Source organism: Bacteroidetes bacterium GWF2_43_63 (assembly GCA_001769275.1).
GTDB lineage: Bacteria > Bacteroidota > Bacteroidia > Bacteroidales > DTU049 > GWF2-43-63.
This window is the reverse complement of record MEOQ01000042.1, coordinates 115,343-173,013: the sequence shown is the minus strand read 5'-3', so window position 1 is coordinate 173,013 and position 57,671 is coordinate 115,343. Positions and strand designations below refer to the sequence as shown.

At 42.1% G+C, this 57,671-nt stretch carries 49 protein-coding genes (2 of these 49 running past the window's edge); 29 read left to right on the top strand and 20 right to left on the bottom strand.

What is annotated here, in order from left to right; genetic code table 11:
• The 3 genes from A2W93_06875 to A2W93_06865 form a co-directional block, all read left to right on the top strand.
• Window positions 1-570 carry the 3' portion of a hypothetical protein gene (locus A2W93_06875; GenBank protein ID OFY53342.1) on the top strand. The gene continues 6,384 nt to the left of window position 1, outside the view, so the window shows 570 of its 6,954 coding nt (coding positions 6,385-6,954); the start codon falls outside the window, past its left edge; the stop codon is at window positions 568-570.
• Between the two features lie 182 nt (window positions 571-752).
• Complete coding sequence (locus A2W93_06870) at window positions 753-1,958, top strand: hypothetical protein (protein ID OFY53341.1); 1,206 nt, start codon at window positions 753-755, stop codon at window positions 1,956-1,958.
• Between the two features lie 58 nt (window positions 1,959-2,016).
• Window positions 2,017-2,886 (top strand): hypothetical protein, encoded by an 870-nt coding sequence (locus A2W93_06865; GenBank protein OFY53340.1) that lies wholly within the window; start codon window positions 2,017-2,019, stop codon window positions 2,884-2,886.
• Here the strand turns inward: A2W93_06865 and A2W93_06860 are convergent.
• The 3 genes from A2W93_06860 to A2W93_06850 all read right to left on the bottom strand — a co-directional run bounded on the left by A2W93_06860 (window position 2,848) and on the right by A2W93_06850 (window position 6,435).
• Complete coding sequence (locus A2W93_06860; GenBank protein OFY53339.1) at window positions 2,848-4,227, bottom strand: histidine--tRNA ligase; 1,380 nt, start codon at window positions 4,225-4,227, stop codon at window positions 2,848-2,850. The two genes, A2W93_06865 and A2W93_06860, sit on opposite strands and share 39 nt — an antisense overlap.
• A 621-nt stretch (window positions 4,228-4,848) precedes the next feature.
• On the bottom strand, window positions 4,849-5,808 hold the full coding sequence (locus A2W93_06855) for a hypothetical protein (GenBank protein ID OFY53338.1): 960 nt from the start codon (window positions 5,806-5,808) through the stop codon (window positions 4,849-4,851).
• 21 nt (window positions 5,809-5,829) lie between these two features.
• The gene (locus A2W93_06850) at window positions 5,830-6,435 is read right to left on the bottom strand and encodes a hypothetical protein (GenBank protein OFY53337.1); all 606 of its coding nucleotides are present in this window, start codon (window positions 6,433-6,435) and stop codon (window positions 5,830-5,832) included.
• A 395-nt stretch (window positions 6,436-6,830) separates the two neighbouring features.
• On the opposite strand from A2W93_06850, the gene A2W93_06845 reads away from it, so the two are divergent.
• Window positions 6,831-7,016 carry a hypothetical protein gene (locus A2W93_06845; protein ID OFY53336.1) on the top strand — a complete coding sequence of 62 codons (186 nt, stop codon included), beginning with the start codon at window positions 6,831-6,833 and terminating at the stop codon, window positions 7,014-7,016.
• Window positions 7,017-7,371: 355 nt separating this feature from the next.
• On the opposite strand, the gene A2W93_06840 is transcribed toward A2W93_06845, so the two are convergent.
• The 3 genes from A2W93_06840 to A2W93_06830 all read right to left on the bottom strand — a co-directional run bounded on the left by A2W93_06840 (window position 7,372) and on the right by A2W93_06830 (window position 11,430).
• Window positions 7,372-8,859 carry a hypothetical protein gene (locus tag A2W93_06840; protein ID OFY53335.1) on the bottom strand — a complete coding sequence of 496 codons (1,488 nt, stop codon included), beginning with the start codon at window positions 8,857-8,859 and terminating at the stop codon, window positions 7,372-7,374.
• Between the two features lie 197 nt (window positions 8,860-9,056).
• Entirely contained in the window at window positions 9,057-9,920 is an 864-nt protein-coding gene (locus tag A2W93_06835) for an RNA polymerase subunit sigma (protein OFY53334.1), read from the bottom strand.
• Window positions 9,921-10,035: 115 nt separating this feature from the next.
• On the bottom strand, window positions 10,036-11,430 hold the full coding sequence (locus tag A2W93_06830) for a hypothetical protein (GenBank protein ID OFY53333.1): 1,395 nt from the start codon (window positions 11,428-11,430) through the stop codon (window positions 10,036-10,038).
• 187 nt (window positions 11,431-11,617) lie between these two features.
• On the opposite strand from A2W93_06830, the gene A2W93_06825 reads away from it, so the two are divergent.
• The 4 genes from A2W93_06825 to A2W93_06810 are packed head-to-tail and all read left to right on the top strand — an operon-like array spanning window position 11,618 to window position 14,716.
• Complete coding sequence (locus A2W93_06825) at window positions 11,618-12,355, top strand: hypothetical protein (GenBank protein OFY53332.1); 738 nt, start codon at window positions 11,618-11,620, stop codon at window positions 12,353-12,355.
• A gap of 10 nt (window positions 12,356-12,365) precedes the next feature.
• Window positions 12,366-13,133 (top strand): diaminopimelate epimerase, encoded by a 768-nt coding sequence (locus A2W93_06820; protein OFY53331.1) that lies wholly within the window; start codon window positions 12,366-12,368, stop codon window positions 13,131-13,133.
• A 6-nt stretch (window positions 13,134-13,139) separates the two neighbouring features.
• Entirely contained in the window at window positions 13,140-13,670 is a 531-nt protein-coding gene (locus A2W93_06815) for a hypothetical protein (GenBank protein OFY53330.1), read from the top strand.
• Window positions 13,667-14,716 carry a hypothetical protein gene (locus A2W93_06810; protein ID OFY53329.1) on the top strand — a complete coding sequence of 350 codons (1,050 nt, stop codon included), beginning with the start codon at window positions 13,667-13,669 and terminating at the stop codon, window positions 14,714-14,716. Before A2W93_06815 ends, A2W93_06810 begins: the two co-directional genes overlap by 4 nt.
• Window positions 14,717-14,964: 248 nt before the next feature.
• On the opposite strand, the gene A2W93_06805 is transcribed toward A2W93_06810, so the two are convergent.
• From A2W93_06805 to A2W93_06790, 4 genes are all read right to left on the bottom strand, one after another.
• On the bottom strand, window positions 14,965-15,672 hold the full coding sequence (locus A2W93_06805) for a ribonuclease III (protein OFY53328.1): 708 nt from the start codon (window positions 15,670-15,672) through the stop codon (window positions 14,965-14,967).
• Entirely contained in the window at window positions 15,669-16,916 is a 1,248-nt protein-coding gene (locus tag A2W93_06800) for a beta-ketoacyl-[acyl-carrier-protein] synthase II (GenBank protein OFY53327.1), read from the bottom strand. The genes A2W93_06805 and A2W93_06800 overlap by 4 nt, the downstream gene beginning before the upstream one ends.
• Before the next feature lie 12 nt (window positions 16,917-16,928).
• Window positions 16,929-17,165, bottom strand: a complete 237-nt coding sequence (locus tag A2W93_06795) for an acyl carrier protein (GenBank protein ID OFY53326.1) — start codon at window positions 17,163-17,165, stop codon at window positions 16,929-16,931.
• 203 nt (window positions 17,166-17,368) lie between these two features.
• A complete protein-coding gene (locus A2W93_06790) occupies window positions 17,369-20,650 on the bottom strand; it encodes a hypothetical protein (GenBank protein OFY53325.1) in 3,282 nt (1,093 codons plus the stop codon).
• A 202-nt stretch (window positions 20,651-20,852) separates the two neighbouring features.
• Here A2W93_06790 and A2W93_06785 point away from each other — a divergent pair, with 202 nt between their 5' ends.
• On the top strand, window positions 20,853-22,358 hold the full coding sequence (locus A2W93_06785; protein OFY53324.1) for a hypothetical protein: 1,506 nt from the start codon (window positions 20,853-20,855) through the stop codon (window positions 22,356-22,358).
• 429 nt (window positions 22,359-22,787) lie between these two features.
• Here A2W93_06785 and A2W93_06780 read toward each other — a convergent pair whose 3' ends face one another.
• Window positions 22,788-23,615 (bottom strand): glycogen synthase, encoded by an 828-nt coding sequence (locus A2W93_06780; protein OFY53323.1) that lies wholly within the window; start codon window positions 23,613-23,615, stop codon window positions 22,788-22,790.
• A 97-nt stretch (window positions 23,616-23,712) separates the two neighbouring features.
• On the opposite strand from A2W93_06780, the gene A2W93_06775 reads away from it, so the two are divergent.
• The 4 genes from A2W93_06775 to A2W93_06760 are packed head-to-tail and all read left to right on the top strand — an operon-like array spanning window position 23,713 to window position 26,401.
• Window positions 23,713-24,552, top strand: a complete 840-nt coding sequence (locus A2W93_06775; GenBank protein ID OFY53322.1) for a pantoate--beta-alanine ligase — start codon at window positions 23,713-23,715, stop codon at window positions 24,550-24,552.
• 12 nt (window positions 24,553-24,564) lie between these two features.
• Window positions 24,565-24,909, top strand: a complete 345-nt coding sequence (locus tag A2W93_06770; protein OFY53321.1) for an aspartate 1-decarboxylase — start codon at window positions 24,565-24,567, stop codon at window positions 24,907-24,909.
• 3 nt (window positions 24,910-24,912) lie between these two features.
• Window positions 24,913-25,932 (top strand): hypothetical protein, encoded by a 1,020-nt coding sequence (locus A2W93_06765; protein ID OFY53320.1) that lies wholly within the window; start codon window positions 24,913-24,915, stop codon window positions 25,930-25,932.
• Window positions 25,910-26,401: a D-beta-D-heptose 1-phosphate adenosyltransferase gene (locus A2W93_06760; protein ID OFY53319.1), complete on the top strand. Its 492-nt coding sequence runs from the start codon at window positions 25,910-25,912 to the stop codon at window positions 26,399-26,401. Before A2W93_06765 ends, A2W93_06760 begins: the two co-directional genes overlap by 23 nt.
• A 320-nt stretch (window positions 26,402-26,721) precedes the next feature.
• On the opposite strand, the gene A2W93_06755 is transcribed toward A2W93_06760, so the two are convergent.
• From A2W93_06755 to A2W93_06745, 3 genes are read right to left on the bottom strand one after another with little or no spacing between them, the layout of a single operon-like run.
• The gene (locus tag A2W93_06755; GenBank protein OFY53318.1) at window positions 26,722-29,118 is read right to left on the bottom strand and encodes a hypothetical protein; all 2,397 of its coding nucleotides are present in this window, start codon (window positions 29,116-29,118) and stop codon (window positions 26,722-26,724) included.
• Between the two features lie 6 nt (window positions 29,119-29,124).
• A complete protein-coding gene (locus A2W93_06750; GenBank protein OFY53317.1) occupies window positions 29,125-29,883 on the bottom strand; it encodes a hypothetical protein in 759 nt (252 codons plus the stop codon).
• Window positions 29,884-29,897: 14 nt separating this feature from the next.
• Window positions 29,898-30,989: a mannose-1-phosphate guanylyltransferase gene (locus A2W93_06745; protein OFY53356.1), complete on the bottom strand. Its 1,092-nt coding sequence runs from the start codon at window positions 30,987-30,989 to the stop codon at window positions 29,898-29,900.
• 644 nt (window positions 30,990-31,633) lie between these two features.
• Between A2W93_06745 and A2W93_06740 the strand changes: the two genes are divergently transcribed.
• Window positions 31,634-32,617: a hypothetical protein gene (locus tag A2W93_06740; protein ID OFY53316.1), complete on the top strand. Its 984-nt coding sequence runs from the start codon at window positions 31,634-31,636 to the stop codon at window positions 32,615-32,617.
• A gap of 36 nt (window positions 32,618-32,653) precedes the next feature.
• Here the strand turns inward: A2W93_06740 and A2W93_06735 are convergent, their stop codons facing one another.
• Window positions 32,654-33,127: a hypothetical protein gene (locus A2W93_06735; protein ID OFY53315.1), complete on the bottom strand. Its 474-nt coding sequence runs from the start codon at window positions 33,125-33,127 to the stop codon at window positions 32,654-32,656.
• A gap of 75 nt (window positions 33,128-33,202) precedes the next feature.
• Here A2W93_06735 and A2W93_06730 point away from each other — a divergent pair, with 75 nt between their 5' ends.
• The 10 genes from A2W93_06730 to A2W93_06685 all read left to right on the top strand — a co-directional run bounded on the left by A2W93_06730 (window position 33,203) and on the right by A2W93_06685 (window position 40,189).
• Entirely contained in the window at window positions 33,203-33,616 is a 414-nt protein-coding gene (locus tag A2W93_06730; GenBank protein ID OFY53314.1) for a hypothetical protein, read from the top strand.
• Window position 33,617: 1 nt separating this feature from the next.
• A complete protein-coding gene (locus A2W93_06725; protein ID OFY53313.1) occupies window positions 33,618-34,466 on the top strand; it encodes a nicotinate-nucleotide diphosphorylase (carboxylating) in 849 nt (282 codons plus the stop codon).
• A 52-nt stretch (window positions 34,467-34,518) separates the two neighbouring features.
• Window positions 34,519-35,418 (top strand): hypothetical protein, encoded by a 900-nt coding sequence (locus tag A2W93_06720; GenBank protein OFY53312.1) that lies wholly within the window; start codon window positions 34,519-34,521, stop codon window positions 35,416-35,418.
• A 5-nt stretch (window positions 35,419-35,423) separates the two neighbouring features.
• On the top strand, window positions 35,424-36,215 hold the full coding sequence (locus A2W93_06715) for a hypothetical protein (protein OFY53311.1): 792 nt from the start codon (window positions 35,424-35,426) through the stop codon (window positions 36,213-36,215).
• Between the two features lie 40 nt (window positions 36,216-36,255).
• Window positions 36,256-36,468, top strand: coding sequence for a hypothetical protein (locus tag A2W93_06710; GenBank protein ID OFY53310.1), 213 nt, complete (start codon window positions 36,256-36,258; stop codon window positions 36,466-36,468).
• A 637-nt stretch (window positions 36,469-37,105) separates the two neighbouring features.
• Entirely contained in the window at window positions 37,106-37,324 is a 219-nt protein-coding gene (locus A2W93_06705) for a hypothetical protein (protein ID OFY53309.1), read from the top strand.
• Between the two features lie 491 nt (window positions 37,325-37,815).
• Window positions 37,816-38,103, top strand: coding sequence for a hypothetical protein (locus A2W93_06700; protein ID OFY53308.1), 288 nt, complete (start codon window positions 37,816-37,818; stop codon window positions 38,101-38,103).
• A gap of 193 nt (window positions 38,104-38,296) precedes the next feature.
• The gene (locus A2W93_06695) at window positions 38,297-38,941 is read left to right on the top strand and encodes a hypothetical protein (GenBank protein OFY53307.1); all 645 of its coding nucleotides are present in this window, start codon (window positions 38,297-38,299) and stop codon (window positions 38,939-38,941) included.
• 147 nt (window positions 38,942-39,088) lie between these two features.
• Window positions 39,089-39,517, top strand: a complete 429-nt coding sequence (locus tag A2W93_06690; GenBank protein OFY53306.1) for a hypothetical protein — start codon at window positions 39,089-39,091, stop codon at window positions 39,515-39,517.
• 54 nt (window positions 39,518-39,571) lie between these two features.
• Window positions 39,572-40,189 carry a glutamine amidotransferase gene (locus A2W93_06685; protein ID OFY53355.1) on the top strand — a complete coding sequence of 206 codons (618 nt, stop codon included), beginning with the start codon at window positions 39,572-39,574 and terminating at the stop codon, window positions 40,187-40,189.
• Window positions 40,190-40,324: 135 nt separating this feature from the next.
• Here the strand turns inward: A2W93_06685 and A2W93_06680 are convergent, their stop codons facing one another.
• From A2W93_06680 to A2W93_06665, 4 genes are all read right to left on the bottom strand, one after another.
• Window positions 40,325-41,791, bottom strand: coding sequence for a hypothetical protein (locus A2W93_06680; GenBank protein OFY53305.1), 1,467 nt, complete (start codon window positions 41,789-41,791; stop codon window positions 40,325-40,327).
• A gap of 630 nt (window positions 41,792-42,421) precedes the next feature.
• On the bottom strand, window positions 42,422-43,996 hold the full coding sequence (locus A2W93_06675; GenBank protein OFY53304.1) for a hypothetical protein: 1,575 nt from the start codon (window positions 43,994-43,996) through the stop codon (window positions 42,422-42,424).
• A 15-nt stretch (window positions 43,997-44,011) separates the two neighbouring features.
• Entirely contained in the window at window positions 44,012-44,191 is a 180-nt protein-coding gene (locus A2W93_06670; GenBank protein OFY53303.1) for a MarR family transcriptional regulator, read from the bottom strand.
• Window positions 44,192-44,219: 28 nt separating this feature from the next.
• The gene (locus A2W93_06665; protein ID OFY53302.1) at window positions 44,220-45,743 is read right to left on the bottom strand and encodes a glycine--tRNA ligase; all 1,524 of its coding nucleotides are present in this window, start codon (window positions 45,741-45,743) and stop codon (window positions 44,220-44,222) included.
• Window positions 45,744-46,001: 258 nt separating this feature from the next.
• On the opposite strand from A2W93_06665, the gene A2W93_06660 reads away from it, so the two are divergent.
• The 5 genes from A2W93_06660 (at window position 46,002) to A2W93_06640 (ending at window position 57,001) form a co-directional block, all read left to right on the top strand.
• A complete protein-coding gene (locus A2W93_06660; protein ID OFY53301.1) occupies window positions 46,002-47,231 on the top strand; it encodes a sodium:proton antiporter in 1,230 nt (409 codons plus the stop codon).
• Window positions 47,232-47,274: 43 nt separating this feature from the next.
• Complete coding sequence (locus A2W93_06655) at window positions 47,275-48,609, top strand: hypothetical protein (GenBank protein ID OFY53300.1); 1,335 nt, start codon at window positions 47,275-47,277, stop codon at window positions 48,607-48,609.
• Window positions 48,610-48,630: 21 nt separating this feature from the next.
• Entirely contained in the window at window positions 48,631-50,472 is a 1,842-nt protein-coding gene (locus A2W93_06650) for a glutamine--fructose-6-phosphate aminotransferase (protein ID OFY53299.1), read from the top strand.
• Between the two features lie 1,117 nt (window positions 50,473-51,589).
• Complete coding sequence (locus A2W93_06645) at window positions 51,590-52,174, top strand: hypothetical protein (protein ID OFY53298.1); 585 nt, start codon at window positions 51,590-51,592, stop codon at window positions 52,172-52,174.
• Window positions 52,175-52,198: 24 nt separating this feature from the next.
• On the top strand, window positions 52,199-57,001 hold the full coding sequence (locus A2W93_06640) for a hypothetical protein (GenBank protein ID OFY53297.1): 4,803 nt from the start codon (window positions 52,199-52,201) through the stop codon (window positions 56,999-57,001).
• A 160-nt stretch (window positions 57,002-57,161) separates the two neighbouring features.
• Here A2W93_06640 and A2W93_06635 read toward each other — a convergent pair whose 3' ends face one another.
• A protein-coding gene (locus A2W93_06635) for a hypothetical protein (GenBank protein OFY53296.1) crosses the window boundary here: on the bottom strand, window positions 57,162-57,671 show its 3' portion. The gene runs 357 nt beyond the window's last position; 510 of the gene's 867 nt are visible here — the last part of the coding sequence; its start codon lies beyond the right edge, outside the window; it ends in the stop codon at window positions 57,162-57,164.

The following is a 57,671-nucleotide window of genomic DNA, read 5'->3' as shown; positions in this document are numbered from 1 at the left end:
AACGGCCAGGTGGTTTCATGCACGATGACCTCTGCACAACCCTGTGTAATGCCAGCCATCGTTGATGCTAATCCGATAACAGTAAGCACTTACAATGTAACCGCTGTAACAATAAGTGACAACGGTGGCAGTCTGACTTCATCTTCAACTTATGGAAACCAGTGGTATGAAGAGACCAGCGGTGTTGTTGTTGGAGCCATCGGACAAACATTTAATCCATTGACCAACGGTGTGTATTATGTAGTTGTCACCGATGCCAATGGCTGCACCTCCACTTCAAATTCTATTGATTTAATTCTTGAAAGCATTGATGAAAACGGATCAGCTTCAATTTCATTCTTCCCGAATCCTACCAGCGGGAATCTGAATGTTACTTTCATCAAAGCAATCAACAACGGCACGCTGAAAATCGAGAATGCAATCGGCGAACTTGTTTTCGAAAAGAATATCACCCAGACTGCCGGCAGTGTTATTTCAGTTGATTTCGGCGCTTACGCTCCAGGTTCTTATTTCGTAACCGTAAAAGATGCGGAAACTGAAATCAAAGAGCAGGTTATCTACGAAAAATAACCAGCATTGAATATTTCTTTAAAGAGCCTCAAAAAAGAGGCTCTTTTTTTTGTACTAAAAATCTGGAGTTAAACTTTATACTTTTTGCCATTTATCTAATCTAAAACCAAAATGTTGTATATTTACCTCTCGTTTTGTATTTTTCAAGGTTACACTTTTCGTTCAAACAAAAAAAACACCATATGAAAAAGCTCTTCTTTCCAGCTGTTTTAATAGCACTGGTGCTTGTTTTCGCCTCGTGTCAGAAAGACAAGGACGGAGATGACACCAATATAAACTTTGGCTATGTCAAAGGTAAAGTGTACACCCCATCCGGAGTTGCGGTTCCGGCAGCCAACGTTTTTGTTGACCTGAATGGAGAAATTTACATTGCCAGGACCGACAAGAATGGGTATTTCTACCTTCGTGCTCCTGAAGGAGAACAGGTATTGAATGTTCAGGGTGGAGACGGCAGCATTTTCAGGGCTCAGTATAATATTGAAATCAAAGCTGACGAAGTAACCACCATTCCCGACAATGTATTGCGAATTACCCAGGCTGTCGAATTGGCCTATATTCCCGGTGCTTATGATCAGATCGAGACCATTCTGATTGACTCGCTCGGATATTCAGCTGACTTGCTTGCAGTGACCGACCTCAACAATCCTACATTACTCGCATCCTACGGAGCAATATTCCTCAATTGTGGCAAGCCAGATGCGATGGATAGCGCCAAATACGAAAATCTGGAAGAATATGTACTGAACGGTGGCAATCTCTACGCATCGGACTGGGCAGTTGAATATCTCACCGGCGACGGAAACTTCCTGGTCAATGCCAGCCAGCCTTTCGTTATGCATGAGCATAAACTCACCCATGCTTCCAACCCCAAATCGGGTTGCATGAGTCCTGAAGTTGGCGGCTTTATTGACGATGCTACGCTTTGCACGGACAAAGACGGCCCATCATCTATCCTTTATCAGGTTGATATTGTTGACACGCTGATTCAGGCCTTTCTTGGCAAAACCAAAATTGATGTTGAATATGACCTTGGTGCATGGGAAGTGATTAAAGACCTCACTATTCCATGGGAAGTGCTGATTCAGGATCCTGTAACCTATGGTCCACTCGCGGTTCGCATGAATTTCCCAACTCAGGCCAGCACACGTGCTCAGCTTGATCAGGGCTGGGTAACCATTTGTCACATTCCTCCGGGAAATCCCGCAAACATGCACACCATAACCATTTCGGTGAATGCATTACCGGCGCACTTAGCACACGGTGATTATGTCGGCAACTGTGTTGGCGGTTCAGGTACCATCTATTATACGACCTTCCACAACCATGTTCAGGGCAATATTGGACCAGATGTATATCAGATTATGCAGTATTTCATTATGAATCTGTAAATAAAAAAACATTACAAAAAAGGCTTCCGCTTTGGGAGCCTTTTTTTATTTAATAGCTATGAAAAACATTATAATTACGGGTGCAACTTCGGGCATCGGCTTTGAAACTGCCCTTGATCTGGCTTCGCGCGGATGGAAAATAGGTATTGCCTGGCGCAATGAAGAAAAAGGATTGGCTGTTATTGAACAGCTCCGGCAAAAGTCAAAGAATAACAACATCTCGGGCTATTTCTGTGATCTTTCATCCTTTGAATCCATCAGAAACTGCAGCGAAAATATTAAAAAGGATTTTCCAGTGATTGATGTTCTGATCAACAACGCCGGTACATGGGAAACCCAGTTCACAGAAACCGCTGACGGAATAGAACAAATGTTTATGGTCAATTTTCTGGCGCCGGTTTACTTTTCAAAACTGCTGCATCCTCAATTGAGAGCATCGGACAAAGCCAGAGTTGTCATGGTATCAAGTGCTGCCCACATGATGGGAAAAATCAATAAAGATGATCCTGAGTCACGCAACAAATTCAAGCACATCAGAGCCTATGGCAATTCGAAATTGAACATCCTGCTGGCAACAAAGCTTCTTGCAGCTGATTGGGCAACCGACAACATTAAGGTCAATGCGCTGCATCCAGGCGTTGTCAACACCAGGCTTTTTGACAAGTTTCCTGGCTTTTTGAAAGGACTGACCAAACTCATCACCATTTCGCCTAAAAAAGGAGCTCAAACCAGCATTTATTTGGCTGCAGAGCCTGAAGGTGGGCTCGTTAGCGGAAAGTATTTTGCCAAAAGTAGGCAGAAAATGGCATCAGCAAATGCTGAAAATTCAGAAAATATTGAATGGATTAGCGAACTGTTGAATCAATATTTGAGCAAAAATTTAAAACGCTTAAATAAACAACAATCCGATCTGAGTCAAATCAAATAAAAACAACTCCGCTTCGCTCACCTGCACTTGTTTCCCACTGCTCATCTGTTTGAGCGTGACTGTGCCAGCTGCTTTTTCATCAGGGCCCTGAATGAGCGTGTATGGAAATGCATACGCATCGGCATAGGAAAATTGTTTTTTCATTTTGGCAGCTTCGGGATACACCACGCATGCAATGCCGTTTTCGCGCAGTCTCTTCGCCATTTTCATTAAATCTGCCGCACTGTCTTCACTGAAATTAATCAACAAAATATCAGCAGTTCGACCAATGTTTTCTGGAAAAACATTCAGTTCCATCATGACATCGTAAATACGGTCGGCACCAAACGAAACACCCACGCCCGAAACTCCCGGCAGGCCGAAAATACCCGTCAGATCATCGTAGCGGCCTCCTCCGCAAATGCTTCCCATGGCGACATCGCAGGCCGATACTTCGAAAATAGCACCGGTATAATAGCTCAGCCCTCGTGCAAGACTGACATCGAATTTCACCTGTGACTTCAATTCAAGCGCATCGATAAAACCAAGCAGTTCTTCCATTTCAGCAATTCCCTTCAACCCTGTTTCGGAAACAAGATGTTTCTTCAACTGTGTCAACATAGCTTCGTTGCTGCTGACCGGCTGCATGATGTCCATCAGTTTCTGCGGAACATCGCTCGGAAAGCCGCGCTCAATCAGCTCTTTGCCGACACCTTCCCATCCGGTTTTATCAAGCTTGTCGAGCGAAACCGTGAATTCAACAAAGCGCTCGCTCACGCCCAACGCATCGGCAATGCCCTGCAGAATTTTACGATTGTTGATTTTTAAAACTACGTTTACACCTAGTTTCTGAAAAGCTGAATCGAGAATATCCATCAGGCCTGCTTCTTCCATTTGACTACGGGTGCCGATTACATCTACATCACACTGATAAAATTCGCGGTAACGGCCTTTTTGCGGGCGATCGGCTCGCCACACAGGCTGCATCTGATAGCGGCGGAACGGAAATGACAGTTCGTTCTGATTCATCACTACAAACCGTGCAAACGGCACAGTAAGATCGTAACGCAAACCTTTTTCGGAAATATGTTTAATGACCTCGCTACTGCTGTGTTCTTTTTCAACAGGAACCGAATTCATGAAATCGCCTGAATTGAGTACACGGAAAATCAGCCGGTCGCCTTCTTCGCCGTACTTGCCCATTAATGTGGAAAGCTGCTCCATCGAAGGAGTTTCGATGGGCTGAAATCCATGCTTTTCGAACACCGAGCGCAGTATGGAGAAAATATAATTCCTGCGCGCCATCTGCGCGGGAGAGAAATCACGGGTGCCTTTCGGAACGGACAGAGCTGCCTTTGCCATTGAAATGTTTTTTGCGAAATTAGTGAAAATAGAGGAACCGGAAAAATACAAGGTCAAGGTTAAGGTTGAGGTTAAGCTGCCTGCAGCAGGAAATACAAGGTTAAGCGCAAGAACTCTGAACAAAGAACATGGATTTTTATAGTAAGAAGTAAGTTTGAAGTAAAGATCCTTCATTATTCTTACTTCCTTGTTCAGTGTTCAGAGTTCATGAGTGCCGAGATCTCCCGGAAAACAGCAGCTGCACCTCCGCTTTTTCTTCCGCGAATTATTCACCCATTATATCATTTTCATTCGTGTACATGAGCTCAGCGACTTTCAGTCGCTTCGGTTAACGCCAATTTTCGCGAAAAAATTTAGCTCCCCTCAGCAGGTCTTATTAACGCTAATAGAATCAGTCTTCACCAGCGGCGAAGGCTTATTCAGTGGGGTGCAGCATGAAAGACGACGTTGCTTTTCGGGGAGATCCTACCTCTGCGCAAGCTGCCAGGAATGTGTGCTGGTTTCAGCTTCGGCCGGGAACTTAGTACGTATTGGTGTTTTTGTGGCGACATATAGTGCAAAAAAAATGGACATAGAGTTTTTCCATATCCACTTTTTCGCCAATGAACACATTTCGATTTTCTAATCTCTCAAAACGCTGAAACGCTGCGCAGGATGGCCATTTACGAACAGCAGATACAAACCGTCTGAGAAGTTGCTGATGTCAATACGATTTTCATTCGATTGCAAAATGCCACTCTTTACCTCTTTCCCTGATGGATCGAAAATTTTATATTCCTGATCTGACAGCGATTGATTTGAACTGACTGTGATGAATTCTGCTGCGGGATTTGGATAAACTGAAACTTCTAATGAATTTGAAATTTCTTCTACTCCAACCATGGTAAACAGAGCATTGATTTCTGTGGTATCCAAAGCTCTATCCCAGAAACCAAGGTCGTCAATTTTACCTTTCATGTACTTTGAGGAGCCAGCACCTGTGTGTTTTCCAATATTAAAACCTGTGTTGTTAAGAGGAAATGAGCTTCCAGGAATATCAAAAACGGAATATAAAAATTCATATTTAATACCATTAACATAATATATGGTACTAATATTATCAAATGTAACAGTTATATTAATCCAAGTATTAGTGCTTGTATATGCACTATCTGACTGATAATACCAAGCTGCATCAGAACCAACTCTTAAACCCTCATCATATGTACTATAAATAGTGAATTTGGCATTATCATTACTTCCAATTTCTCCAAGTCCAAGAATATAACTCTTTGAGATATCTTCGATATAAACCCATGCACTAACAGTAAAGGGTCTTTCTACAAAAGGAGCAGCAGGCACCCAAATGTAATCGCTGGTACCATCAAAAGAATAAGCACAATCAGCACTACCAAATCTATCAGATGTCAGAGTGGCTCCCATATTCATGCCATTATTAGAACCAACAACATCATTAGCATTGCCAGTAAAAGGATACCAACCAACAAGACCGGTGGTGGGAACATAGGAGGGGATTTGGGCTTGGGCTGAAAAGCCTAATGAAATTAGGGTGATTGTGAGGAGGAGTAGATGTTTGTTCATGGGTGTTTATGTTTTCTATTTCTATATTTTCGACTTTTTACAAACAGGTTGCTTAATGTGAGAAAAATCCAAGATCCCTTGGTGTATAAATGTTGCTCCAACAGACCTATGATAAGCTTTCAAGTCCCTTTTATCCCTGTAAACAAAAAAACGAGCATAAAAATATTTAACATTCTCCGGATTGTTATCATAGCTCCTTTTTATGGGGATTTCAAATATTAATTGTTCATCTGCTATGTTTACATTTTCATCAGTATAATAATTCAATGGAATAAACGCAAAAGTGTCGTCATAATACAAGTCTTGATGTTTTAATTCGTTTAAATAATTGGTATATTTAAACGATTTGTTAAGGTTGGTATTTATCGCTTCAAGCAAATCTACATTACATTCAGTAATTACAATAAATGCACAATCAATATCTCTATCGTATTTTGTTGGATTAGATAATTCAGTTCTGATTTTTTGATCCTCACCAGAATTTAAAACGCAAATATTCAATTTTAAATAGTTCATCTGCTCATCTCGATCACTATAATAAAATAGAAGCACACCAGCAAGAGTTATTAATACAACCCAAATTAAATGAAAAAATTCAACAGTCACTGAATTCCTATTTATAGACAAGCTTAAAGTAACAACATTGCATAAAAATGTCAATATTATAATGGCAACGACCCCTGCAATAAGAAAATGGTAGGCCTTAATTCTAGGTGGAATAATACTTTTTCGACGCATAATAATGTTTACATTACATCATCCTTGAAGGCCGTTTATTAAAAGGTTTCCAGACTCCATTTTATCACATTTTTAGAACCGATAGTTATGTTTCGCAACAAATATAAAAATAAAATTGAGAGAGGCAATATAATAATCCTTTTTTTCGCAAGAAATAATCAGAATTTTGATTTTTCACACAAATAATGGAAGATTAAAAAGATATTTTTCTGAAGAAGCTGGGAGACAGAATTGTCGCGTTCAGGAAAGAAAGGAATTTATCTCAGTCCAATCTTGCCTCGCTGATGGACAGCGAGAAACCACATGTCCGGAAACTGGAAAAAGGAAAACGCAATGCAACGGTTTCAATAGGTTGTCTCAAACTTGCTGGTTGTTTCGACATTCCACCGTTCCGGCTTTTTCATTGGAATTTGTTCATGTTTTTAAGCCGGAACATGGAACCCACCGGCATCAAACACTATCGTGTTTGATGGGTGGACAAGCCGTCGAAACAAGTAGCAAAAACAACGGTTCCATGTCCTGCATCTCCTCCGTCGCTTTCGGACGGTGGAATGTTGTTTTTGCACATTTCAAGTTTTAAGGCATCCTCTGCTTGGCGTGAGCGTTTCGGAGCTGGTGGATGTGGGTGTGTAATTGCGATTATTTTGTGATCTCTTTTTTAGTAAATCTCCCCGACATTTTACCGTCAGCAAGAAGAGGATGGCCATCACGCATGCTGACGTGGAATCGTCGGGGAGTTACATGCATGCACCCAACGATTCCGTGTCCGCTCCCATTCGCAATTAATTGTCTCGCGGACGACAAAATGTTGGGTGATTATCAGCCCTATTTCCTTACAAACATCCGCTTCAGCCGCGGCTCAGAAAAGGCAATATAAATAAGAAACACCATCAGCAGGAGTGTGTTGAAAACCAGTCGCTGTGCGACATTGTCGGCGAAGAGATATTGCGTGGTGTACACCGAAACGAAATACAAGGCAGCACTTAAAATCATGTAAATTAAAATACGCTTCATATCGTAGTTTACACGATAATATTTTTGTCCGAGGAAATAAGAAATAACCATCATCACTGCATAGCAGGCAAAGTTTGCCCAGGCGCTGCCCATGTAGCCGATTACCGGAATCAGCGCGATGTTCAGCCCAACTGAAATCGCAGTTCCAATCAGACTTATATACGCACCGAACCGCGTTTGTCCGGTGAGTTTATACCAGATGCTAAGGTTGTAAAATACACCAAGAAAAACATGACTGTAAAGAAGAATAGGTACAATTTTCAATCCGCTGTAATATTCTTCACCGACAAAGTATTTCACAATATCCATATACAGAATGATGGCCAGAAACATAACCGTCATGATGATCACAAAATATTTCATCACATCGGCATACGTTTGTTTTGCATCGGCATCTTTCTGTTTCGAAAAAAAGAATGGCTCTGCCGCATAGCGGAATGCCTGTACGAAAATGGACATCACAATGGCTATTTTAAAGCACATTCCATAGATTCCAAGCTGATACATTGCTATATCTGCGGGCAATATATATTTCAATAAAATACGATCAACCGTTTCGTTGGCAATGCCGGCCAATCCAAGAATCAGCAGTGGTGCGGCATACGAGAGCATCCGTTTCAGTAGTGAAAAAGAAAAACCAATGCTGAATTTGAAAAAATCCGGAATAAGCAGAAGGAAGACTACCACAGAAGCAATAAGGTTTGCAACGAAAATATGTCCTACAACCGGCTCTCCGTCGCTGATCCACGATAATGCTTCCGGTCCCCATGAATAATTTTTATACAGGTAAGGCACCAGTAAAAGCAAAATAAGATTCAGTCCGATGTTTACAAAAATGCCGATCAGTTTGATGATGGCAAAGCGCATGGCTTTGTTTTCGGCGCGCAGCTTTGCAAACGGAATGCTGGTAAAGGCGTCGAGACCGACAATTAAAGCAAAGTACTGAATGTATTCGGGATGATCGCCATAACGAAGCATGGATGCAATTGGCTGAGCAAAAATCAACGCCGCTGCGATAAACAATGCACTCGTTATGAAAAGTGAAGTAAGCGCGGTAGAATAAACGCGGCTTTTATTTTCTTCTTTCTGATTGAAATTGAAAAAAGCCGTTTCCATTCCATAGGTCAGAATGACGATGAAGAATGCGACATACGCATACATTTCGACATACACGGCCGATTCTTCCGGAAGAAAAACGCGGCTGTACATAGGCACCAGAAAATAATTGAGCAGGCGGCCTACAATGCTGCTGATGCCATAAACGGCTGTTTGTCCTGCTAAACTTCTGAGATTACCCACAACAAATTATTTACCGCTCAAAAGTACAATAATTCGCAGCACAAAGTCACTCCTTTTTTTCTCCGCGAATTCACGCAAATGAACGAGAATTCAAATCAACAGAAGAAGACTGCAGTATAAAAAGAGATCCCGGCGCAGTGGCCGGGAACTTAATTCTTCTTCTGTTGAGTTTCAAAAGTACCAAATGAATAAAACCACTACCCCAGATACGTCTTTAACAATTTGCTTCTCGAATTATGCTTCAGGCGACGCAGTGCTTTTTCTTTAATCTGGCGAACACGTTCGCGTGTGAGATCGAAATGCACTCCGATTTCTTCGAGTGTCCAGCTGTGATTAACACCAATGCCAAAATAAAGATTGATAATATCTCTTTCTTTTTCGCTGAGTGTTGCCAGTGACCGTTCGATTTCGCGTGACAAACTTTCACTAATCAGATTCTGATCGGCACGCGGAGCATCATGATTAACCATCACATCGAGCATGCTGGTAACGTCATCACTAACAATTGGAGCATCGACCGAGACATGACGCCCTGACAAGCGCATTGTTTCCATGACTTTATCTTCAGGGAGATCAAGACTAAATGCAATTTCTTCAGCTGAGGGCGGACGTTCAAAACGCTGTTCCAACCTCGAAGCTTCTTTTGAAATTTTATTGAGCGATCCAACCTGATTCAGTGGCAGACGGACAATTCGCGATTGCTCTGCCAGCGACTGCAAAATCGATTGACGGATCCACCACACAGCATAGGAAATAAATTTGAATCCGCGGGTTTCGTCAAATCGTTGCGCAGCTTTAATAAGGCCGAGATTGCCCTCGTTTATGAGGTCGGGCAAACTCAGTCCCTGATTTTGATATTGCTTTGCAACGGATACAACAAATCGAAGATTGGCACGTGTCAGTTTCTCAAGGGCAATCTGGTCGCCCTGTTTGATCCGCTGTGCCAGCAGCACTTCTTGCTCGGCAGTAATAAGTTCCTCTTTCCCTATTTCCTGAAGATATTTATCAAGTGATGCTGTTTCGCGATTGGTAATGGATTTCGATATCTTTAGTTGTCTCATGCTCAAATTTTGTTAAAAAGCTGATTTACAGCTTGTTATGCGTAATTCGGAAATAGTTTACAAAGGTAATACATTTTTAGTCAAAAACCTAGGCATTTGGCTGTATTTAACAGCCTCACAATCCAAATCCATAATATGCTTTCATTCCATTTGGATAGACGCCCTCTATCAGCACACCTCCGGTTTTTCCTGACAATGCACTTTCTACATCCTCTATGGAATAGATGACTGTCTGATCGATTTTGGTCACAATGAAACTTTCTTTGATTCCGGCATTTTTCAATGCTCCATCGGATAAAGCAGAAATCTGAACTCCGTTGTTCAAACGCAATCGGCTTAAGATTTCCTGATCTGGCGAAATAAAAGTTGCACCCATAAAGGTCGAAGTCGCTGGATCTTCTTTTTTCAGCAGCGACTTTTCGCCCCTGCGGTTTAGTAGTGTTACAGGTTTTGACAGCACCTTACTGCCACGCTCGATTTCCATAATTACTTTATCGCCCGGATGCTTTTCGGCTATCAGCTCCAGCAAACGGCTTGAACTGTTTACTTCGAGTCCGCCAATCGCAAGAATGACATCTCCGGTTTCAATTCCGGCTTCCATGGCTGCCCCTCCTTCACTTACTGAAGAAACATAAACCCCTTTCATACTTGTCAGCCCGTACTGCTTGGCAGTGGCAGCGCTTATATCCACAATGTCGGCTCCCAGATAGGCCCTCTGAACCATCCCATATTCCTTCAGGTCAAAAACAACCTTGCTGGCAATATTCGAAGGAATGGCAAAGGAATAGCCCGAATAAGAGCCTGTGTTGCTTGCAATGGCAGCATTAATTCCGATCAGCTCACCCTTTGTATTCACAAGTGCTCCGCCGCTGTTTCCTGGATTTACTGCCGCATCGGTCTGAATAAATGATTCCACCGAACTTCCACCACCCAAAATATTTATATTTCTGGCTTTCGCGCTCACAATTCCTGCCGTAACAGTACTTGTAAGATTAAATGGATTTCCGACCGCCAGCACCCATTCGCCGATTTTCACCTGATCAGAATTTCCGAAATCAAGAAACGGCAGATTATGCTCCTCAATCTTTATCAAAGCCAGATCGGTAGTTGGGTCAAGACCTATGACAGTAGCTGCAAACTCTCTTTTATCGTTCAGCGTCACCGTAATTTGTTCAGCATCCTGAACTACATGATTATTTGTGACAATATAACCGTCATCACTGACAATTACGCCACTGCCTGTGGCATTTATCGGATATTGTTGCGAGAAAGGCTGCATATTGAAAAAATTATAAAAGGGCGCAAAGAAATCATCGTAATACGCATTCTTTTGTGTAAAGGATGTCTTGATGTGAACCACCGCGGGGACGGCCTTTTCAGCCGCAAGCGTAAAGTCAACCGGATCGCTGGTTATCAGCTTTTCCGCTGGCTCTGCCAGTACAAAACCTGTTGACAAAAGCAAAAAAATAATTCCCGTCATTAACCGGGTCGCAAATTCTTTCGTTTTCATAATCGTTCGTTTTTTCATTACTTTTCAAAATCTGTTCCTTCCGGAATCACCATGGTTAACGAAATTCTTTGGTTTTTATTGTGTTTATCAGCTTTTCAGCGATGTCAAAAAAAAATTCCAATAGAAAATAAATGTGTAATTTTGCAGGACAAAATGACAATTTGTCACTACAGCCATTCTGAATTCTATGACAGGGGAAAGCACCAAAAAACACCACAGACATCCAGCGCGATCATTCATTACGGGAATGATTATGGGTGCTGCTATTTTGCTTGGCGCGTACTTCACCTATCTGCTTATAACCAACGACGAACAGGAAGTCATGAGCAGAAAAACGGCGCTTGTCAAGAATGATTCAATTCCACCACTCTACAATCTGACCGGTTTTCCACGGGTGCTTTTTGACAGCTCGCTACAGTCAATTGACAGCGTGTATTATCGCAATAAATGGAACCAACTTATTGAAATGAGCGGCTATCGCGAAATGGACTCGCTGTTCATCGATTCGGTGATTCGTAAAATGTATTTCGATTCAATCAAATTTGCATCTGATCTACCTGCCGATACAATTATACTTCAAAACGACCGGCTGATCGCTACAAAAAACATAAACGTCAGTGTTCAGAAAAAGCTTCTTATAAACGAAGACTCTTCCGGTACAGAGTATATTTATTCGGATGCAAAATTCGTTATTGAATTCTGGGATTCTCCAATCAAATTCAGAGGATTCAAAAGAACTGGAAACCACGTGGTGCTTTTCGGCTTGAATCCAAAAAATACTACAGCTTTTCTGCAGATTGACAACATTCTTTATGTTCGCGAAAAACAGCTCTGGTATTCTGTTTTCAACTCCCCGGAATTTTTAGCCCTGACTCCCGTCACATCTGCACAGACGCTTTCGAGAATCGAGGCCGCTCAAAAATAAAACCAGCAGAATGAAAACAGCCTATAAATTTCACGGTGCCGGAAACGATTTCATTCTTGTTGACAGCTTTAGTGAAGAAAAAATATTTACCGAAAAAGAAATCAAAGAGCTCTGCAACCGCCACACCGGAATCGGGGCAGACGGTCTTATTCTGATTGAAAAATCTCCGGCCGCATCCTTCAGGATGATCTATTTTAATTCCGACGGCAAAGAAGCCGAAATGTGCGGCAACGGCGCTCGTTGTGCTTTTGCTTTTGCCTTTTCAAAAAAATACTGCGACCACAAAAGCACTTTCGAAGCGAGTGATGGCCTGCATCAAGGTGAAATTGTGCTTGAAAAAAATGCAGAATGGGTTGTCAGAATCACTTTACGCGTTAGTGCAGCACCCACTGAAATAAAAGACGGATCCTACTTTGCCAACACCGGCGTTCCGCACAACGTTAGAATTATAGATGAACTAAAAAGCATTGATGTAAAATCGGACGGATCTCTGCTACGGCACAACCAACAACTTTTTCCCGACGGAGCCAATATCAACTTTGTGCTGATCAAAAACAACGAGTTGTTCATACGCACCTATGAGCGCGGAGTGGAAGATGAGACTCTTGCCTGTGGCACCGGAATCACTGCTTCAGCCTTGGTGGCAAATAAATTCTATGGCATTTCTTTTCCTGTGACCGTACATGCTGTTGGCGGTCTTTTGCGTGTGGATGAGCAGAACGGTTTTCTGTGGCTCGAAGGGCCTGCACGTCACGTTTTCACATCAACTTATTTATGATCTGTTATGCTGAATGGATCCATTGCATTTCTGAGGACACCCGACATGTCAGATATTCAATTCATGTTGGATATTGAAAATGATGAGCGGTACTGGCATTTGAGCGGAAATAATTCGCCTTACAGCCCCGAAGATATTGAGCGCTTTGTAGCTGACTCTGCATCCAATCTTGAAGCAGACCGGCAATTACGGCTTGTCATTATTGAAATAGCATCTAAACAAAGAGCAGGACTGATCGATGTTTTCGATTATGACTCCATGCACAAAAGAGCTGGCGTCGGTATATTTTTGAAAGAAGAATTTCGCAACAAAGGCCTGGCTTCTGATTCTTTGCGGGTTCTGATACAGTATTTGTTCAAAATCGTACAGCTGCATCAGGTGTGGTGCAATGTGCTTATTGAAAACACTGAAAGCTTGAAACTATTTCTCAACGCTGGTTTCGAACAAACCTGCATAAAAAAGGAATGGGTATTTCACAACAAGGTTTTTCACGATGAGGCCACTCTTCAATTAATAAATCCTAACCACCGGATATGAAAAAGAAAATTTTAATTGTTGTATTTTTTGTATTGCTGATTGCCGGCACTGCGGCAGCCTGGTTTGTCTATTCAAAAGCATTCAGCAACAATGTAAATCTGAAAGCAAAAGCCGAAAAAATAATTTATTTACCAACCGATGGCAACATCCAGAACCTGTATGATACGCTGCAGAAATATGAAATTCTGAAAAGTTTTTCTTCCTTTAAAATGCTGGCTGGTTATAAAAATCTTGAAAATAAATACAAGCCCGGCCGGTATCTGATCACAGCCGGCATGACCAACAATGCGCTGGTGAACATGTTTGCGAGCGGCCGACAGATTCCTGTGAAAATTACATTCAATAATATCCGAACGCGAGAAGAGCTTTCAAAGCGCGTTGGGAGCCAACTTGAATGCGGCGAAGAAAGTCTTCTGAAAACTCTTACTAATAAAAATACAGCTGAAAAATTCGATTTGAATGAAGACAATTTTCTGGTTTTGTTTATTCCAAATACTTATGAGCTTTACTGGAACACAAGCGCAGAGCAGTTCATCGACCGCATGCATTCAGAATGGGAAAAATTCTGGACTGCCGACCGGATGAAAAAAGCAGAAAATATCGGACTCACTCCGGCCGAAGTATCTGTACTGGCCTCCATTGTGAAGGGCGAAACAAATAAGAGCGATGAAATGGATGAAATTGCAGGCGTCTATATCAACCGTCTGAACAAAGGCTGGAAGCTGCAGGCCGACCCGACCGTTGTTTTTGGCATCGGTGATTTCACCATTACTCGGGTACTAAAAAAACATCTTGAATTCGATTCTCCATACAACACGTATATGTACGAAGGACTACCGCCGGGCCCCATCAATTTGCCAGATGCAACAGTGATCGACAAGGTTTTAAATTACACTCACCACGACTATATGTATTTCTGTGCCCGGGAAGATTTCTCAGGCTACCATAATTTCGCAGTGACCTCCGCACAGCACAGTGCCAATGCCCGCAAATATCAGCAAGCCCTGAATATATGGGAAAAGAAGAAAAGGGCTGCTGGAAAATAATCATAACGACCAACCTCTCTGCGTCGCAGAATGTGCCCTGAGTGCGTTGGTCCCGGAATATTTCCACAACGTAGAAAGCTCGCTTCACGAGAAACGTGACACAGCCGTGAGGCGCTCAGGTCGTGGAAATGAAGTATATTCTAGTGAAGCACACTTTAAGAATAGTATAATTCAATAGCTACATCAACAAAGGTGTTGCTCGAAGAGTGAACCCTTGAGTTAAGTAGAATTAGCTGAGCCCGATTGTTTTATTCAGCGCCATTTCGCAGCACTTCGAGCGCTTTCTCAGCAGCATTTTGTTCGGCGCCCTTAATGCTATAGTCAATTCCTCTGCTGCGGGCCTCTCCATTGATTCTGGCTTCACAAACATATTGTTTTTTGCGTCCGGCCTGAATTTCTTCCACAATACTGAAATCAAGACTCGATTTTTCTTTCTGGCAAAATTCAATGAGTTTGCTTTTAAAATTTGTTTCCGTGTTAATAAATGCATCAACATCTATGCGCCTGCCGAAAATAAAATTAATCAGCAGGTTTTGAGCAAAAGAATAACCTTTATCAAGATATACAGCGCCAAAAAACGCCTCCAGCGCATTGCCGGTATAGGCATTGCTGACAGGAACACTGCTCATGGTTACAAGACGTCCAACTCCAAGTTTTTCGGCAATTTTATTGAGTGAGTTACGGCTTACCACGCGCGAACGCATTTCAGTCAGATTTCCTTCATCGGCAAAAGGGAACTTTTTAAATAAAAAATCGGCAACAATCACACTGATGACAGCATCACCCAGATACTCGAGCCGCTCGTTGGATATTTCGCGGCCATTGCGTTCTGCGTGGGCCGATTTATGCATAAATGCAAGTTCATACAAAAAAATATTTCCGGGCCGAAACCCGAAAATATTTTTTATACTTTTTGAAAGTTCGTTAGCGATTTTCTTTCTGAAAAGTCTCACTATTCATACTTTTTGAACGCAAGGCAAACGTTGTGACCACCAAAGCCGAAAGTGTTACTAAGGGCATAAGTGATGTTACGTTCTTTCACCTTGTTGAAAGTGAAATCAAGGGCAGCAATATCCGGATCATCGGTGAAATGGTTGATGGTCGGAGGGATGATGCCATTTTTGAGAGAGAGAATCACGGCAATCGCCTCAATAGCGCCAGCTGCACCAAGCAAGTGTCCGTGCATTGACTTCGTTGAGTTGATCGATATTTTGGGTGCATGCTCACCAAAAAGCGAAACAATCGCTTTTGGTTCAGCAATGTCCCCAACAGGGGTTGACGTTCCATGCGTATTGATATGCTCGACGTCCTGCGGGGTGATACCTGCATCTTTGATGGCAATCGACATTGCAGCCTTGGCTCCTTCACCTTCCGGATGTGGAGCAGTCAGATGGTGAGCATCGGCCGAAAGGCCAAAACCAACCAATTCTGCATAGATTCTTGCGCCACGTTTTACTGCATGGTCATAATCTTCAATAATAACTCCGGCACCGCCTTCACCCAGAACAAAGCCATCGCGGTCCTTGTCGAAAGGACGTGAAGCCGTTTTAGGATCATCGTTGCGGGTTGAAATTGCATGCATAGCGTTGAAGCCTCCGATACCGCCTTGATTGATGGCAGCTTCGGAGCCACCGGCAACCATTACATCAGCGTAGCCGTGACGAACAAGCATTATGGCATCGGCGATTGCGTTGGCCGAAGATGCGCATGCTGAAACGGTGCAATAATTAGGACCTTTAAGGCCGTTAATCATACTGATGTGACCGGCAGTGATGTCGGCAATCATTTTAGGAATAAAAAATGGATTGAAGCGTGGAGTACCATCACCTTTGGTAAATTCGGAGATCTCTTCGTAAAAAGTTATCAAACCGCCAATACCACTGGCCCATACAACACCAATGCGTGAACAATCCTCTTGCTCTAGGTTTAAACCTGAGTCTTTAATGGCCTCATTGGCACTTATGATTCCGAACTGAGAAACCAGGTCATATTTTCTAACCTCTTTACGGTCAAAATACTTTGATGAGTCATAATTCTTTACTTCACAGCCAATCTGTGTCTTGAATTTTGATGCATCGAACCTGGTAATCGTTCCGGTACCACTCACTCCGTTGTGTAAACTGTCCCAGAATTCCGGGACAGTGTTACCAATCGGAGTAATTGCGCCAAGGCCAGTTACAACAACTCGCCTTTTATTCATCAAATACTGAATTTACTTTTTGTTTTCTTCAATGTACTTGATCGCTTCACCTACGGTGCCGATCTTTTCTGCCTGGTCGTCCGGAATCTGGAGTTCGAAAGCTTTTTCGAATTCCATAATCAATTCAACCTGGTCCAGTGAATCAGCGCCCAGATCATTTGTGAAACTGGCTTCTGGTTTAACTTCTGCTGCGTCGACGCCTAATTTGTCAACAATAATGGCTTTTACTTTTTCTGCAATTTCTGACATGTTTTCCTGATTTTAGTAAAACAAGCTGCAAAGTAACTACTTTTAATGTTCATAGCAAAATTTACCTTGAGAAATTATACTTAAATTGATCTCAACTTTTTGATTCTGATGGATTTGTAGTTTCGTCTTTATTGATGTACCTTATAATTACAAAACGGGGTAAATTGTTGCCAATCTACCCCGTTCCGTTATTAAATCATTCTCTAATTCTTGATTATCAGTCGGTTAAAATATGTTTTATCGCCGGCGTCAATCCTGAAAAGATAGGCTCCCTGAGCCCGGCCATGCAAGTCAATGACAATTTCCGATTGTTCTGAGTACATGCGCCAGAGGATTAGCCTGCCATCTGCATCATACACATAATAGTTGCCCGAAACAGGAGTTTGTCCCATTCTGATAGTGAATACACCTGACGAAGGATTTGGGAATATTTCAGGCTTACTTTCAGATTCATCAATGGAAGTGAGAACATTCACGATAGCTCCACTGCTGGTAACGCTTCCACAGGTGCCGGTAACTGCACAGGTGTATGTGCCGAAGTCAGATGCTGAAACATTTAATATCTGAAGAGCAGCACTCGTTGCCCCTGAAATGTTTCCACCATTAGAAATATTCACATTGTTCTTCTTCCACTGATAGGTCAGTGACCCGCCTGAGGCTCCTACAGTCAACGTAATATCATCACCTTCATTGGCATTTATACTCACGGGCTGTGAGGTGATTGAAGTTGCTGCATTTATTGTCAAAACCGCACCATTACTGGTGTCGTTTCCAAACGAATTAGTAACGACACAACGATAAGTAGCGGTATCACCAGCGGTCACCGACGCAATTGTATAAGTTGAAGAAGTGGCTCCGGCAATGTTTACGCCGTTCTTCTGCCACTGGTAACTGATGGTCGGATCTCCTGAAGCTGTTACAGTAAACGATACAGCAGTTCCCGGGCAGACCGATGTGCTGGCTGGATCTGTTACAACCGCTGCAGCGGTGCCGGCAGCCACCGTTGAATTGAATTCAAGGTCATCCATCCAGAACATAAACATATCAGTCGTTACGTGGCGAATAGCCAGATAAATTGTTTGATTGTCATACGTCGAAAGGCTGTAAGTATGCTGGGTCCAAGTAGAAGGAGCTTCAACAACAGATGATAGTGCCGTAAAACTTGCAGGCTGATTGTCGGTCGTTGAAACCATGATCTGATATGAATCATTGCCCCAGGTGCTTGGTTTTGGACTGAGTACCCAAAGCGAGAAACTCGAGTTAGTTCCCAAAGCCATGGCCGGAGAAATGAACCAGTCGTCGCTGGCCGATCCATCTGAAGGACAAATGGCCATTCCACAACGGGAGCCACCATGAGCCACATCGGTCTGTGCAGCTGTCCATCCGGAGGCAACCGGATTCATACACATGTAGGCAAAGGCTGTTCCTTCTCCCGTAAATGTGGCGTCACCACTCGAATAAGTTGCAAGGCCATCTACATCTGAAGTGGTCCAGGGGGCAAAGGATGTTGTATAATCTGTGGATGATTCAAAGTCAAGGGTGAAAGGATAAGTGTTTGTTCCAGATGCAAGTGTTGTTGCATTATCGGTAACACCCGTACTCCAGGTATAACTCCCGGTATTGCTCCATGCCTTGTAATAATAAGTTGTAGATGGATTAAGTCCCGTGTGGTTGAAAGAAGTTGCCGAACCATAATAAATCACATTTCCGCCACCGGTGATGGCGTTTCCGGCTGCATAGGCTGTTCCTGTCACAGGAGTTCCAAAAGTGTTGGTTGTATTCCAGGCAACAAGCACGGGATTGCTACTGCCGTTCAGCACCCAGCTGAGGTCTATCTCAGAGGTTGAAACCGCAGTTGCATTGAAGTTGCTTACATCTGTTGAAGCTCCTGCCGGCAATTGGAATGAATAAATACGTGTTTCCTGACCGCTTGTTGATGCACAATACTGACCGGTATGCCAGAAAGTGATTCCATCCGGATCGAGCGATGTCTGCGAGTAATCGCCAAAACGGTTTGCCCCGCTTTGTGATGCATTTCCGGCAATGGCAGTGGTTTCTGCAAAAGTCATTGTTCCCAGCGGATCCGAAGCCAGACGGCCAGTATAATACAATCCAGGAGTAAGGGTCGTTGATGATTTTGCATAACAAAGTGCAATACTTCCATTGTCATCCATGGCAGCGCTGCTCATCCAGCGGGTATCGCTGTCAGGCTGATAAATTCCCTGCTGATACATGCTCCATGTGCCGGATGTCTGGCGTAGTTCGCACCAGTAGATTGCTCTGACGCGCGGTGTGTTCGAAATCAGCACGCCCCAGGACAAAACAACACTGTTATGGCTTGACCATGAACGCCACGGAGCCCTGTACATCAGTACGCCGCCAATACCATCCAGATATTGGCCATTGGGCTGCGGAACATCGTTCCAGCTTGAATTATACGAAGCATCGAATGAATTTGTATTTACTGCAGTTGGACCTGTAATAGTAACCGAAGGAGTTGTTCCCCAGCTGGTTGTGGCATTCCAAATTTTAACTGCATCATTTCCGGTTCCCCAGGCATTATCAAAATAACTAAAGAATGGCAGCGGTGTTCCGGCTGCAGGCAATGCATCGTCATCTGCTGCATCGGCAGGCAGTGGAATGAAAAAAGAAGAAACTGATCCAGTCGAAAAATTGGAATAGGTCATTCGCGCTGATGTATTTCCGACAAGCATGGCTGTTCTTTCAAACACATGAATTTTGTCTGTACTCTGATTCGAAGTCATATAATAGCCATCGTGCCAGATCGAAAACTTGAGATAATCGGGGAAATCATCAGAAGTATATGTGTAAGTATAGTAATTGCCTGTAGGATCATTAGTCTGAGAAATGGCAATGTAAATATTGTTTGGAGTAGAACCATACGGATCGGCAAACTGGCTCAGGAACCAGCGATCGGCAAATTTGTCGTACATTACAATCGGATCTCCTGCATTGGAAGATGATCCCCAGAGCGTTGCGAGCTGGAATGTTTCCAACGCAGTTCCGGTCTTGTTGAAAATCCTGACTGTTGTAGCATTAACAATTTGTATATAATGATTCGGGCCAACAGCACCAGTCGGATCGGGCGGATAAGCTGAGCTTGTAACGCCCGCCCAGTTTGTTAAGGGAGCCTTATTCGCATTGCTTCGGTCACCCATTTTTGTTTGAACTATCGCCGGATCATTTCCGTACTCAGGACCATCTTCGACTGAGTAAACAAAAGCCTGTGCCGGCCTGTTTTTCCGGTCAGGCGAAATCCATGGCTTTGTGTTGAAGTCCGGCTCCACATAGGGATGCTCATCTACCAACTCACTCAATGGCCGGGTCAGAGTGAAAGATGTTGGATACATAAACCCGGTCTCCGTATTGTTCGGGCGGGAATTAGTTTCGCTTTGCGCTTTCAGAAACGTTCCGGACAGCGACAAGCACATCGTGAGAATTACTGATAAAAGGTAAACTTTCATGGGGCTTTGATTTTTTCTTACTTAACCAGACAAATTTCAACCGCTTTGGTTGGCTCGCTGAATATAAATTTTCCGGAAATATAAAATCAGCTGTCCGTTTTATTGCTATTTTTGTTCTTCGCAAAATAATAAACCTCCCTTTGTGTTATTCACACATTGCTTACGGAAATTATTTTTAAACAACTGTTAGCTCTTTTTGTTCATGGATATTTATCGTCGAAAAAAATTCTGGAAGTGGGGGTTGTTCTTCATCGGGCTGCTGATCGTAAGCGCGTCGCTCATGTTCAGTAATAATCTGGTGAAAAAAATTGCTTCCGACGAACGCAAAAAAGTAAAAATATGGGCTAATGCCATTCAGCAGAAAGCCAATCTGGTCAACTACACGAACGACTTTTTTAAAAAAATAAAGGAAGAAGAACGCAAACGTGTTGAAATCTGGGCCGAAGCTACCAAAAGGCTCATCAATGCCGGCATCGACGAAGACCTTAGCTTCTATACGCAAATTATCGCTGGCAACACTACAATCCCGGTGGTTCTCACCGACGAAGAGAAAAATATTATCGCAGTAAAAAATGTCGATTTTTCAACCGATACCATAAAAAAACTTGATGGCAGAAGACTGAGCGATTTCTCAGTGATAGAGCCCATTGTAGTCAGCTATGGTGAGTTTGTAAATTATCTGTATTTCAAAGAATCGCTGCTTTTCACCGAGCTGCGAAACGTGCTGAACGACCTCACAGAATCTTTCTTCTCCGAAGTTGTTGTAAACAGCGCCAGTGTTCCTGTGCTCATTCTTGATTCTGCACGCACAAAAGTCTATTCCAGTGGAAATGTCAACAATGAAGTACTGAATGACCCGGATGAACTTAAAGAGCTGATCAAAACTATGGAGGCTCAGAATCCGCCAATTATCATCGAGTTCGAAGGCCAGGGGAAAAAATACATTTATTACAAGGATTCTTATCTTCTCACCCAGCTTCGCTATTACCCTTTTGTATTATTACTTGTTGTAGGCGTATTTCTTTTGGTCGCATATTTTTTGTTCAACACCACTCGAAAAGCCGAACAAAACAAGGTTTGGGTGGGTATGGCCAAGGAAACCGCGCATCAGCTCGGAACCCCCATTTCATCCATGCTTGCATGGCTCGATTTTATCGAAACCGATGAAAAAAATAAAGTCTATATCGATGAATTACGAAACGATATACAACGACTGCAAGACGTTACGGCTCGTTTCAGCAACATTGGTTCTGCGCCGGAATTGCCTCTTACATCGCTGACAGAATCTGTATATAATTCTGTCCGATATATCCGGGCACGTTCATCCAAAAAAGTCAGCATTAATATTTTGTTTCGCGAGAATGATTCATTGGCCCTGCCTCTCAACGAAAATCTCTTTGGCTGGGTAATGGAAAACCTGCTGAAAAATGCCATTGATGCAATGGAAGGCGAAGGTTCAATAACTATTTCACTCCACAACGCGTCGCGTCATGTTATGCTTGATGTGTCTGATACCGGAAAAGGCTTTCCAAAATCACAATACAAATCGGTTTTCCGTCCCGGCTTCACAACAAAAAAACGCGGCTGGGGGCTGGGACTCACTCTTTCGAAACGTATTATCGAAGAGTACCACAAAGGCAAACTGTTTGTCCATTCATCCGTTCCCGGCAAGGGAACAACCTTTCGCATTGTTCTTCCTCTGAAATAAATTTCTTGAGTCTTCTCTGAAAATCCCGAGGATGTCTTAAAAAGAAATCAGGTGCAAAAACAACATTCCACCGTCCAAAGCGACGAAGTCAGGCCCAACTCGAAGAGGCGCGGAGCTGAGGGACATGGAACCGTTGTTTTTGATGTTGTTACGACGGTTCCATGTTCCGGTTCAAAAGCATTGCGAAAAACCGAATCACAAGACGGAACGGTGGAATGTCGTAACAATCGGCAATTTTGAGACATCCTAGGGAATGAAGAGATGCAAAAATCGATAAAATTTATTGAAGACGCGAATACTGCGGTATGCACATATTTGGCCAATGGAAAACATTTATCCATAGACCTGATCAAACAGTACGAAAAGTGTTTTATCGTTCTGAAGAAAGAGCAGAAAAATCGGTTTAATCCTGGGAAATAAGCCCCTGCTCTAGCAGGCTACTTCCTCATTGATTAAAACCCGGTCATAGAATTTATTGAATGCATCAATGTAATTCTCCTCGCCCTGGTATTCGAGCATTGGCAGCTTGCTTTTCTTTGCGTAATCAAGCACATCTTTGCTTACATCGGCTGATCCAACAATAATTCCATCTGAATAATCAATGGCCGTTTTCATCCAACCAAGATAGTTGCGGTCTTTCTTGAGCTGAGGCAAACCAGCAGCTGTGAGATCATCCATGATAATATTGGGAACAACCTGCTCTGACAAATATTCCGAAAAATGATCGTCATAGAGCGATAGAATGATTTTGCTTTCTGAAAATATAGGGTGCTTTTTATATACTTTTTTTACATAAGGAGCTATGAGAGCGGTCATCCAGCCATGGCAGTGGATAATGTCGGGAGCCCATCCAAGTTTTTTTACTGTTTCGAGTACGCCTCTGTTAAAAAATACCGAGCGGGCATCGTTATCGTTATAAAAACGATTGTCTTTATCGTGAACAATAAATTTGCGGTGAAAATAATCTTCGCTGTCGATGAAGTAAACCTGCATTCGTGCCTGTTGGATACTTGCAACTTTGATGATAAGCGGGTGATCGGAGTCGTTGATAATGATATTCATCCCGGAGAGGCGAATCACCTCATGCAGCTGATGTCTACGCTCATTGATACATCCGAAACGGGGCATAAATGTGCGGATCTCTTTTCCTCTTTCCTGGGTACCCTGCGGCAGGTGCCTGCAAACATTTCCCATTTGGCTGTCCCTTAAATACGGGGTGATTTCCTGAGATACGTACAGAATTTTTGCTTTCTCCATAACAATGCAAGGGCTAATAAATAATATGCAAAGTTACGATTTTTTTCGCATATATATTAAAAAAAGAGTTTAGTTTTGTACTTTTTTTCGTCTGATTATGAATATTTTCCGCACAATTAAAGAATACAAAGACTGGCGTAACGGATTAACAGATAAAACCACTATTGGCTTTGTTCCAACCATGGGATTCCTGCACCAGGGCCACATTTCGCTGGTTTCTGCCTCTCTGAAAGAGAATGATGAAACCGTTGTGAGCATTTTTGTCAACCCCACTCAGTTTAACAATCCGGAGGATCTTGTAAAATACCCCAGAAATGAAGCAAGGGACCTGGCTATGCTCGAAAAAGCGGGAGCGACGGCTGTTTTCATACCGACCGTTGAAGAGATGTATCCCGAGCCGGTTACCAGAACATTCACATTCACTGGTATCGACGACGTGATGGAAGGAGCTAAGCGACCCGGGCACTTCAACGGAGTTGCCATGGTTGTTTCAGCGTTATTCAGCATTGTTGGGCCTAATATCTCCTATTTCGGAATGAAAGACTACCAGCAACTCCTGATCATTCGGAAACTTGCAGAAAATGATTTTCCACTGATAAACATTAAGGGAATGCCCATCGTGCGTGAAGACGACGGACTGGCCATGAGTTCTCGCAATTCAAGACTTTCTGAAGAAGAACGCGAAATGGCTCCTTTGATTTACGAAGTGTTGAAACGATCCAAACAGCTCATTCAGGAATTCCAACCCGACGAGGTCTGCCGGCACTGCGAGCGCATGCTCGCAGGAAGCGGAATGATCGAACCAGAATACTTCATCATCGCCGATGCACAGACCCTGCAACCGCTGCAAAAAAAAGAAGATGCAAAACACGCCATGGCATTTGTGGCCGCTTGGCTTGGCAAGGTAAGACTCATTGACAATTTCGAATTATTTTAGTACTTTTGCATCATGAATATACAGGTGTTGAAAAGCAAAATCCACAAAGCAACGGTGACTGAAGCCGATCTGTATTACACAGGAAGCATCACCATCGATGAAAACCTGATGGATGCTGTTGATTTGATAGAATTTGAAAAAGTTCATGTGCTGAACATCAATAATGGTGAACGTCTTGAAACTTATGTGATCAAAGGTGCCCGCGATAGCGGAACCATTTGCATGAACGGCCCTGCGGCACGAAAAGTGGCTCCGGGAGATACCGTTATAATTTTATCCTATTGCTCGCTTGAATACAATGAAGCAAAAAAATTCAAACCGGCTATCATTTTTCCAGACAAAAACAACAAACTTTAAGCGTTGAAAAAAACGGTGCTTAAAATCATACAGACCGCAGCCTTCATAGGCTTGGGTGTATTTTTCATTTTCTATTTCTGGGATAAACTCGATGTTGAACAACAGGAAAAAGTTGTCGACAATTTTCTGAAAGCAAATTATTTCTGGGTATTACTGGCCCTTGCAGCCGGCATTCTGAGCCATATTCTGCGCGCAGCACGATGGAATCTGCTCATCGATACCATAGAAAAAGCGCCGCCTCTTAAGCAATCTTTCTGGTCACTCATGGCTGGTTATCTGGCAAATCTTGCGGTTCCGCGTCTGGGCGAAATAACGCGCGCAGTGCTGCTTTCAAAGCAATCAAAAATACCCTTCGACAAACTTTTCGGGACGGTCGTTGCTGAACGAACTTTCGATTTTTTCTTCTATCTGGCATTGTTTTTTGCCGCCATAGCCATCTTCTGGAACAATGTCAAAACATATGTCACAGAGCGAATTATGGGTGGTTTTACCGAAAAAACCAGTTTGTTTACCGTATGGAAAATATGGCTGATTCTCGGCATTCTTTTAACACTGTTTCTTTTGTTTCTTTGGATACTGAAAAGATTTCGGCATAAACCGTTAATTCAGAAAATCCGCAAGATCATCAAAAACCTGATGACTGGATTATTTTCAATTTTTAAATTGAAAAAAACCGCACTGTTTTTTGTTTACACATTTTTGATCTGGGTCATGTACTGGCTCATGGTTTATCTCATGTATTTCAGCATTCCGTCAACATCCGGACTATCGGCTGAATCGGCCTTCATGGTTCTTGTTTTCGGAACAATCGGCATCATCGTTATCCAGGGCGGCATCGGTATTTATCCTTTGATTGTTTCTGAAGTACTGCTGATTTACGGTGCAGAAATTACGGATGGATTCACCATTGGATGGCTTTCGTGGACCGTGCAGACCATCATGATTCTTGTGATGGGAATGATTGCTTTTGTCATGATGAGTTTTCAAAAAACCAAAAAAGATGGACTTCCGGAAATTGATTAGTGAAAAAGTCATGACGCGTGAACAGTTGATTCAGCGAGCGAATACGTGGAGAACTGAACGTCAGACCATCGTTTTTTCCAACGGCTGCTTCGATATCATTCATCCCGGTCATGCTCTGTATCTAGCTGCTGCGGCCGCTCTCGGCAGCAGACTCGTACTCGGCGTCAACACCGATGATTCCGTAAAACGTCTTAAAGGCGCATCAAGACCCATCATTTCGGAAAACGAACGTTGCCTTCTTCTCGCATCATTTCAGTTTGTAGATGCCGTTTGTCTCTTCGATGAAGACACTCCGCTGCAACTTATTGAATCAATAATTCCGGACATTCTCGTTAAAGGGAAAGATTACACCATTGACCAGATTGTTGGTGCAGATGTGGTTTTGCAGCATGGCGGAAAAGTTGAAACCATCGAACTTGTAGAAGGATTCAGCACCTCATCGCTTATTGAAAAAATTAAACGGATTTAGCTTTCAATTGTCAGTTCTCAGCTCTGAGCAAGATCTAAGTCGTTACGTGTGACAATCGTGGAATTTATACCGCTGAAAGCGGGAGTCGTTACAAAATTCACTTGTAATTCAGAACTATTGTGGCATCTCAATTATATCACATCGCCGCACTTATCACGTTTTACGTGAAGTCGCACATTTCCAGATCCTCTCAAGACAAAAGATAAAAGGACAAGGACAAAAGTGATCATCTCATATTCACACATTCGCGACCGTGTCACGTCTCACGTGAAGTCGCACATCTTCACATTCTTTAGTATATCGTATTTCTGATTTCGTATTTATAAAAACTTCACCAGCGTTATTCCTTCGCCACCAAACTGCAGCGGAGCGTCATCAAACTCAAGCATATCCTTGTATTGCCGCAAGTGATTGCGGATTTCTTTTCTCAATATTCCGAATCCTTTTCCATGAAGAATTGAAAAAGATCTCACTCCCGTGAGCAAAGCTTCATCGAGAAATTTATCCAATTCCGTTATTGCTTCAATAACATTTTTGCCACGAAAATCAAGTTGATAAACTGCTTCTTTTTTTTCAGAAATAATATTAACTTTTTTTCGGGAATTGTTTTGTTTCTGTTTTTGCACTGCAACTGCTGAAAGTCGCGCTGCATCAACCGTCAGCGATGCAAGCTCAAACTGCACTTTTACTTTTTTGTTTTTAATTTCAGTAATTATTCCGGTTTCAGAGCCATCATCCAGTCGTACAAAATTCCCTACGACCAGCGGCTTTTTAGGCACATCATCTGCTTGATTCGTTTTCGTCAGCGGCAATGGTTCAATCGGGTTTTCCTTTGCTTTTTTCAACGACGCAGCTTTCTTCTCAAACTCAGTGCGGATGGCTTTCACTTTGTCATTGGCAGCTTGTTCCTGCTTGATATCGCGAATGGTTTTTTCAATCAGGGCGTTTGACTCCGCCAATAAATTTTTCGCTTCACTTTCGGCCTTCGAAATTATTCGATCACGATTCTCAACAATACTTTTATTAAGCTTGTTGTATTTTTCAATCAGTTCACTCACGAAATCTTCAGCTACTTCCAGCTCCCTGCGACGATCTTCGAGTTTCAATTTTTCGTTTTCAAGATCCTGGATCATCTTTTCCATTTCAATCCTGCCCTTGCCAATCCTGGCTGAAGCATTGGTCATGACATCTTCGGGCAGTCCGATGGATGAAGCAATTTCGATGGCAAATGAACTGCCGGGTTTGCCCGTTTTAAGCTTGTAGAGCGGCTTTAGCAGTTCATTATCGAAGAGCATGGCGCCGTTTATCACCCCATCGTGATTTGAAGCAAACATCTTCAGATTAAAATAGTGCGTTGTAATTACACCATAAACTCCATGTGCGTTGAGTATTTCCAATACCGATTCTGCAATAGCTCCACCACTTTCCGGCTCTGTGCCGCTGCCGAACTCATCTATAAGCACCAGACTATTATTATTTCCACGCTCCATAAACATTTTCATGTTCAGCAAATGCGATGAATAGGTGCTTAAATCATTTTCGATGGACTGCTGGTCACCAATATCAGCAAAAATATCACAAAAAGGAAATAGCGTTGTGCCTTCTGCGGCTGGTATCAGAAAACCGCACTGGAACATGTATTGCAACAGTCCGGTTGTTTTCATTGCCACCGATTTTCCACCGGCATTCGGACCGCTGATTATTATCATTCTCTGTTCAGGACCTAATTCGAGATCAAGCGGTACTATTTTTCTTCCTGACTTTTTCAACGATTCTTCGAGAACCGGATGCCGGCCCTGCATAATCGTGATTCTCCGTTCAGTAGAAATAACCGGCATTATAGCATTCTGTGAAACGGCGAGTTTAGCTTTACCATTTATAAAGTCGATGTGTCCAAGAAATCCGATATGCTCTAGTAATTCCGGAATCTGTGGCCTTATGCGGTCTGCAAGCCCGGTGAGAATTTTTGTAATCTCACGCTTCTCTCCAAATTCCAGATCCTGCACTTCGTTGTTCATCTCAAATATTTCAATCGGTTCAATAAAGACTGTTTGTCCCGTTGCCGATTCATCCAGCACAACGCCTTTAATCATGCGCTTTTTCGATGCGTTTACCGGAATTACCAAGCGACCACCACGAATACTGAGATTTACATCTTCGTCCACCTGACCTTTTTCTTTAAGACTTTTCAGCATAGACTGAATTGTCCTTTCAATCTTTTTGCGCTGTCCCGTAATTTCATTTCTGATTTCAGCAAGACGCTCCGAAGCATTGGAGCGTATTTCGCCATTTTCGTCCAGCACATTGCCAATTCTGGTTGCCAGCGATCCGTCAAAAACAATGCTGCTGATCCATTCTTTCAGCAATGGCGTCTTGTCTTCATTTCGCGAAAATAATGCTCGCAGATCCAACAGCTTTTCGATTATAAAAGCGATTGATTGCAAAACCGGAATTTCCACTACGGTCCCTGATGTTTTCAGATACTGAAGCTCCTGGCGGAAATCGTCGAATGCAAGAGCAGGAACGCCGCCAAGAAATTCATTAATGTATTTCATTTCAGCTGTCAGGCGAAGACTCTTTTCAATGGCTTGCGAATCATCGGTAAAAAACGCACTCTGTGCCAGTTCGCGGCCCACTGGCGTATAACAATCATCCAGCAATTTTGCTCTGATTTCCGAAAAACCCAAACGGGATTCTATGTATAAATAATCTTTCAAATCAAATTACTGATTAATCCACATTAAAAACACAAGACCATAAGCCACTGTTGCAATACACATCCCAATCTTGATCAGCAGTTTATTCTCGATTTTTTTTGTTTTGTTTACCAACGCAAGTATCGCAAGTGCCAGCAACAAATACATGGCGGCTATATATTCGGTCGTGCTGTTCTGAACACGTAAAAAATGGTCAGTTTTGTCCCCAATCACTTTGTAGGCGGAAATATAACCCACTATTGGAGTAACACGCAACAGGACCGAGTCTCCGACCGGCAATCCATTAAGCAAATGATCTTCGGAGAGTGTCAGTTTTTTACCGCAGGCAATAAAATATTTATTATCGGAAATAACAATGCTGCATTCCTGTATCTTCTTTGGAAGGAGACTATCTGTAATAAAAAACAATGCAATGCCAATAAAAATAAAATTTACCCAGGCCGGCCACAAAATTTTATGCATGGGAGTAGATTCAAAAGCATCGCTTTGCTTTTTGAATTCCTCATACCTCATACGTGCATAGGCCTTTGCTCTTTCCCGTGCCAGGTCTACAGGTGAAGCCGGTTTTGTATAACTACGCTGCTTTTGTTTTCTTTCTCCAATCAGAATCTCATACGCTTCAGTAATTCTGATAAACTGTTCCGCCGCATCAGCAGCTGGATTCATGTCGGGATGAAACTTCCGGGCAAGAAATCGGTAAGCCTTCTTTATTTCAGTAAGCGTGGCATTTTCAGGTACGCCAAGAATATGATGATATTCCGACACAGTTTGGATTGCGATTAAGTAAACTGTTCGCCTTTTTCAATCATAACATCGTTCACATACTGACGGATGTTCTGCTCGTCTTCTTTTTTGACAACCATCAGAATATTATCAGACTCTACAACAATGTAATCATCGAGGCCCTGCAACAACACCATTTTTTCCTGCGGCATGTGTACAAGACAATTTCTGCAATCATACATCATTACATTCTTGCCCACAATGGCATTTCCGCTTTGATCGCGCTGGCGGTTTTCATAAAGAGAACCCCAGGTGCCAAGGTCACTCCAGCCAAAATCAGATGCAACAACATAAACATTATCGGCTTTTTCCATTACTGCATAGTCAATGGAAATATTTTTACAAAGCATGTAGGTTTGAAAAATAAAGTCGGCTTCATCAACCGTACGATAGATTTTTTCTCCTTTTGCAAACAGCGCGCTCATTTCCGGAACATATTTCTGGAAAGCATCAATAATGCTTTTCAGCGTCCACACAAAAATGCCGCTATTCCAGAGAAAATCACCGCTTTTAATAAATTCCTTTGCAAGCTCAAGTTGTGGTTTTTCGGTAAACGTTTTCACTTTCTTGATTCTTGAGTCCCCTTCCAGCTTTTGTCCTTCAAGATACTGAATGTAGCCGTATCCGGTGTCGGGACGAGTAGGCATTATACCAAGCGTCATCAGCCAGTCATTGTGCTGCGAGGCTGTGGCAGATGATTTCAGATGGTCGATAAATGCATCTTCATCAAAAATGATATGATCGGATGGACAGACAATCATCGTTGCATCCGGATCGAATGAATTTATCCGGTACGCAGCATAGGCAATACAAGGAGCAGTATTTCTTCTGGAAGGTTCCGACAGAATGTTTTCCGGATTTATGAGTGGCAGCTGCTTTTTAACCAGCTCAACATAATTTTCATTGGTTACTACTAAAATGTTTTCAGCAGGACAAACTTTCAGCAGTCGATCAAACGTAAGCTGAATCAACGTCTTGCCCATTCCAAGCACATCAATAAACTGCTTTGGCTTCAATGTCCGGCTCATAGGCCAGAAACGCGTTCCGAGGCCACCGGCCATAATTACACAATAAATGTTTCCCGTCATTACTTCCAGTCTTATTTCTGCAAAAATAGTCATTTTTCCTGTTTTGAACGCAGAATACGCCAAGATGGACAGGGTCAACGCATTTAAACACACAAAAATCCTTCTGAACCCTAGTTTATTCGCGCATTAAAACATTTTTGCAAGGTGCTCATGAGCTCAGCGCATTTCATGCACTTCGGTTCACAGAGGAACTCAGAGTGTTGCACAGAGTGGAATTTAATCCGCTGTGGTGGATCGGAGTATAAAAAGCAAAAGCTGATTGGAAAGGACACAACGTAGTTGTGTTGATCAATTACAGCATATCGAATTCTGGAAGCGCGCTTTCAAATTCACTTTGCTGTAATTGATATCGGCTTTTGCCCGATTAAATCAACTCTGTGTTACAAAGGTATGCCATATCACAATCAAAAATGCGGACAGGTTCTGCACTTTTTGGGATTGTATTTCTTCTCCGTTTTACACGCCGAAGCTGCAACCGATAAGGCCAGAATAAGAAGCAGCATGTATAAAACCGATTTTCTTTTCATTGAGTTTAGTCCCTTAGGCAAAATTAACTAATTTTGTAGAGTGTGGATGGATTCTCTGAAAAATTAACGTGAAACCAACCGCATTATTCTGCAACAAAACTTTTCATACCAGAGAAAATGAAAATACTGGTTTACCGCATAAGTTCCATTGGAGACATAATCCTGACAACACCGGTGGTGCGTTGTCTGAAAAAACAGCATCCCGATGCTGAAATACACTATATCACCCGAAAGCGTTATGCTGAAACAATGTCGTCGAATCCTTACATTTCGAAGCTCTGGTTGGTGAAAAAATCACCGCTCGAAATACTGGATGAACTGAAAGCAGAGAAATTCGACTACATGATCGACCTGCACCGAAACTGGCGTAGTCAGCGACTTATGGCTCATTTGAACACCAAGTACTACACCTTCAACAAACTGAACATCCGGAAATGGATTTTTACTAAACTAAAAATAAATCTGCTGCCTGACATTCATATTGTCGACCGCTATTTCAGGGCTGTCAGAAAACTACAGGTGGTGAATGACGAAGAAGGCCTTGATTTCTTTTTTCCAAAAGATTATAATCCGGAAATCACAAAAAATCTTCCTGACAAATACATTGCCCTTGCAATTGGAGGGACATACGCCACAAAACGATATCCGGCTGAACAAATTATCGAATTTGTGAAATCAATGTCTCTTCCTGTCATTCTGCTTGGTGGTAAAAGCGAAAATGAAACGGCCGGACTTATTGAAAAAAGTTGTTCTGAAAAAATTATTAATCTCTGCGATAAACTTTCCCTCACTGAATCGGCCGCAGTAATTGGTAAGTCAAAAATTGTGATTTCAAACGATACCGGAATGATGCACATTGCAGCGGCCCTGCACAAACCGCTCATCAGCATCTGGGGAAACACAGTGCCTGCTTTTGGCATGTATCCTTACTTTCCCGAAGGTCTTGAAAACAGATCGGAAATCGTTGAAAACAAAAATCTGCGCTGCCGGCCATGCAGCAAACTGGGTTATAAAAAATGTCCAAAAGAACATTTCAGATGCATGAAAGATATTTCGCCAATGCTGGTTGCTGAAAAAGCCCGCAAATTTATTGGCGTGTAAAAATGAGAATGTCGTGAAACAGCATCATCGATTCAATCAACCCTCGTGGTGATAAGGCTCATTTCGCATAATAGACAACGCCCGATAAATTTGTTCAGCCAGAATTAATCGAACCAGTTGATGAGGAAATGTAAGCTTTGATAAAGCCCATGTTTCATTTGCGCGCTGCTTCAGCTCATCGCCTGCACCAAAAGCACCTGCGATCACGAACACAATTCTGCGCGCACTTCCTGTATCCATTATTTTGCGAATATCCTGCGAAAAAGCAAGACTGGTGTGCTGTTTGCCCTTTTCATCCAGCAGAATAACGTAATCGCCCGGAACAAGTGCTTTCAGTATTTTTTCGTTTTCAGCTTTGACCATGGCTTTCACGTCGGGAATATGCTTTACATCCGTTGTTTCAACAATTTCCCATGGAAAATATTTCTGGATTCTGTTTCCATAAAAGGTCAATCCCTCCGAAACAAAGCTGACGCGCGTTTTCCCCGCTGCCAATAGAGTTAATTTCATAATACGGGCTGAGTTAGTTTCAAAAATTGTATCTTTGGCTTAGATTTTGACATCGCTGAGGAAAAATGCAAAATAATGAAATATTTTTTCATTCTCATATTAAGTTTTTTCAGTTTACAGGGATTTTCGGTGAATAATGACACTTTGAAAATTCCTGATATTTATGAAGTCAATGATAAAATTTCCGATGCCATTCGCTCAGGCGATGCCTCTCAGCTTGCCGCTTGCTTTGCTCCTACTATTCAGCTCAGTGTTCCCGGCAAAAAAGGTGATTTCAGCCGCACACAGGCTGAAATAATCATGCGTGATTTTTTCTCACAATATCCTCCTTCTTCGTTCACCGTAAATTCTGAAGGAAAAACTTCAGGCACCAATTATTACACATTGGGCTCTTATGTTTCCGGCGCAATCCGCTTCAAGGTTTATTATGTGATTCAAAAAGCGGATTCAGAAATAACCCTTCATATTCTCAAATTCGAAATTCAGTAAGATGCATAGCAGCCTGTCGATTGAACAAATCATTGATTTTGCATTAAAAGAAGACATTGGTCCCGGAGACCATACAACGTTGAGCACTGTTCCTGCCGAAAAACGTGGCAAAATGGCCCTGTTTGTAAAAGAAGAAGGAATTTTGGCTGGCATCGATCTTGCCCGGCAGATTTTTCATCATTATAATCCTGATATCTCTATGCAGATCATTTTGCGCGATGGCAGTGCGATCAGCAAAGGTGATATTGCTTTTTTGGTTGAAGGCCCCGTGCAAAATCTACTGACCTGCGAGCGACTGGTTCTGAATTTTATGCAACGCCTCAGCGGCATTGCCACTCAGACAAGCAAGATGGTGAAAATGCTCGAAGGCACCAACACCAAAATTCTGGATACCCGCAAAACGACACCGCTGCTTCGCGAACTTGAAAAAATGGCGGTGCGGATAGGTGGTGGCCACAATCACAGATTCGGATTGTTCGATATGATCCTGATCAAAGACAACCATGTTGATTTTGCCGGCGGAATCACAAAAGCATTGAATCAGGCAAAGCAATACCTTGCAGACAAGAAACTGGACCTCGAAATTGAAATCGAAGTCCGCGACATGGAAGAACTGAAAGAGGCGCTGGATGCAAATATTGCAAGCCGCATATTGATTGACAATTTCAAACCCGACAAGATGAAAGAAGCCGTTGCTTTTGTAAACGGCCGTGTAAAAACTGAAGCCAGTGGCGGAATTACCATCGACAATCTTCGGGAATATGCTGAAACCGGAGTTGATTTCATTTCTTCGGGAGCGCTCACGCATCATATAAAGAGTCTTGATTTAAGTCTGAAAGCACTTGACTAACGGCAACAATAAAAAGCGGATCCGATTGTCTGAGCTTCCTGTATATGGCAGGATGATCAATTATTCCAAAAACCACAAATTCCCGGGAAGCGAAGGTAGAAGCATCTATTCGGTGATGACTCTGGTAATGGAAGGATTTAGAAATTCTGTTCTTGCCATGAGAGCATCGGCACTTGCCTTTAAATTCATGATGGCAGCCATTCCTGCGCTCATTCTTGTCAACACGGCCCTTCCCATTCTGCTTCCGGATGAAAGCAAAGACATTCTTATTTCTATTTTCGGGACATTTCTTCCCCGGCAAATTTTCGCTTCAATTGTAAAACCAGTATCTGAGGCAGCATCGGGTTTTGCAGGCAGCGTTATCTCTGTAACTGCTATCACAACATTGTATTTTGCAGTAAATGGCATTAGAGCAAGCATTGTAATATTCAACAATTCATACCACACGCGCGAAAACCGCCCTTTGCATAAACAATTTGGAGTCGCTTTTCTGCTTGTTTTAATTCTTCTGCTGCTGGCCATGGTTGCGGTTCCGGTATTTTTTCTAAATCAGGCTGTCATCGACTGGCTGCGCGAAAAAAACATTCTTGGTCCTTTCTGGTCGGCGAGTCTTGTATTCATAGTCAAATACACTTTCTTTTTTCTTTTTATCACGTTTATTCTTGCAGCCATCTATTATCTCGCTCCGGCAAAAAAGAAACGTTTTCATTTGTTCAGCCCGGGAACGCTGATGGCGGCATTTCTCACGGTGATTGCATCTATCGGTTTTGATGCATTCATTTCAAGTTTTACAAGATATGAAGATGTGTACGGAGGCATTTCGGCTCTCTTTATTCTCATGCTTTTCCTTTTCATTCTATCCATGATATTTCTCATTGGTTTTGAAATCAACGCCGCGTTGTATTACGGCATCTCCAATGAAAAAGAAGACACACACTCCAATCAAATCTGATTCCCATGCTGGAAAAATACTCTACCAACGCACCTGCAAACGCTGAAAAAACTTCAACAGTCAATGAGACTGACCGTCTGGTTGAAAAATTGCGCGAACTGCAATCGGTGCTGTATGCCGAAAACAAACACAGCCTGCTTGTAATACTGCAGGGCATGGATGCATCGGGCAAAGACAGCACCGTGAAGCATGTTTTTGGAAAAATAAATCCAATGGGCGTGCGTGTAACACCATTTAAAAAACCAACGACTGAAGAATATGCGTATGATTTTATACGCAGGGTTCATAAGCACACACCCCCAACCGGGAAGATTCACATTTTCAATCGCTCGCATTACGAAGATATTTTAGTTCCTGAAGTTCACAAATTGTATCCGGCCGATAAAATAAAACGCAGGTATGATTATATTAATGGTTTTGAAAATCTGCTGAATGACAGCAACACGCATATACTGAAGTTCTATCTTCATATTTCCCGCGATGAGCAGGTGAAGCGTTTCAGCCGCAGGCTGACAAAACCCGATAAACATTGGAAATATGATCCGGCCGATATTTCAGAATCGCGCAAATGGGATGAATACATGGATGTGTATGAAAAAATCTTCAAAAAATGCAGCCCTGAAATTCCCTGGATAATTGTACCTTCCGACGATAAATGGTACCGCAATTATCTGGTGGCCAAACACGTTGTTAAAGCACTGGATGCGCTCGACATGAAATATCCCAAAGGGTTTTTTGATGACGAAAACAATCGCATCGAGGCAGAAAAAGCACTCGAAGAGTACAAAAAACGATGATCAGATCAAAACAGATTTTTTAATTTTACAAAAAAATCCCATGAAATACTTTTTTGCAACCACCATCATTGCCGCATTGTTTCTGAGTTCCTGCGGAAATTCCGAGAAAAAGGAAAAGGAAGAAATGAAGGCTTTTGAAGACAGTATTAAAAAAGACACCAGCGTAAACTCGTCAGTGAATGCCGCCAACGATTTTTTGAACGATACAACCGTAAGTGTGGACTCTGCTTCGAATACAAAGAGTAATCGCTAATTGAATTTTTTGGATTGAAAAATCCAGAAAATAATTCACTGAAGGGCATCTCTAAAAACCCATTTTTGTCACATTGAGTCCTGCCTGCTGTCCCTCGACTGAGAATACTTTTCTTTTGCCCGCCAAAAGAAAAGTATCAAAAGAAAAACTCGTCGCTTGAACATTTTGCGGGAAATCGATGAACTGCCCCCCACAGCCTGAAATAACTCGCTGCATGGAACATCTTCTTGAATAAATCAGCTCAGACAGATTTCAGGCATCATGCCTTCGGCGCCCGCCCTTCTCTTCATCGATTTCTGATCCGCAAAATGTTATGCGACATCCCAAAGACATATGTTGAAAATCGCTCTGTTTTTTCTTGTTTTTGCTATCAAAAATCAGCCATTAGTACGGTGAAAAGTGAAAAAAACGATTCTAAACATTCTGTTATCAGGCAGTCGAAATTATTTTAGCGCAATAACGATCAAAGCTGTCAAAAGTCAGGACATTGAGCCCTGCGTTCCGCAGGATAAACTCCGTCGAAATATTGATAGCGGGGTAAACTCCGTCGAAATGTCGACAGCTGGGTAAACTCCATGATCAATTCCGCCTAATCGCCTGTTTTAATCAGGGATTTCATTTGCGTCGTGGGTTTCTTATGAAATCAATCATTAATATTACGGCAAATGCTGCCAGCGCCGAAACGGCAGCATACAGAGCAACCTCAAGGATTGCCTGCATTGAAATAGTAGCGAAAATGGGGTTGAAGGAAAGCGCTTTTCCCATTCCCCCGGCCATCCCTGATGCCGTTGATACAATCGAATTTGTTTCGTTCTGTGACATATCTTTGCGTTTTTGCCCAATGTCGGGCGGTTAGTGATACAAAGATGTGTCGGGGTGCGGGGTGTACTGGTGCAAAAGTTAACCAACCAGGGCGAAATGGTGCATTGTTATAAACCAGCAAGTTGTTTCTGGACCTAATTTCAGCTATAAATATTTTTTGACGCAGAAAATAAGATTTGCATTGACTCAATTGCTATATTTGTGTTGCGTTTGCAGGACGTTGTGCTTAATTGTGACTACCAAATACTAATCAAATGAGATTTGAAACTAAAACAGAAAGAACATTAAAAACAAATTAAGAAATTAATGAATGTCAAATTTGAGAGAGAGTTGAAAAGTGATAGATTAACCATTAAACCAGGAATGATTTTAATAATAATTGGAGCTGTATTTGGTTATATATCATTTATAATTCAGTATGATCCATTGTTAAAACTGATATGTGCAGTAGTTTCTGGCAGTTTAATAATCATCGGCATTATTTTATCTCAACGAAAACAGTCAATTTGTCTGACTAGTAGTGAATTGAAAATTGTTACAACCATATTAAATAATCAAAAAGAAAAATCATATTTATTAAATAAGATTGAGAATTTACAATATGAAGAGAATCTCAAGTCAAATGTATATACTTCAAAAGGACAAGTCAAGGTGATGGGAATAGATGTTACTCCCGAGAGCATGAAAAATCATTATTATCACAAAGAAATAATCAGTTTTGATTATGAAGGAAGAAGCATTGAGATTGGAAAATGGAAGAAAAAATTTGATGGTAAGATATTGTATAACATGATTAAACAAATAAACAACTAAGCACAACACTCAATATCGCCAATAAAGGTTTCAGTAGTATGCGAAGGGTTGTAGCCCGCTTCAACATTGCATACATCCTGACCAGAAATTATTAAACAGAATATTACATTTATATGATGGTAATTGCTATATTTGTGGTGCGTCTGCGGGACGTTATGCGTCATTTTAGGACAACCGACACCGACAGAATAAAATGCTAAAAAAGTCTTTTAAATATCTACTCATAGCGACAGTAAATTTAACCGTCTTGACTGCTCTACTTGCATTTTGGACAGACGAACTTGAATTAATATTCAACGACTTGGTTAGACCATTGGGGTTTTTAAAGATACTCGGCTTTACAGCACTTGCACTTATTGGTATGCGAATACTTATTTTCTACTTCCGAAAGAAAAATATACAAGCGACACGGACCAAATTAAAATCAGCTATTATTCTGACAGTTTTAATCTCATCATACTTGTATGTTGACTATTCCATAAAGTTTGTAAAGAATGTAATCATAAACCGACAATTTAGAAGTGAAATTGCTGACAAAATCAAACCGGCAAATGGACTTGCTAACGGGACAACAGCAGAAAATTTGACAATCAGAGAATATCAAGAAATTGCAGGAATGAATTGGTTTCCAAAACTGCCAATTGAAGCAACGAACATTATGTATAATTATCAATATGATGGTTTCTTACCCGACTATTCATTCTCTTTGGCATATGACCTGCCAAAGGAAATGAAAGTTGAGACCATAAATTATGAAAGCGGAGACTTTACAAAGTCTCAGACATTTGAAATTATAGACAATAAAAAACGAGTGACTTACAATGAGAGTGAGCGATAAAAAACGAACGCATAACAGCACCTACAAGAAATTGGCGGTTCAGTGGTTTAATGAAGTTTTGTGCTCCGAAACCCGCCCGAACGCAAAGCCCAAAAACGTTATTCAGCACGCAAAGAAAACACAGTCGAAAATTAAAACAAGGGAATCATGATTGGCAAGTACAAAGGACATTATCAATATGATAATCAAAAAATCCAGAAGCAATTAAAACATGATCTGACTTTGTTTAATCTTGAAATAACAGAATTTGAAAACGGACATTTTAACGGATTTGTTGAGGATGATATTGATACTGGAGGTACACCCGGGAAAGGTATAATAAATGGTGAAAAGAACGGGAACGAAATCACATTTATTAAAGAAATGCCAATAGCTAGTTTTTTGATTAATGGGAAAATGAAAACATATAATAAAAAACATCCGAAGATATATTATAAAGGAACAATAACAGATGATAAAATTGAGGGTTTTTGGAAAATAAAATTTGGTGTTTTCATGAACGGATTAATGATGTTAATAGGTGTAAAGACAACAGGAACATGGCAAATGGGCAAAAGCAAAGCCGCAAATCGTTAAACGTCATTCATATTTTACAACAATCAAAAGGAACATAACATGAAAAATTCAAAATTGAACAATTGCTATCTATACGTATTGGATACAATGGCCGATTGGGAGATTGCTCAGATTACCGCGGAACTGAACAGCGGAAGATTCCTAAAAAACGGGAAAGTAACTATCCGGAAGGTTTCTCAAAGCCTGAATCCTGTAACATCAATGGGTGGAATGAGCATTACTGCAGATTTGAAACTATCTGAAGTTGAATTTTCTGATGGTGATTTGCTGATTCTTCCTGGCGCGGATACATGGATGGAGGAAGAGCAGAAGAGTGTAATTGAAATAGTTGAAAACCTGATTGACCGCGGTGTTATTGTGGCAGCAATATGCGGTGCAACAGCTGCATTAGCAAATGCTGGGATTTTAAATAGCCGAAAGCACACGAGTAATGGCAAAGGATTTCTGGAAATGATGTGTCCTGAATATAAAGGACAAGATAATTATATCGACTGTCCGGCAGTGTGCGACGGCAATCTGATAACAGCTTCCGGATTGGCACCACTGGAGTTTACATATGAAATCTTGAAGAGAACCGAAGTAATGAAGGAAGAAACAGTCTCGGCCTGGTACAAGTTGTATAGTACGAAAGAGTCAAGGTATTTCTTTGAACTTATGGAGTCAATGAAGTGATATTGAACGCAGGGTCTATTGGTGCAAAAGTTAACCAACCAGGGCGAAGTAGTGCAAAGTGTTACAAAGTTGGGCGAAAGTGAAATGATTTTTATGAAAACAAGCATGTATCTTGAATAATAAGCTCTGGTTTGATTATTCAACTATTATTTTTTTTGAGAAAGAAATTTTGCTGTTTTTAAAATTGAGAACGTAAAGCCCTTTGAAAGGGATGCTGATGCTTTGGCAAGCTGAATTCAGAGTTCCGGTTGAAAGGACTTTTCCGTTAAGATCAAGTATGGAATATTGTAAAGGTAAATACCCTGATTGACTAAGCTCAATTTGAACTAAACCATTGCAAGGATTGGGATAGATAAAGCAACTAAATTCGTTAAAGTCATGAATTGAAGCAAATCCAGATGTGTTGGTTTTAATAAGATATATTTCATTGTCTGCTGAAAAACTATAGGTAAATCCTAGTATTACAAACCCATTATCAATGGACTGAAACACCTTCCGACTCCAGTCATTTCCACTGCCCCCAAAGGTTTTTGTCCATAGCGTGTCGCCGTTGAGATTTATTTTCATTAAAAGAATATCAGAACTAACCAACTTTTCATCTGATTTCAACATGGTCTGGTCTGAAATTCCAAATGTGCTGTTGAGCTTTTTTGCTGAAAAATCTTTTATTCCTGATACAATATAGTTACTATCACTAGTCTTCCTGATACATGCAGCTCTTTCATCTTCACCCCGGTCATATCTCTTTATCCATTGTTGAGTTCCAGTATTGTCTGTTTTAATAACCATTGCATCTGTTTCACCCGTAGGGTCTTCAATAGAACCGGCCAAAACATATCCATTATCCAAAGTTGTTTCAACAGATGATACAATTAAGCTGCTTGTATCATTTGCAATTTCAGTTGTCCAGGTGGTGTCGCCAAATTCATCTGTTTTAAGAAGCCATATATTGCTTTTTTGTGCGGAACCCTGATTCCTTATCATTGCCGCAAGGAAATAGCCATCATCAGGTGTTTGCTTAAATTCATTTATATCATTAATCTCCAGTTTTTCATAGTTTTTGCTCCACGACAAATTACCATTTAAATCTGTTTTAATCAAATAAACTGATGAAAATACAGTAGCATAACTCATGGAATAACCAACAAGTGCATAACCATCACTTGTCTCAATTACATCATAAGCTTCATCTTGTAATGTGCCGCCAAAAGTCTTGGTCCATAATGTATCACCAACAGAGTTTATTCTGATTAAGTATGCATCCAATTGCCCTGCGCCGAAACTTTCAGTACTGCCTGCAATAATGAATCCGCCATCAATTGTTTGTCGAATAGCAGTTCCCCTGTCAAATTGAGCACCTCCATATTTTTTTGTCCACAATGTATCACCGTACTCATTAGTTTTGATAAGATATACATCGCCGTTGATGTCTCCAAAACTTTTAGTCTGGCCGGTTATAATATAGCCTCCATCAGTGGTTTGTTGTACATCTCCGGCAATATCATCACCACTTCCCCCATAATGACGCTGGAACATAATCTGGGCATGGCTTGTATAAAGAATTGCCATGAATAGCAGTAGAAATACACCTTTTTGTTTCAACTTTCAAAATATTGTGACCAAAGATATTAAATTATATTACAAAATATTATATTTTTCATGAATGTTTTCTGAACCAACACACACCGTTTTTAATCTCAAATAATTCATTCAGTCCTTAAAAAGAATAGTTGAAATCAATATTTCAAAAACAGGTAAACCCGTTTTTCGAATGGTTTTGTAATTGGCACTTTGAAATAATAGATATATTATCTATACAGATTATATTTCAATAGTTTTCAATTGAATTTTATCATGAAGACCAGCGTACTGGGCCTTCAATGAAAACTATTGAAATTAAACCTTCTAACAAGGCTATTACCCGGTTTCTTTTCTATCGGTTTAAGCCACCTGCGAAAAGTGTTTCGGCTAACCCCATATTCCAGGGCTGATTCTTTTACCACAAACTGTGCAATGCCCTAACCCGACCTGTTTCGAAACAAACATTAGGGCACTTCTAAAAACCTCATTTTGTATGCAATCAACAAGTCTTCTCACGATTTAACAAGGTTGACATTTAGTTGATTGCAGCGATATTTCGACGGAGTTTACCCCGCTATTCATCCTTCGACTCCGCTCTGGATGACAGCGGCGGGGCTCAATATGACAAAAATGGGTTTTTAGAGATGCCCATTAATTGAAATATTCCAGCGCCTCTTTCACCATGTTATCATTGTGAATGATTATCTGGTAGTACGCTTCGATACCGAATAATTCACGCGCGATATTGGCTTTTACAAAAGCTTCCCCGGTAGCTTTATCCTGTGCTGCGACGGTCCCTGAATTAATTCCTCCCGCAGCAAAAACTGCATTGGTCACTACCTCCGGAACCTGAAATCCGTTTTTGAATTTAGCGATATCAGGATATTTGGTTTTTATGCTTTTTCTGTTACCATCTACAAACTGAAAAACCAATTCGAATAGTTTTCCGGATGAGAAAAATCCGGTTTGAAAACCCTGACTCATTGTGTAATCATGCAGAACAAGTGAGTCCGGAATAATGCCGCCTCCGCCATACACAGGACGACCTTTGCTGGTGCGGTAAACCAGCGTGTCATTCTTTTTCAGATTGTATTCGCGCGCTGCAGAATCGTTGAGCATAAGCGACTTGTAGAAATCGAGATAATACTCTTCATATCCTTCTTCGTATGGGCGCTGAATGCAACGGCCACTGGGTGTATAATACCTGGCCACGGTTAAGCGAAAAGCTGATCCATCCTTCAGTTCATGCTGTTCCTGTACCAGTCCTTTTCCAAACGAGCGACGCCCGATGATGAGTCCACGGTCATTGTCCTGAACAGCACCTGCAAGAATTTCGCTGGCCGAAGCAGAAAACTCATCAATCAGAATCACAACCTTACCATCTTCGAAGCGGCCACCATTGCGCGAATGGTAAAACTTATCCTTTCGGTGTAATCCTTTTGTATAAACTATGGTGCTTCCTTCGGGAAGAAAATCATCAGCAATATCAACGGCATAATCAAGATATCCGCCACCATTGTCGCGCAAATCAAGAATCAGGTTTTGCATGCCGGCAGGCTGCAACTCATTCATGGCCTCGACAAATTCATCATAAGTAGTTGCGGAAAATGAATTCAACTTAATGTAACCGGTCGATTTGTTTATCATGAAAGCCGCATCCAGACTATTGAGCGGAATAACATCACGGATGATGGTGTAATCGCGCAACCCTTTAACACCTTTTCTGAAAATGCCCAGAACAACTTTGGTTCCTTTCGGACCCTTCAGCAATTTCAGAACATCATCGTTTTTTATACCAATGCCCGCCACTGTTTTTCCATCCACTTTTACAATACGATCGCCGGGCATGACGCCTTTACGGGCACTGGGACCGTTGGCAATAGGATCAATAACGATGATGGTATCTTCTTCGATCCGAAACTGCACTCCAATTCCTTCAAACGATCCGCTGAGCTGATCATTAACAGCATCCAGCTCAAGTTTCGGAATATAAACCGAGTGCGGGTCAAGCTTTTCAAGCATTCCCGCGATGGCATCATCAACCAAAGCGTCATATCCTATGCTGTCAACATAGTTGTCATACGCATATTGAATGACTTCATCAATTTTGCCCTGCTTCTGAGTAGAAGTTTCGGACCTTCCCGAAAAACCGGAAAGAAAATATCCGCCTGCCAATCCTGCAGCAAGCAATAAAGCGTAAATGAGCGGTTGAAGTGGTTTATGCATTGCGGGAATCTCAGATTATTTCTTTGGCTGCCAGTAGCACATCTTCGGTGATTCAATCTTGCCACTGGTCTTTAGCGTTTTCATTGCTTTGTCAACTTCTTTGCGATCGATTCCTGTTGCTTCAGCGATCTGTCCGGCCGACATGGCTTTGCCACCTTTATTCATGGCGTCAAGTACTTTTTCTTCGGTTGTCATAACAATGATTTTTTGATGATTTACAAAGTTACACTTTCTTTGGTCTCAGTTTCTCCGACAAAACATTTATCAGGTTTTCTGCAGGAATCCGGATCTGCTCCATGCTGTCGCGCTCACGAATGGTGACCGTATTATTTTCCATTGTTTCATTATCCACCGTGATGCAGAAAGGAGTTCCGATGGCATCCTGTCTGCGGTAGCGGCGACCAATGGCATCTTTTTCGTCGTACTGCACCATAAATTCCTGACGAAGATCCTCCACGATTTTCATGGCGACTTCCGGCATACCATCTTTTTTCACCAGCGGAAGCACAGCGGCTTTGATGGGGGCGAGAAAATGCGGAATATGCAAAACGGTGCGTACAGAGCCATCTTCGAGCGTCTGCTCTTCGAACGCATGACTGAAAACAGCCAGGAATGTGCGATCGAGACCTATCGAAGTTTCTACCACGTAAGGCACATAGTTTTCGTTTGATTCAGGATCGAAATACTGAAGTTTCTTTCCGCTGAATTTCTGATGCGCGTTTAAATCGAAATCGGTACGGCTGTGAACACCTTCCAGTTCCTTGAAACCAAATGGAAATTGGAATTCAATATCAGCAGCAGCGTTGGCATAATGCGCCAGTTTTTCATGATTGTGCCAGCGATATTTCGAAGCCGGAATACCCATGGACATATGCCATCTCATTCGCTCTTCGCGCCATTTTTCGTACCATTCCATTTCGGTTCCGGGCTTCACAAAAAACTGCATTTCCATCTGCTCGAATTCGCGCATGCGAAAAATAAATTGACGAGCCACTATTTCGTTGCGGAAAGCTTTGCCGGTCTGTGCAATTCCAAACGGAATTTTCATGCGACCGGTTTTATAAACATTCATGAAATTCACAAAAATTCCCTGCGCTGTTTCAGGACGAAGATAAATGGATTCGGCCCCTTCGGCAACTGATCCCATGCGGGTTTCGAACATCAGATTGAATTGTCTGACATCGGTCCAGTTGCGTGAACCGCTCATTGGGCAAACGATTTCGAGATCAACGATAAGTTGACGAACACCTTCAAGATCGCCGGCTTCGAGCAAAGTAGCCATTTGATGCACGGCATCGTCGCCTTTTTTCCGGTACTCCAGCACGCGTGGATTGGTGCTGCGAAACAGAGCTTCGTCAAAAGTATCACCAAAACGTTTCTTTGCTTTTTCTATTTCTTTTTCTGCTTTTTCGAATTGCTTTTCCGCATAATCTTCAATCAGCACATCGGCGCGATAACGCTTTTTGCTGTCTTTGTTATCGATGAGCGGATCGTTGAATGCATCGACATGGCCGGATGCTTTCCAGGTTGTAGGATGCATAAAAATAGCCGCATCGATTCCAACAATATTTTCGTGCATCTGCACCATGCTTTTCCACCAGTAGCTGCGAATATTGTTTTTGAGTTCCGAGCCATACTGACCATAGTCGTACACGGCACTCAGTCCGTCATAAATTTCAGAAGAAGGAAAAATAAAACCGTATTCCTTGGCATGGGAAACAATTTTTTTAAAAAGGTCGTCGCTCATGGGATGTGTTGTTTAATGAGGGTGCAAAAGTAATAAATATCGCATTGCTATTGTGGACATTCCTTTTTTTGAAGTGCTGCGCTTTTTTTGATCACGGATGTGTCTCACCCAACTATTCCATGTTCTTCGCGTTGCTCTGAACTATGAAATGCTGGATGGCTGCGGCTTTTAGAAAAGAAAACGTCGGTTTTGTCCGGAAACACAATAAAAAAATACGTATTTTTGAAAGCTGAAAACCTCAACTACGCCTATTAAAGTATGACAACAAGTATTATTATCACACTTTGCGTTCTGATTCTCATATCGTATATTTTTGATCTCACTTCAGCAAGAACAAAAATTCCGTCCGTTATTTTACTGCTGCTGATTGGATGGCTGTTGCGACAGATTGCCATTCAGTTTAACATTAACGTTCCCGACCTCACCGAAGCACTTCCGGTGATTGGAACCATCGGGCTTATTCTCATCGTGCTTGAAGGGTCCATGGATCTTGAATTGAACCGGTCGAAAAAAAAGGTTGTAATACACTCCACGCTGATGGCATTCTTGCCAATGCTGATACTCGGAGCCGGGCTGGCAATCATTGTTCAGAATGTAACGGACGTTTCGTTCAAAACTGCTCTGATAAACGTTATTCCGCTATGCGTGATCAGCAGCGCCATTGCAATACCCAGCGCACAATTGCTCAGCAAAGCCAACAGAGAGCTGGTTACTTATGAGTCCAGTCTTTCCGATATAATCGGAGTGGTTATCTTCAATTTTGTTGCTCTGAATGACAGTTTCGGCTGGCTCACATTCGGAAACTTTTTTCTTCAGATACTGATTACACTGGCAATTTCATTTGTTGGGATCATGGGCCTTTCAGTGCTTTTGCATTCAATTACGCATCATGTAAAGTTTGTACCAATCATCATGCTGATTATTTTGCTATATGCTATTACAAAAATTCTCCATCTGCCCGGACTCATATTTATAATGTTGTTTGGAATTTTTCTTGCAAATCTTGAACTGTTGCGGAAGGTGAAATGGGTAAAGGTTTTTCACATCGAGTCGCTAAAAAAAGAACACCTGCGATTCAAGGAAATTGTTGCTGAGGGATCCTTTCTGATCAGGACTTTGTTTTTTCTTCTTTTTGGTTTTATGATCGAAACTGAAGATCTGCTCGACACCGAAAGTCTGCCGTGGGCCATGGCCATTACCGCCGCGATTTTCATCATCCGTTTGGCTTTCATGAAGCTGTTGAAAATAACCGAAAAGTCCATTTTATTCATTGCTCCGCGCGGACTCATTACAATTCTTCTTTTTCTGTCTATTGCACAGAGCGACAAAATTGGTCTGATCAGCACTTCGCTCGTTATTCAGATTGTGATAATCACAGCGCTGTTTATGATGTTCGGTCTGATGCAAAACAAAAAAACAAAAGCAAAACCGCATGAAACTCCTGCAGAACCAAAGCCTGAAGAGCCAGCCGGCAATGCAGCACAATAAACCACGGCAATTCGAGTTATTTTGCTAATTTTGCATGCTTAATATGAATAAGGTGATCAGATTCAAACTCAACAAACTTTTGCCAAACACTGTTTTTGCAATTCTTATTGCTGCCGGCTTTATCCTTTCAGGATGCACCGCCGATGAGCAGCTGGGACTTGACATTCAGCCACCCGGCGATGAACTCAATGCTGTTAAATCAGATACGTTTTTAATCACGGCCTTTACCCGACTGGCCGATAGTGTGAAAACGGATGAAACAGCCGTAAGTCTGGCCGGTTATTATACCGACCCTGTATTCGGACCAACCAAAGCTTCGTTTTGCACCCAGCTTCGCCTGTCAGGAACCGATGTTGATTTCGGCAACAATGTGGTGATCGACTCCGTGATTTTACATCTGGAGTATTACAACATTTACGGGAACAATAAACAAAACAACAGGATGACCTTCAATGTGCACGAGCTAAAAAACTCCATTTCGCCCGACAGCTCCTATTACGCCTTTTCGCCCATTGAATCAGGCCAAAGGCTTGGAAGCATTTCGTTTTTGCCGAACAACAATGACAGCATTTATATAGACGGCGAAAGACTTGGACCGCAGCTGCGGATTCCGCTGGATAAGAATCTGGGCAAACGCGTTGTTGAAGCATCCACCATGGGGGCTTTGTCATCAAATGCAACCTTTGAAGAATTCTTCCACGGAATAAGTGTTGTCCCCACATTGGAAAACCAAAACGGTTCAATCATTTCTTTCGATGTGCTTTCAGCCAATTCAGGCCTTTCGGTTTACTATCACAACGACACCGACACGCTTAGCTATAAGTTTAATATCACTATGGCTTGTGCCCGTTACAATAATTTCAACCATTACTCTTTTGCCGGTGGCAATCCCGATCTCCTTGCTCAGGTGAACGGCGATACAGCACTGGGTCAACAAAAACTATATCTTCAGCCACTCGGAGGAACAGAAGTTGTACTAAAATTTCCCGACATTGAATCACTCAATAGCGCATTCTCGGTGATTATAAACAGGGCAGAGCTTTTTATTCCTGCCGACCAGTCAGATGTCACCAATGAGAATTATCCGCGACCAGTCAAACTGGCGCTGGTAGCACTTGACGAAGATGGAGATTATGCATTTCTGAGCGACAACACTATAGATGCTGAAACATACGGTGGCTTTTATGATGAAAATCTTGGCTGTTACCGTTTTGTGATTACAAGACACATGCAGGACTTAATTACCGGGGGGAAAACGTCCTATGGATATGTACTTATGGTCAGCGGCACGTCTATTTACGGCAACAGGGTTATCCTTAACGGCCCCGACAACGCCAATCCGATGAAACTTGAATTAACATACACTTTGATTCAATAAAATCAATAAAACTTATCTGTTATGTGTGGAATTGTTGGTTATCTGGGGCCACGTCAGGCCTATCCTATTCTGATTAATGGTTTACATCGTCTTGAATACCGAGGTTATGACAGCGCCGGAGTTGCTCTGGTTAATGGCGGCCTGCGTGTTTTCAAAAGCATGGGAAAAGTCCGTGATCTGGAAGAATTGGTTAAAAATGAGAATCTAAGCGGAACTATTGGAATCGCTCATACACGCTGGGCCACACACGGTGAGCCCAACCAGGTGAATGCACATCCGCATGTTTCTCCTTCCGGAAAAATGGCTATGATTCACAATGGAATTATTGAAAATTACGCCATTCTGAAAGAAGAATTGATTAACCGCGGATATGAATTTAAAAGCCATACAGATACTGAGGTACTCATTCATCTGATTGAAGACATTCAAATAAACGAAAAAACAAGTCTGGTCGAAGCTGTGCAAATCGCTCTCAGTCAGGTTATCGGAGCTTATGCCATTGTAATCACCTCGCAGGATAATCCCAACATGCTCATTGCTGCAAAAAAGGGAAGTCCCATGGTTATTGGCATTGGCACAGACGAATTTTTTATTGCCTCCGATGCAACTCCCATTGTTGAATACACTAAAAACGTTGTTTACCTCGAGGACGAGGAAATTGCCATTCTTGAACGTGGTCAGGAACTGAAGATCAAAACAATTAAAAATATTGATAAAACTCCTTATGTTCAAAAACTTGAGATAAATCTGGGCGCCATCGAAAAGGGCGGATACCCTCATTTCATGCTCAAGGAAATTCATGAACAACCCAACTCTATACGCGACTGTATGCGTGGTCGCCTTTCGGCGGATCAGGGAATTATTTCTTTAGGCGGAATTGTTGACTATGAGCAGAAACTCTGCAATGCAAAACGAATCATCATTGTTGCCTGCGGAACTTCGTGGCATGCAGGTCTTGTGGGCGAATATCTGATCGAAGATCTGGCCCGCATCAACGTTGAGGTTGAATATGCTTCAGAATTTCGTTACCGCAACCCTGTGATCACTGAAGACGACATCATTATAGCCATCAGCCAGTCGGGCGAAACCGCCGACACCCTGGCGGCCATCAAACTTGCAAAGTCGAAAGGCGCCACCATTCTGGGAATCTGCAATGTGGTCGGCTCCACCATTGCCCGCGCCACCGACGCCGGAAGCTATACTCACGCCGGACCCGAAATCGGGGTGGCCTCCACCAAAGCATTTACAGCTCAGGTGACCATTCTTACGATGCTGGCCCTGATGCTTGGACACCAGCGCGGCACCATCAGTAAATCGAAATACAATCAGTATATTCATGAGCTGGACCGCATTCCCGAAAAAGCTAAAATCACGCTCGATAAAGCGCATGGCATTATTGAAAAAATTGCTGAACAATACAAAGATGTTCGAAACTTTCTGTATCTGGGACGCGGATATAATTTCCCGGTAGCCATGGAAGGCGCACTGAAACTCAAAGAGATTAGTTATATCCATGCCGAAGGCTATCCTGCTGCTGAAATGAAGCATGGTCCCATCGCGCTTATTGACGAAAAAATGCCGGTGGTTGTAATTGCGACCAATCGCGGAACTTACGATAAAGTTGTATCCAATATTCAGGAGGTGAAAGCCCGCGCCGGAAAAATCATTGCCGTTGTTACGGAAGGCGATACTGCTGTAAAGGGAATGAGCGATTATGTGATGGAAATTCCTGAAACCGAAGAATTTTTGGTGCCGCTGCTGGCCACTATTCCGTTGCAGCTGCTGGCTTACCATATTGCTGTGCTGCGGGGATGTAATGTTGATCAGCCGCGCAACCTGGCTAAGTCGGTCACGGTGGAGTAGCGCGCAGAGAGACTTTACACAAGCATCGCGCAGAGAACGCAAAGACGCAGGGAAATATTACTAAAGTTTCGCGCAGAGAACGCGGAGGCGCAGAGAGATTTTACAAAAGTCTCGCGCAGAGAACGCGGAGGCGCAGAGAGATTTCATCTTCCGCGAATTATTCACTCATTATATTGTTTTCAGAGGTGTTCATGAGCTCAGCGCCTTGCAGTCGCTTCGGTTACGCTAATGAACGCGAAGGAATCATCTTCCCTCAGCATGTCTCTTATGAACGCTAATGCGAATCTTCACTTCATCTTCGATGAAGCTTGATTCTATGGGACGCGCAGAGAACGCTGTGACGCAGAGAAATATTACATAAGTTTCGCGCAGAGGGCGCAAAGACGCAAAGAATTTTGCCACGAAGGCGCGAAAAAGAATATTGAACAAGGAACAAGGAAGTAAGAAGTAAGTTTGAATTAATGTGTAATGTAGCGTTCTCACTTCCTTGTTCTTTATTTCTTGTTCCTTGTTCGCCCGGGCTCGACCTAAACTTCGGTTCGAATTCAATACAGTTCTCGTTCAAGACAAAATTCTCATTACCCGATTTCCGGAACTCCGGTATTTTATTAAGGTATGTCCACAATAGCCTAATCCGATCGATGTGTTAATTATTTTCGGAAAATTTTTTAATCTTAATTAATAGTTTGTAATAGTGTGAATTTTGCTTATTCGTGTAATAAATTTTCAAACAGTGCGAGAAAAGACTATCTTTTATAGTATAAAAACATATGCTTAGTAATGTATTATTAGTAAATTGCGGACATATTTTCTGTGTACAGGTTAAACTTTTTCGGAATTGTCTAATCTTACAGAAAATTTACAAATTTAATTCGGGGGAATTAATGGGGGAATCTGTTATAAGCTTTTGTTCTTGGCGTTCAAATCCGACTAAATCAAGTTGGAAAGAGGAGCTTTGTCAGATTTCTTTTTATTCAGTTCCAGCAATTAAGAAAAAAATCAATCAGTTTGGTTATTGTTTTGAAACACAAGCTTAACAATAGAATGAAACCCGGAACCGACCAGATAAAAGAAAAACATTGATATGAAAAAACTAATTACACTTTTTTTGGGGCTTATGCCTTTTGTGCTTTTTTCTCAAGTTCAATTAGTAAGTTCTGATGCAACAAAATTTTATCCCGACGATACGCGTATTACCTATATGCAATTATCTCAATATCCGGTTGATGTTGATTTTTTGAAATTTATAGAATTAGAAGTTTTATCAAACACTTCGATACAACGTTTTGTTTTGTCTAAAGATGGCAAGACCTGTTTTTTTCAGGCTCAAAAAGACATTAATGAAGAGATGATTGTGGAAGCTATTAATGATGCGTATCATCTCTATTTTACGACTCAGGCTCCCAAGCTTAATGAAGAAGTTTCAGACAAGCCAGTTGCAAATCAAGGTTCTAATGATTTTAAAGAGCGTGGGGTTTTAAATGATTATTACATCTGTTGGTTCACTTTGGACATGACTGATGATAACGATCTGGTAAAGGATATTATCAGCGTATTTAAAGAAAGTGATTTTATCAGCGATGTCAATTACAACGGGAATTCTTCTTTCGAAGTGTACAGTAAAGGAACCATCTATCCTGATGAGATTGAAGCCTTGCTTGAAAAATGGGGCATTACCATCCAAAAAGAAAGTTTAAAATAGTCAGAAGACGTAACAATTCAAGACATGAAAAAATTATATATTTTCACCATTCTCGGTCTTTTAGGACTTTTCGCATTTGGGCAAACAACAGTAACATTCACTACTTCCGGTTCATGGACATGCCCTGCCGGGGTGACTTCTGTAACCGTTGAATGCTGGGGTGCCGGTGGTGGTGGTGGATATGGTATATCTACTAAAGGTGCAGCTGGCGGCGGCGGCGGCGGCGGCGCATATGCATCAAGCGTAGTTTCAGTAACTCCTGGGAATTCATATACAATAACGATTGGGGCTGGCGGCAGTGGTGGTACATCTACCGGAACTGCAGCTATAGCTGGAGAAGCAAGCTCTTTCAACACAACATCAGTAATAGCAGCGGGGGGGGGGGCTGGAACAGGTGTTACATCAAATACGTCCGGAGGCGCTGGAGCTGGTGGTACAGTAGCCGCTTCAACCGGCTCAACAAAATACGCCGGAGGCGCTGGAGCTGCCGGAGTTAACGGAACAGCTTCAACTTGTGGTGGTGGTGGTGGTGGCGCAGGTGCAAGCACTAGTGCCTCTGGTGCTTCTGCCTCATTAAGAGCTGGTGGTACCGGAACTGCCCCAGGTGGTAGCGGTGGTTCTGGTGCAGATAATGCTGCTGGTACTGCAGGATCAACTTATGGAGGTGGCGGAGCTGGAGGTCATAGAAATAACACTAGTAATGCTGGAGGTGCTGGCGCAAGCGGATATATAAGGATTACATATACACTCCCAGCTCCAGCCAATGATTTATGTGCAAATGCAACAGCTCTACCGTGTGGCACCACAAATCTTGCTGGCACAACCGTCAACACCGTATCCGAAACTGCAGGGACAGGCTGTACAATGTCCACCTATGGCGTGTGGTACACATTTACCGGAACAGGAACCGATAATACTATTTCAGTTACTACAACCGCATTTGATGCTGAAATGGCCATTATGAGCGGCACATGCGGCAGTCTTACAAATATTGCATGTAAAGATGCTGCCCTTAGCAGTGGTACCGAAACGTATACTTTTACCACTACATTAGGAACAACCTATTATGTTTATGTTGGTTATTACGGAACAGGAACCACAACCGGTGATTTTACAATTTCCAGGTCCTGTGTTTCTCCCTGTGCAGGTACGCCAAATGCTGGCACGGCATCCATTAGCTCTGCGACAGGTTGTGCATCAACCAACTTTACATTATCAGCTACTGGGCTAACCGCAGATGGTGGAATTACTTACCAGTGGCAATCCGGAACGTCTTCAACGGGACCATGGACAAACATTGCCGGTGCAACAAATTCAACATTGATCACCTCAGCAACAGCGAATACATGGTATATACTTGTAACCACGTGCACAAATAGTAGCTTAACAAATAATACAAATGTTGTTTCTTACTCTATTGTTGGAGATCTTTGTTCCTGTGGTGCATATCCTTCGAATTATGCATCCAATGTGGCTGATGAAGATATCGGTAATGTGACTGTCGGATCACTGAATAATACCAGTGCTTTAGGAGCTGTTGCAGGAGGAGCCGGATCAATTGCTTTCCGATACAGTAATTATACAGGAATAGTTGGAGCACCAAATCTCCAGCAATTAGCTACTATTAACTTCAGTCTTAGCTCATTAACAACAGGCTCGAATTACAATAATGGTTTTCAGATTTACATTGATTATAACCAGGATGGGGATTTTGCTGATGCCGGAGAACAGGCATACAGTTCTGCTGCAAGTACTTCGGGACCACATACAGAAACAGGGAGCTTTGTTGTACCGTTTTCAGCAACATTGGGTATTACAAGAATGCGTGTTGTTTGCGTAGAAACAACATTCCCTTCTGTAAATAATTATGCTCAGTCAACAACGTACTCATATGGTGAAGCCGAAGATTATTGTGTAAATATAACAGCAGCAACGGCTTGTACAGGCACTCCAAATGCAGGAACCGCTACTATCAGTTCTGGGTCAGGTTGTGCGGCGACCAACTTTACGCTATCGGCGACAGGACTTACAGCGGCTGGGGGAATTACGTACCAGTGGCAATCCGGAACATCTTCAACAGGACCATGGACAAACATTGCCGGAGCAACAAGTTCTACATTAACAACCTCAGCTACAGCCAACACCTGGTATCAGCTTGTTACTACTTGTGCTAATGGTGGCGGTACAAACAATACAAATGTTGTTTCATATACTGTTGTTGGAGATATTTGCTCGTGTGGAGCATATCCAGCCATTTATGCCTCAAGTACTGTTGATGAAGATATTTCTAATGTTACAGTCGGAACTTTAAACAACTCAAGCACCCTTGGCGCAGTTGCACCAGGTGCTGGCTCAATTGCATTCAGATATAGTAACTATACAGGGTCTGTAGCTGCTCCAGATATTCAACAATTGGCTACAACCAATTTTAGTATCAGTTCATTAACAACAGGAACATCCTACTCACATGGCTTTCAAATATATATTGACTACAATCAAAATGGAGTATTTGAGACTACAGAAAGATGTTATTCATCTGCCGCGAGTACATCCGGGCCACATACTGAAACGGGAAGCTTTGTCGTTCCGCTCTCTGCATTAACTGGTATAACCAGAATGAGAGTTGTTTCCCAACAAACGACTTTTCCAACTGCAACAAATTATGCGAGTACAGCCTATACCTGGGGAGAAACAGAAGATTATTGTGTAAATATCACAGCAGCTCCACCATGCTCGGGCACTCCACTGGGAGGCACAACTACCGCATCCAGTACAGCATGTGGCCATACAGGAGCAATCAGTGTTACCGGCTCCACCGAAGCAAGCGGATTAACATACCAGTGGTATTCTTCTCCTACTGGTGGCGCACCCTGGACATTGATTCCGGGGGCCACGGGAGCTACATATACTCCAAGTGTTTCAGGCCTTTATTATTATAGGGAAATTAAGTGTACTTCAAGTGGTGGTACTGCAAATTCATCATCTTTGCAGTACATCACATCTGCTCCATCTAACGACGAATGTGTCAATGCCACCCCATTGACCGTAAATGCAGGAACAACCTGCACTGTGGTAACCGCAGGAACTGTCCAATGCGCCTCAGCATCTGCTCAGACGAATTCCTGTTCCGGAACAGCGGATGATGATGTATGGTTCAGTTTTGTAGCAACAAACGCGTCTCATACCATCAGCTTGTTGAATATCGCTGGTTCCGTAACCGACATGTATCATTCAGTTTATAGTGGAACCTGCGGGTCATTGACCAATATAAAATGCAATGATGCCGATGTTAGTACTATATCAGGATTGACTATCGGTGAAACGTATTATGTGCGTGTTTATACATATATCGGTACTGCTGGTCAAACAACCACATTTAACATTTGTGTTTCAACATCAAACGTGGTTTCGGTTGTTGGGTCAAGCACCTGCGAAAATGCTGTTGCGTTTTGTGCATCAAATGATAGCCCTGGTGTAACTTTCGATATAACAAGTGATGCTGTGCCCGCCCCAGCTGGGCAGTGTACCTATATGGAGAATCCTTCATGGTGGTATATGCAAATATCTCAAGACGGAGACTTAGATATGACCATTGCAAGTTCCTGTGGTGATGTGGATTTTTCATGTTACGGACCATTTCCTAATGTAACTTGTTTGGCTTCCGATTTAACCAATACTACTCCAAGTGAGCTTTTTGACAATGCTTTCCCCGAGTACCACAGCACTTACAATCCAACATCCGAAGCTACAACAACAATTTCAGAGATCCCATTATGCGAGATAGATGTACTGGCCTCGCCATCCGGCAATTTGGTTGATTTTTCCGGAAGTCTCTCTGCAACAGAGTATCTTCAAATACGCAATGCAGTCGTAGGTGAATACTATATTATAATAATCGGCAATTGGGCTGGTTGTGCCGGAACGGTATCATTTAACCAGACTAATTTCGGGGCTCCAGGTGCAGGTGCAGCAGATTGCAATATTGTTACTCAATGTAATATTACCAGTATAACTGCAACCACAACAGAAACTGGTTCCACATACACGGTTTCGGGTGATATTAACTTTATCGATCCTCCAGCAACTGGCACATTGAAAATTTGTGACGGTACAGTTTGCCAGACTTTTACAGCACCATTCACCAGTCCTCAGGCATATACTTTAACAGGGTTAATACCTGATGGTTTGCAACATCAACTAACAGCTACATTTTCTTCAACCACCGTAAATTGTGAAAAAATATCGAATTACACAGCTCCCCCAAGTACCTTGCCGGTCAACCTTTTAAAACTCTATGCAAGCTGCCAGAATTCAACCGCTGCTGTTTATTGGCAAACAGCCTCTGAAACAAACAATGACTACTTTCTTGTAGAAAAACGCAAAGGCGAAAACGAGTTTTATGAAATTGGCAGAATTGAAGGTGCCGGAAACTCAAATAGTTTAATAGATTATTTGTTTATTGACGAAAACCTGTGGCAGGGAGATAATTACTATCGCTTATCCCAGGTAGATTTTGATGGTACAACAACAATTTATCCGATCATCACGCTTAATTGCGACAACTACACCGAAGTGCAACCTACCATGCAAGCGTATCCCAATCCGTTTGTAGACGAAGTCAACGTTGTGATTCAAAATCTGGACGAAGGTGAATTTACGCTGGAAATAATTAACGAATTAGGAAAGGTTGTTTATCAAAAGAAATGTATCGCCAGCAATTCGGAATTCCGAACATTGTTAAATCTATATAATCTGCAACCTGCAGTTTATAATTTGCAATGTCGCTCTCAGAAAAATGTTCTGACTATTCGGGTAATAAAAAAATAACCGTCAACTAATTGGATTTGAACATCGCAAAGCCTAATCACGAAATCAATTAAATTGGGAAATTCATTTCCAAATTCAGGAAAAGTTACTCCCAGATGAAACGTATTAATTCAAAAAAGCCGCTTTATAAGCGGCTTTTTTTATATCTTTTTGGGCTTCCTCATATCACAAACTTCTTCCGATCAAGCAAAATCGATTCATCTTCGTAAATGCGAACTTCGTAATCGCCCGAAGGATAATTGGTCACATCAAGATCAAGCGTCCAGGTATATCTGCCTATGCCATGAATGGTGGGTTCCATCATGGTTTTGATGAGGCGGCCAGCATTATCGGTGAGAATAATTGTAACGGGACAGTTGTATCTTACATAATACTGAATATCGCCACGAATGCGGGTTACAGCACCGGTAAAAACAACGGTTGAATCTTCTTTGTATTGCACCGTTGCCCATGGCATTTCTTTTCCTGTAAGTTCGCACAGCATTTTGCGCAAAGCAAGCGTTTGTTCGCGTTTGCCGCAATCTACACCTGCGATGTCATGCCCGTTAGAAATCACCCACACCGCATGTTGTGTTGCATCCTCAGGAAATTCATTCTGATTGATAAAAGTTGCAAGGTTCACCCATTTCTCAGGAGCCATGTAGCCCGGACTGTATTTCATTTCTTTGAT

Coding starts and splice junctions, on each gene's coding strand:
- A2W93_06870 (OFY53341.1), top strand. CDS start 753: ATGAAAAAGCTCTTCTTTCCAGCTGTTTTAATAGCACTGGTGCTTGTT.
- A2W93_06865 (OFY53340.1), top strand. CDS start 2,017: ATGAAAAACATTATAATTACGGGTGCAACTTCGGGCATCGGCTTTGAA.
- A2W93_06860 (OFY53339.1), bottom strand. CDS start 4,227: ATGGCAAAGGCAGCTCTGTCCGTTCCGAAAGGCACCCGTGATTTCTCT.
- A2W93_06855 (OFY53338.1), bottom strand. CDS start 5,808: ATGAACAAACATCTACTCCTCCTCACAATCACCCTAATTTCATTAGGC.
- A2W93_06845 (OFY53336.1), top strand. CDS start 6,831: ATGGACAGCGAGAAACCACATGTCCGGAAACTGGAAAAAGGAAAACGC.
- A2W93_06835 (OFY53334.1), bottom strand. CDS start 9,920: ATGAGACAACTAAAGATATCGAAATCCATTACCAATCGCGAAACAGCA.
- A2W93_06830 (OFY53333.1), bottom strand. CDS start 11,430: ATGAAAACGAAAGAATTTGCGACCCGGTTAATGACGGGAATTATTTTT.
- A2W93_06825 (OFY53332.1), top strand. CDS start 11,618: ATGACAGGGGAAAGCACCAAAAAACACCACAGACATCCAGCGCGATCA.
- A2W93_06820 (OFY53331.1), top strand. CDS start 12,366: ATGAAAACAGCCTATAAATTTCACGGTGCCGGAAACGATTTCATTCTT.
- A2W93_06815 (OFY53330.1), top strand. CDS start 13,140: ATGCTGAATGGATCCATTGCATTTCTGAGGACACCCGACATGTCAGAT.
- A2W93_06810 (OFY53329.1), top strand. CDS start 13,667: ATGAAAAAGAAAATTTTAATTGTTGTATTTTTTGTATTGCTGATTGCC.
- A2W93_06800 (OFY53327.1), bottom strand. CDS start 16,916: ATGAATAAAAGGCGAGTTGTTGTAACTGGCCTTGGCGCAATTACTCCG.
- A2W93_06795 (OFY53326.1), bottom strand. CDS start 17,165: ATGTCAGAAATTGCAGAAAAAGTAAAAGCCATTATTGTTGACAAATTA.
- A2W93_06790 (OFY53325.1), bottom strand. CDS start 20,650: ATGAAAGTTTACCTTTTATCAGTAATTCTCACGATGTGCTTGTCGCTG.
- A2W93_06785 (OFY53324.1), top strand. CDS start 20,853: ATGGATATTTATCGTCGAAAAAAATTCTGGAAGTGGGGGTTGTTCTTC.
- A2W93_06780 (OFY53323.1), bottom strand. CDS start 23,615: ATGGAGAAAGCAAAAATTCTGTACGTATCTCAGGAAATCACCCCGTAT.
- A2W93_06775 (OFY53322.1), top strand. CDS start 23,713: ATGAATATTTTCCGCACAATTAAAGAATACAAAGACTGGCGTAACGGA.
- A2W93_06770 (OFY53321.1), top strand. CDS start 24,565: ATGAATATACAGGTGTTGAAAAGCAAAATCCACAAAGCAACGGTGACT.
- A2W93_06760 (OFY53319.1), top strand. CDS start 25,910: ATGGACTTCCGGAAATTGATTAGTGAAAAAGTCATGACGCGTGAACAG.
- A2W93_06745 (OFY53356.1), bottom strand. CDS start 30,989: ATGACGGGAAACATTTATTGTGTAATTATGGCCGGTGGCCTCGGAACG.
- A2W93_06740 (OFY53316.1), top strand. CDS start 31,634: ATGAAAATACTGGTTTACCGCATAAGTTCCATTGGAGACATAATCCTG.
- A2W93_06735 (OFY53315.1), bottom strand. CDS start 33,127: ATGAAATTAACTCTATTGGCAGCGGGGAAAACGCGCGTCAGCTTTGTT.
- A2W93_06730 (OFY53314.1), top strand. CDS start 33,203: ATGAAATATTTTTTCATTCTCATATTAAGTTTTTTCAGTTTACAGGGA.
- A2W93_06725 (OFY53313.1), top strand. CDS start 33,618: ATGCATAGCAGCCTGTCGATTGAACAAATCATTGATTTTGCATTAAAA.
- A2W93_06720 (OFY53312.1), top strand. CDS start 34,519: ATGATCAATTATTCCAAAAACCACAAATTCCCGGGAAGCGAAGGTAGA.
- A2W93_06715 (OFY53311.1), top strand. CDS start 35,424: ATGCTGGAAAAATACTCTACCAACGCACCTGCAAACGCTGAAAAAACT.
- A2W93_06710 (OFY53310.1), top strand. CDS start 36,256: ATGAAATACTTTTTTGCAACCACCATCATTGCCGCATTGTTTCTGAGT.
- A2W93_06705 (OFY53309.1), top strand. CDS start 37,106: ATGAAATCAATCATTAATATTACGGCAAATGCTGCCAGCGCCGAAACG.
- A2W93_06695 (OFY53307.1), top strand. CDS start 38,297: ATGCTAAAAAAGTCTTTTAAATATCTACTCATAGCGACAGTAAATTTA.
- A2W93_06690 (OFY53306.1), top strand. CDS start 39,089: ATGATTGGCAAGTACAAAGGACATTATCAATATGATAATCAAAAAATC.
- A2W93_06675 (OFY53304.1), bottom strand. CDS start 43,996: ATGCATAAACCACTTCAACCGCTCATTTACGCTTTATTGCTTGCTGCA.
- A2W93_06670 (OFY53303.1), bottom strand. CDS start 44,191: ATGACAACCGAAGAAAAAGTACTTGACGCCATGAATAAAGGTGGCAAA.
- A2W93_06665 (OFY53302.1), bottom strand. CDS start 45,743: ATGAGCGACGACCTTTTTAAAAAAATTGTTTCCCATGCCAAGGAATAC.
- A2W93_06660 (OFY53301.1), top strand. CDS start 46,002: ATGACAACAAGTATTATTATCACACTTTGCGTTCTGATTCTCATATCG.
- A2W93_06655 (OFY53300.1), top strand. CDS start 47,275: ATGAATAAGGTGATCAGATTCAAACTCAACAAACTTTTGCCAAACACT.
- A2W93_06650 (OFY53299.1), top strand. CDS start 48,631: ATGTGTGGAATTGTTGGTTATCTGGGGCCACGTCAGGCCTATCCTATT.
- A2W93_06645 (OFY53298.1), top strand. CDS start 51,590: ATGCCTTTTGTGCTTTTTTCTCAAGTTCAATTAGTAAGTTCTGATGCA.
- A2W93_06640 (OFY53297.1), top strand. CDS start 52,199: ATGAAAAAATTATATATTTTCACCATTCTCGGTCTTTTAGGACTTTTC.